Below are 57,671 nucleotides of genomic sequence, written 5' to 3'. Positions count from 1 at the left end.
CCTATCCGCGTCTACGACACCTCGGGCCCATATACGGATCCCAATTTCGAGCTCAATGTACGCAAGGGTCTACCTAAGTTTCGTCAGACTTGGATAGAAGGGCGTGACGACACAGAGTTGCTAGAGAGCAAAAGTTCGCAGTTTGCCCAGCAGCGTATGGCCGATGAAGGCCTGGATCATATTCGCTTTGAGCACTTGCCTCAGATCCGCCGTGCCAAAGCGGGCAAGAACGTGACGCAAATGCATTATGCGCGTCAGGGCATTATTACCCCAGAGATGGAATACATAGCCATTCGTGAAAACATGGGCCGTGCAGAGGTACGTGAGCAGTTACTAAAAGAGCAGCACCCAGGCCAGTCTTTTGGTGCCAGCATCCCTGATTTTATTACCCCCGAGTTTGTTCGCGACGAGGTTGCCCGTGGCCGCGCGGTGATCCCTAACAATATTAACCACCCAGAATCCGAGCCGATGATCATTGGCCGTAATTTCCTGGTCAAGGTTAATGCCAATATAGGTAACTCCTCGGTGACTTCGTCCATCGAGGAAGAGGTAGAAAAAACCGTATGGTCGACGCGCTGGGGTGCCGACACCATAATGGATCTATCCACCGGTCGTTATATTCACGAAACCCGCGAATGGGTGATTCGTAACTCACCGGTACCTGTGGGCACAGTGCCCATTTATCAGGCGCTGGAAAAGGTCAATGGTGTGGCCGAGGACCTGACCTGGGAAATCTTCCGCGATACCCTAATTGAGCAGGCGGAGCAGGGGGTGGATTACTTCACTATTCACGCCGGTGTGCTGCTGCGTTATGTGCCCATGACCGCTAAGCGGGTAACCGGCATCGTCTCGCGCGGTGGCTCTATTATGGCTAAATGGTGTCTGGCGCATCATAAGGAAAACTTCCTCTACACCCACTTTGAAGAGATCTGTGAAATACTCAAGCAGTACGATATCTGCTTCTCCCTGGGCGATGGTCTGCGTCCGGGCTCAATTGCCGATGCCAATGACGAAGCCCAGTTTAGCGAACTGCGTACCCTAGGCGAGCTGACAAAAATTGCCTGGCAGCACGATGTGCAGGTGTTTATTGAGGGCCCGGGCCATGTACCCATGCATATGATCAAGGCCAATATGGACGAGCAGCTGGAACATTGTGGCGAGGCGCCGTTCTACACCTTGGGGCCGCTGACCACGGATATCGCCCCGGGTTATGATCATTTCACCTCGGGTATTGGTGCGGCGCAAATCGCCTGGTACGGCTGTGCCATGCTTTGTTATGTGACGCCCAAAGAGCACTTGGGTCTGCCCAATAAGGAAGATGTAAAAGAAGGTTTGATCACCTACAAGATAGCCGCCCACGCGGCGGACTTGGCCAAGGGTCATCCTGGCGCCCAAGAGCGCGATAATGCTTTATCTAAAGCGCGCTTTGAGTTCCGCTGGTTGGATCAATTCAACCTGGGCCTCGACCCAGACCGTGCCCGTGAGTATCACGATGAAACCCTGCCGCAGGAATCCGGTAAGGTGGCACATTTTTGCTCCATGTGCGGACCTAAATTTTGCTCCATGAAGATCACCCAGGAAGTGCGTGATTATGCCAAGGACTTAGAAGCCAGGGGCATAGACCCGAATAATTTGGGCGAGGAGATCAGCATCCGCATGGTCGATGTGGAGTCTGAAATGAAGGCCAAGTCGGCAGAATTTAAGGCCGCCGGCAGTGAGCTTTACCACAAGGCCTACTAATGGGTAAAAAAATTGCCATAGTGGGCTTTGGGTTGTGCGGTCGGGTGGCCGCACTCTTGCTGGCCAAGCATTACCGGCTCGAAGTCTTTGACAGCGGCGATGCCGAGGGCAGCGGCAGTGCCGGTCCAGTGGCCGCCGCCATGCTGGCGCCCTTGGCCGAGTCGGTACTGTGCGAGCAGGATTTGGCGGAGCTGGGGCTGGAGTCTTTGGCGCTGTGGCCACAATTGCTGGCGCTGATCGACACTCAGGTGCATTTTCAGCGCCAGGGCACAGTGGTGGTTGCCCACCCACAGGATCAGGGGGCGATGGCGCATTTTCAAAAGCAGCTGAAGCCCTTGGCTGGCTATGTGCCGGAGCAGTTAAGCGCAGCGCGCCTGCGCCAATTAGAGCCGGAGCTGGCCGGGCGCTTTGGCGGAGGGCTTTACCTGCCCAGTGAGGGGCAGTTAGATAACCTCGGCTTTTTCCACCATAGCTATGCGCGTTTAAAAAATGCCGGGGTGCGATTTCACTTTCACACCCAGGTGCAGCCGCAGGATCTGGCCGAGCAGGATTATCTGGCGGTGCTTGATTGTCGCGGCATAGGCGCCAAGGGCGAGCTGTCCTTGCGTGGTGTGCGTGGCGAGGTGGCTCGGGTTGTGGCTCCCGAGGTTTTCCTGCAGCGCCCGGTGCGATTGATGCATCCGCGTTACCCCATTTATATCGCCCCTAAACCGGGCAATCGTTTTGTCATAGGTGCCACGGAAATCGAATCTCAGGATCAGCGTCCAGTCACGGTGCGCAGTGGTTTAGAGCTATTGAGTGCGGCCTTTAGCGTACACAGTGGTTTTGCCGAGGCTCATATTGAGGCCTTGCAGGTGGGACTGCGCCCGGCGCTGATGGATAACCGTCCCAGCGTCACTCGTCAGGGTAAGGTGATCAGCATCAATGGTTTGTACCGCCATGGTTATATGCTGGCTCCCGCCGTGGTGCGCTCGGCTCTGAGCGAGTTTAATACCGCATTTTAAGGTAATGAATTATGCAGATTTTTATTAATGACAGCGCCTTTGAGGTGCCGGAAAAGGCCAGTGCAGAGCAGGCCCTGGTTAGCTTTGGCGCCACGCCGCCCTTTGCCTTGGCCGTCAACGGTCAATTTGTGGCTCAGGGGCAATATCCGCAGCTGATGCTGCAAGACGGCGACCGGCTCGACATCCTAGCGCCAATACAAGGGGGTTAGATGAGGGATACACTTAGAATTTATGGTCAGGAATTTAATAGTCGCCTGCTGATCGGCTCGGCGCTTTATCCATCGCCCAAGTGTATGCAGGAGGCGATCCTCGCCAGTGAGAGCGAAATCGTCACCGTATCCCTTAGACGACAAAACTCTCAGGCCGCAGGCGATGATTTTTGGCAGCTTATCAAGGACACCGGCTTGACCGTGCTGCCCAACACCGCCGGTTGTCACAGTGTGCAGGAGGTCATGACCCTGGCGCAGATGTGTCGTGAGGTCTTCGCCACCGATTGGATCAAGCTCGAGCTTATCGGCGATGACTATAACCTGCAGCCGGATCCTGTGGCCTTGCTTGAGGCCGCGGAGCAATTGCTGGCCGAGGGCTTTAAGGTCTTACCCTATTGCACCGATGACCTGGTGATTTGCCAGCGCTTGGCGGCTTTGGGTTGTGAGGTGATCATGCCCTGGGCGGCGCCCATAGGCACAGGCAAGGGCATTCTTAACCCTTATGCTTTGCAAAGTATTCGCGAGCGTTTGCCCCATGTCACCTTGATTGTCGATGCCGGACTGGGTGTGCCGTCCCATGCCTGTCAGGCCATGGAGTTGGGCGCCGATGCGGTGTTGTTAAACTCAGCCATCGCCGGCGCCAATGACCCAGTATTGATGGCGCGCGCCTTTGCCAATGCCACCTTGGCCGGCAGACAAAGCTATATGGCCGGACCCATGGCGGTAAAATCCACCGCAGTGCCTTCAACACCGACCCTGGGTATGCCAGTATGGCACCAGTTTAACGAGTGAGAGCAGTATGAGCGAAATAGTTTGGACAATTGCTGGCTCGGATAGTGGCGGCGGCGCCGGTATTCAAGCGGATTTACAGGCCATGCGCAGCTTTGGCGTACACGGCTGCAGCGTTATCACGGCGCTGACGGCACAAAACAGCCTTGGTGTTGAGGCATTGAATCCGGTGGATTTAGCTGTGATTGAATCCCAATTGCAGGCCCTGACCCATGATCTACGCCCCCAAGCGATAAAAATAGGCATGCTTGCCAATGTCCAGCAAATTCAGCTGGTTGCCGAGCACCTACAGTATTACCGCGACAACTGGGAAACACCGCCTCAGGTTGTTTACGACCCGGTGGCCATTGCCAGCAGCGGCGATAGCCTGATAGAGGAAGACGCGCAAAGCGAGATCGCCGACGCCATCAAAACGCATTTATTGCCGCTGGTGGATGTGATCACCCCCAATGTGCACGAAACGCAAATGCTTACAGGTGTGTATCTAATAGGTCCGGATGCCTTGCGTGATGCTGCCCAGCGCTTGCAGCAGTGGGGTGCCAAGAGCGTTATTATCAAGGGCGGCCACTGGGATTATCCGCAAGGGTACTGCGTTGATTTTTGTCGCCATGGCGAGCAGGAATACTGGCTGGGAAATGAGAGCGTGGCGACGCCTCATACCCATGGCACCGGCTGTACTCTTTCCTCAGTGCTGGCCTCCTGCTTAGCCAAGGGCTACCCCCTAAAAGATGCCTTTATTCTTGGCAAGGCCTATATCAATGCCGGGTTAAAGGCCGCAAAACGTTATGGCGAGGGTGTGGGCCCGGTTGCGCACACCCAGTTCCCGGTTAACTTGGCCGACTTCCCCCAGGTAATTGAGCCCGGTAGCTGGCTGGGTGATGCCCTGGATTTTGATTGTGACAGCGATTTTAATTATGCCGCCGGCTTTGCCCCTTGCCCCGAGCGCCTTGGTCTGTATGCCGTGGTCGACTCCCTGGATTGGTTAGCGCTGTGTTTGCAAAACGGCATTAAAACAGTGCAGTTACGCATTAAAGACGCCGATGCCGACAATTTGGAGCAGGATATTCTCCGTGCCATTGAGTTAGGCAAAACCCATCAGGCCCAGGTGTTTATTAACGACCACTGGCAGCTGGCGCTGAAGCACGGTGCCTATGGGGTACACCTGGGCCAGGAAGATTTACACAGCGCCAACCTCAAGGAGATTCAAGATGCCGGTATGCGCTTGGGCCTATCTACCCATGGTTTTTATGAAATGTTGCTGGCACACAATTATCGTCCCAGCTATATGGCCTTTGGCGCCATCTATCCGACTACCACTAAGGACATGAGCGGACAAATTCAGGGGCTGGAAAAGCTGCGCCATTTTGTGCCTTTGATGCAGCCGCATTATCCCTGTGTGGCCATTGGCGGCATTGATCTGATGCGCATGGCCGAGGTAGTGGAAACCGGCGTGGGCAGTGTTGCCGTGGTGCGCGCCATTACCGAAGCGGCGGACCCGCAAGCGGCCATTGCCGAGTTACAGCAGGCGATCGCCGGAGAGAGTGAGTGAGTGCTGAGGAGCTAAGTGCTAAAGAGCAGATCCGTTACTCCCGGCAGTTAATGCTAGAGGACTTTGGCATTGACGCCCAACTGCGGCTAAAAAACGCCACCGTGCTTGTGGTCGGCTGTGGCGGTTTGGGCAGCCCGGCGCTTATGTATCTGGCCAGTAGTGGTGTTGGGCACCTGCGCTTGATGGATGATGATCTGGTAGAGCTCAGCAACCTGCAGCGTCAGGTGTTGTTTAAGGTTAACCACCTGGGTCAACCCAAGGCTAAGGCTGCGGCCAAGGTACTGGCGAGTCTAAACAATGAGATTGCCATCGAAGTGCTGGTTAAGCGCGCCGATGCCGACAATCTCGCCGAGCATATTCGCGACTGCGATCTGGTGCTGGACTGCAGTGATAATTTTGCCACCCGTTATGCGCTTAATCGCAGCTGCTATGCTCTGAAAAAGCCCTTGGTGAGTGCCGCGGCGACGGGCTTTAGCGCCCATCTGGCCTATTTTGATTTTCGCTCATCGGCATCGCCCTGCTATGAATGCCTGTTTCCCGAGCGTGTTGATAACCCCAGCGCTAATTGTACCACTCAGGGAGTGATAGCGCCTTTACTTGGCATTATTGGGGCGCAGCAGGCCTTGTTGGCGATTCAGTGTCTTCTTCGGACTGGTGAGGCAGGAATGGTGCACAGTTATAATGCCCAGACCTTGGGGCAGAAAACCTTTAAATTGTCTAAAAACCCGGAATGCGCTTGTTGTGGGAAATAAAAAAGCCAAGCGATGCTTGTTGTAGATACAAAGGTCGGCCTTTGCCGCCATGGATGGCGGTAGTAGAAGCAGTACAGGAGTACATTGCCGAAAGGCCGACAAAAAGATCACCTCTTTCTCGGCGCAAAGTACCTAACTTAGGAATCTAAACTATAATCAAATTTTAGCCTTCCAAGGATCGGAGCATGAGCTTAAATGATTTACGAAAAGGATGTTTTAATCAGGCCAATGGTGAATACTTTATCACTTTTACTTGTTATCAACATATCCCATTTTTTCAACGCTTTGAACTGGCAGCATTATTTTGTTGGCATTTGCATCAACATGAGCTTGCTTGTCGCTGCACTTGGCTGACCTGGGTGCTGATGCCAGATCACTTTCATGGCTTATTACGCTTAAGGAAGGATAACCTGCATGAGGCGGTGGGGCGCTTAAAGGGAGCCACCGCGGCCGATATCAATAAGCTCTTAGCGCGTAAAGGAAAGGTGTGGCAGTCAGGCTATTTTGAACGCCAGTTAAGAGCCGAAGATGACCGTTTGCAAATTGCTCGTTATATTGCCGCAAATCCGCTGCGTAAACATTTGGCCTCCAATCTGGGGCAATACCCATTTTGGAATTCCCGTTATTTGTAAGATGATGGGATGGATGTGGCCGGCCTTTACCCTAGGGTAATGAAGGAGCGGTTACTTTGTAGGTCAGACTCTGTAGGTCAGACTTTGCCGCCATCCATGGCGGCAAAGCCTCGCCTACAGATAACCGTAGATATTACCTGTAGGTTAGACTCTGTAGGTTAGGACAATTGAACCACAAACCATAAACCACAAACCACAAACCACAAATACAAAAAAAGCCGACATAATGTCGGCTTTGGCTTTGCTTAACAATTTAGTTTACAGACCTAGTTTCTTCTCTAGATAGTGGATGTTAGTGCCACCATTTTGGAAGTTCTCGTCCGCTAAAATAATCTTGTGCAGTTCGGTGTTGGTCTTGATGCCGTCGATTACCAGCTCATTCAGTGCGTTGCGCGAGCGAGCAATGGCTACGTCACGGTTTTCACCGTAACAGATCAGCTTACCAATCATCGAATCGTAATGCGGCGGTACAGTGTAATCCGCATAAATGTGGCTGTCCCAGCGAATTCCTAAACCACCGGCTGGGTGGAAGCGGGTGATTTTACCCGGCGACGGAATAAAGGTTTTTGGGTCTTCCGCATTAATACGGCACTCGATGGCGTGACCACGGATCACAACATCGTCCTGCGTGATAGACAGCGGCTGACCGGCAGCAATTTTTAGCTGCTCTTTGATCAGGTCAACACCGGTTACCATCTCAGTTACTGGGTGCTCTACCTGAATACGGGTGTTCATCTCGATGAAATAGAACTCGCCGTTTTCATATAGAAATTCGAATGTACCGGCACCACGGTAGCCGATTTCGATACAGGCACGGGTACAGCGGTCACCAATATACTTACGCATTTCTGCTGTGATACCCGGAGCTGGTGCTTCTTCCACAACTTTCTGGTGACGACGCTGCATTGAACAGTCACGCTCACCCAGGTGGATAGCATTGCCTTGACCATCGGCCAGTACCTGAACTTCGATATGACGTGGATTTTCAAGGAATTTTTCCATGTAAACCATGCCATTACCAAAGAACTGCTTGGCTTCTTGCTGAGTCAGGGCGATGGAGTTTACAAGCTCTTTTTCGCTGCGAACCACACGCATACCACGGCCACCACCACCACCGGCGGCCTTGATGATCACCGGATAACCGATACGCTTAGCGATTTGCATATTGCGCTCGTTGTCTTCCGTTAGCGGGCCGTCTGAACCCGGTACGCAAGGTACACCAGCTTTACGCATGGCTTCGATAGCCGATACCTTATCACCCATAAGGCGAATGGTGTCGCCCTTAGGACCGATAAAGATAAAGCCACTTTGCTCGACTTGGTCGGCAAAATCCGCGTTTTCAGAAAGGAAACCGTAGCCAGGGTGAATGGCTACCGCGTCGGTTACTTCGGCGGCGGCGATAATACGAGGAATGTCCAAGTAGCTCTCGCTGGCGGCCGGCTTACCGATACAAATAGTCTCATCTGCAAGGAGCACGTGTTTTAAGTCGCGGTCTGCGGTTGAGTGAACCGCTACCGTTTTAATACCTAGCTCTTTACAGGCGCGCAATACGCGAAGTGCAATTTCACCTCGGTTTGCGATAACAACTTTATCTAACATAGTTGATGCCTTGTTTGGGGTGCGCGATTATTCGATGATGAAAAGTGGTTGATCGAACTCAACTGGCTCGCCATTTTCAACCAGGATAGCTTTAACCGTACCGGCTTTGTCCGCTTCGATCTGGTTCATCATCTTCATCGCTTCAACGATACACAGGGTGTCGCCTACGCTTACTTTTGTGCCTACTTCTACGTATGCGGCCGCTTCAGGTGAAGAAGCAGAGTAGAAAGTACCTACCATAGGTGATTTAACCTGATGGCCAGCAGGTTGTGCTGGTGCTGCAGCTGGTGCTTCAGCAGCAGGAGCTGCTACCGGAGCAGGAGCGGCCATAGGGGCTGCAGCTGTGTAATGTTGTGGCATAGCTACTGGAGCTGGGCTGTGACGGTTAATACGTACCGACTCTTCACCTTCGGTGATTTCTAGCTCAGCAATACCTGTTTCTTCAACAAGCTCGATTAATTTTTTAATTTTGCGAATGTCCATGAAAAACCCGCCTATTAGTTAGTTTTTTAATTCGAATCTTGCAACCGGCTAACCGCTGCTTGCAGCGCGAAGTGATAGCCCATTGCACCAAAACCACAGATAACACCTTGCGCCACATCGGAAAAATAAGAGTGATGGCGAAAGGCTTCCCGTTGATGAATGTTGCTCAGGTGTACCTCAAAGAAAGGAATGGCAACGCTTAGTAAGGCGTCACGCAGGGCGACACTGGTGTGCGTAAATGCGGCAGGGTTAATAATAATGCTATCAACTTGCTGCCAGGCATCATGTATACGCTCAATCAGGGCCGCTTCGCTATTACTTTGAAAGTGCTCTAGTTCAACATTGAGTGCCGCGGCTGCATCATTTAGTTCATCGGTAATTTGTACCAATGTCTTGGAACCGTACTTATCCGGCTCACGACGACCCAGCATATTTAAATTAGGACCGTTGATAACTAAAATCTTAAACTTTGCAGTCATAATGCGACTAAAATCCTTTAACTTGTGAGTTATAAGCGTTTGTACAAATATCAGTAGTAAACTTAAGGGTAAAAGTTGCAAATAGCAAATTTTTCTCACTTTAGCGAACTATTATAGTGAGTTCGAGGAAAATAGCAGCAAAATACTGGTCTAATCACCTTAATGGCTAGTTTTTAGGGGGACTGTGAAAGGAAGGGGGGGAAGTGCCGGAATTAGCACTTCCCCGTATTTAGACTTGCTTAGCTTCCTGCCTGATCGCGTACTTTTTGTAGATGCGTGGCAAAGTCGTCGGCACCCATAAAGCCGGTGACTCGTAATTCCGGCAGCTCTTTACCATCTTGGTTAAAGAACAAGATGCTGGGTAAACCAAACACGGTAAATGCTTCCATCAGCTCAATGGAGCTGTCGTTGGTGTCGGTTAAATCGATTTGCACCAGGGTAAAGTGCTTAAACTGCTGTTGCACCTGCTCCTTGGGGAAGGTGTAGTGCTCAAACTCCTTACAGGCCACACACCAATCGGCATAGAGGTCGACCATAACCAGGCCATCAGTATTGGCCAGCAGCTCATTGAGCTCAGTTAGATCGGCAACATGAACGAACTCGCCACTGGCGGCTTGTTGCTGTACTTGAACTTGCTTAACCACAGTTGGAGGCCACACATAGTTTTTAACCAGCATTAAACCGCTAATAAACAAGGCCATGGCCATGGCCCAAAGAATGGTTTTGCCTCGGCCCTGAGTTTGGCCGCTTTGCCAGTAATGCAGATATATAGCGGTGGCTATGCTTAGCACCCCGGCCATTAGTAAGATCACTTCGAATGGCAAAATACGCTCAAGCAGAATTAAAGGCACAAATAACATTAAGAAGCCGAACAGGGTTTTTACCTGCTCCATCCAGCCACCGGCCTTAGGCAGAAGTTTGCCGCCTGAGGTGCCAAGTAATAGTAGCGGTAGACCCATGCCCAGACTTAAGGCATACAGGGTGAGGGCGCCAATCATATAGTCGCCGCTTTGCGCCACATATAGTAAGGCCGCGGAAAGCGGTGCGGTCGTACAAGGTGAGGCGATAAGACCAGACAGCACACCCATCAGGAAAACCCCGGCATAATTACCACCCTGTTGCTTGTTGCTGACCTTGGTTAAACGTTCCATCATGCCCTGTGGCAGGCGAATTTCGTAAAAACCGAACATGGACAGCGCCAGCAATACAAACAGCAGGCTAAAGCTGATCAGCACATAAGGGTGTTGCAGGTAACCCTGAATATGGCCGCCAAAGTAGGCAACCACTAATCCCAGCAGCGCATAGGTGATGGCCATACCCTGTACATAGACAAAGGACAGGCTAAAGGCCTTACGGGTCGAAAGGTGCTTTTGTCCGGCGATCAGGCTGGAAAGAATAGGGAACATGGGGAAAACGCAGGGGGTAAAGGCCAGGCCAATACCGACCACAAAAAAGAACACCAGGTTAGTGATCAGGCTTTGACTGGCCAAACGTTCAGTAAGTGATTGCTCACCTTCATTGTTACTTTTACTACTGTTATCTTTTTTATCTTCTGGTTTGTCCGATGACAGAAGCGCATCGCTCACAGCTCCCCTTGTTGCTGTAGCTGCACCACCGACCACGGAAAGGGGAATTTCAACAACCTCGGGCGGGTAGCAAAGCCCGGCTTCCGCACAGCCTTGATAGCGCATTTTTACCAAGGCACCGTCGCTCATATCGCTGAGCTTTAAGCTAAAGCTCACGGCATTAAAATAGACCTCAGTGCGACCGAAAAATTCATCTTCAATCATTTCACCGCCGGGCAATTGGGCGGGGGGCGTCACGGTCGCGCCTTTGCCGACAAACTCTAACTTATGCTTATATAGGTAGTAGCCGGGTTCGATATCCCAACCGATAAACAGGGTTTCGCCTTGTTGATCAAAGTTCGGTTTAAAGGCCTGTTCAACGGGTGAAAAGGTGGTTGCCTGGGTTTTTAGTAAACTATCAAGCACCGAGTTATTGGCCCAGGAGCCAGTACTAAAGGCAAGAGTAAGTAGAAGTAGCCAGATACGCATAAGCAGCTGCATTAATTAAGTACCTCATCCATCCAATTGAAGTAGGCCATATTTCCTGTCGCTACATCAATCACCTGAATTTCTGGTACCTCGTAGCTGTGTAATTTTTTAATGGTTTGAATCACTTGGTTCATCTTCTCGGATTTTGTTTTAATCAGCAGCTTGGTTTCGGTGGCGCTGGTAACTTTATCTTGCCACATGTAGATAGACTCTACTTCGGGAAGTATGTTCACACAGGCCGCCAATTTTAACTGCACCAGTTGTTCTGCCATGGCCCGCGCCTCTTGTTTGTTAGCGCAGGTAGTAAATATCAGCCGATAATGGGTAGTCATAATGAACCTTTTTATACGTTCTTTTTCTAACCCCATACTAGCCGATAGCCAGGTTAAAACCTATAGAAGCTCGGCAGAAGACTTGAAAAGTGACCTTGTCAGCCGCACATTTATTTCATTGAATTAAACGAGACTCAGTATGTTTAGAGCATTATTCCTACTTTTTATCATTATCCCCATCATAGAAATTGCTCTGTTAATCCAGGTAAGTGACGTTATCGGTGGCTTTGCGACCATAGCCCTGATAGTGGTGACCGCCATCCTAGGTGCAAAACTAGTGAAGCAACAAGGCGTGGGTGCTATGCGTGAGGCTCAGCTGCAAATGGCGCAGGGACAAATGCCGGCAGAGCAAATGTTTACCGGTATCTGCGTGATTATCGCCGGAGTTTTATTATTAACACCGGGTATTGTGACCGATGTGTTCGGTTTTCTACTGTTAACTCCGGCGGTGCGTAAACGCATGTCGGCTGCCTTTGCCTCACAAGCCCATGTGCATATGACTCAAGGTGGTGGCTTCAGCGCACATTATCATAGTTCGCGTACAAGCCATCACAGCTCAGAGCAACATTCAGTACACTCAGAGCGCGGCTATTCAAACACCACAATTGAAGGTGAATTTGAACGTAAAGATTAAAATTTTTAACTTTTACTCTTGGGTTTTAATTTGCTCACCCCCATAAGAGAAGAAACAAATTTTAAGACTTTTCTGTAGTTGTTCAGAAACTGTTAGGAGAACTAAACAAATGAACATTCGTCCTTTACATGATCGCGTGATCGTTAAGCGTCTAGAAGAAGAAACCAAGTCTGCTGGCGGCATCGTGCTTACCGGTTCTGCCGCAGAGAAATCTTCGCGTGGTGAAGTAGTTGCAGTGGGCAATGGCCGTGTATTGGATAACGGCGAAGTACGCGCGTTAGAAGTTAAAGCAGGTGACACCGTACTTTTCGGTTCTTACGTTGAGAAGACTGAAAAGATCGAAGGTCAAGAATACTTAATCATGCGTGAAGACAACATCCTAGGTATCGTAGGCTAATACGCCTCCCTGATGTTGTATTAATACCAATTCACTTAAATAGCTAATCATTCTAGCGAGCTAAATATCATGCTAACGGCGTTGGAATTTTACTATGTAGAATAACTACATAAGAAAAATTCCGCCTTGTTATCATATCATTTATCCAGCGCTATAACTGATCACATACTTAACAGAATTGGTATAAGACCCGAATTAAACAGAATTTAGAGGAAAGAATAATGGCAGCAAAAGAAGTTCGTTTTGCAAATGATGCTCGCGCTAAAATGCTTAAAGGCGTGAATGTATTAGCTGATGCAGTAAAAGTTACTTTAGGTCCTAAAGGCCGTAACGTTGTTTTAGACAAATCTTTCGGCGCACCTACAATCACTAAAGATGGTGTTTCTGTAGCGAAAGAAATCGAGCTTGAAGACAAGTTTGAAAACATGGGCGCGCAGATGGTCAAGGAAGTTGCTTCTAAAGCCAACGACGCAGCCGGTGACGGTACGACTACTGCAACAGTGCTAGCTCAAGCTATCGTAAACGAAGGCCTAAAAGCAGTAGCTGCGGGCATGAACCCAATGGATCTTAAGCGTGGTATCGACAAAGCAGTGATCGCTGCTGTTGAAGAGCTAAAAGCACTTTCTGTACCATGTTCAGACACTAAAGCAATCGCTCAGGTTGGTACTATTTCAGCAAACTCTGATTCAGAAATCGGTGACATCATTGCAGAAGCAATGGAAAAAGTAGGCCGTGAATCAGGTGTTATCACTGTTGAAGAAGGTCAATCACTACAAAACGAACTAGACGTTGTAGAAGGTATGCAGTTTGACCGTGGTTACCTGTCTCCTTACTTCATCAACAACCCAGAGAAAGGCCAGGTTGAGCTAGATAACCCACATATTCTTCTTGTTGATAAGAAAATCTCTAACATCCGTGAGCTACTTCCAACTCTTGAAGCGGTTGCCAAGACCAGCAAGCCTCTTCTTATCGTTGCCGAAGACCTTGAAGGTGAAGCGCTGGCAACACTAGTAGTGAACAACATGCGTGGCATCGTTAAAGTTGCTGCGGTTAAGGCGCCAGGCTTTGGTGATCGTCGTAAAGCCATGCTGCAAGATATCGCTATCCTGACTAACGGTACTGTGATTTCTGAAGAAATCGGTCTTGAGCTTGAAAAAGCGACCCTGGAAGACCTAGGTACTGCTAAGCGCGTTGTGATCACTAAAGACGACACCACCATTATCGATGGTGCTGGCGAGCAAGCCGCTATCGACGGCCGCGTAGGTCAGATCAAGGCGCAAATCGAAGAAGCAACGTCAGACTACGACAAAGAGAAGCTACAAGAGCGCATGGCTAAACTAGCCGGTGGTGTTGCGGTTATCAAGGTTGGCGCTGCGACCGAAGTGGAAATGAAAGAGAAGAAAGACCGCGTTGAAGATGCACTACATGCAACTCGCGCCGCGGTTGAAGAAGGTGTAGTACCGGGTGGTGGTGTTGCGCTAGTACGTGTTGCTTCAAAGATTGCTTCACTGACAGCGGACAACGAAGACCAGAACCACGGTATCAATGTTGCACTTCGTGCCATGGAAGCACCACTTCGTCAAATCGTTTCTAACGCTGGTGACGAAGCATCAGTAGTTGTTAACGCAGTGAAAGCGGGCGACGGTAACTATGGTTACAACGCAGCAAACGGCGAATACAACGACATGATCGAAATGGGTATCCTAGATCCAACTAAGGTAACGCGCTCTGCACTACAGTTCGCCGCGTCAGTTGCTGGTCTAATGATCACCACAGAAGCCATGGTTGCTGAAATTCCTAAAGATGAGTCAGCTGCACCAGATATGGGCGGCATGGGCGGAATGGGTGGCATGGGTGGAATGATGTGATCATCCCCCAGAACATCTAGTTCCTTTTAAAACCCAGCTTCGGCTGGGTTTTTTCGTATTTGACTTAACTAATTGCCAAAGCTACAAATGACAATAAAGGATTACCTTTGGTAACGAACTTGTTGATTGATTTGTGTTCAAAATACATGTGAGCAGGTCTAATAGGCTAAACGGAGAAGACTATGAAAGTACGTACAGTATTAATGGCTTTAGTGGCCATGGTTGCATCGGCGGCTACCTATGCCGGTGAGGCCAAAATTAAGTGGCAGGATTTAAATGACTACGCCGATGCCCGTCCTGGCAACGATGTGAAAAAGCCTTTTCATGAGCGCTTGATGAAAAAATTCGACAAGCACTTTAATTTTGAAGCGCAAAACCTACCCGAGGGTAGCGTGTTTAATGCCGAAATAACCGATTTGGATCTGGCCGGTGAAGTGCGCTACGGCATGAATGAGTTTCGGGTGATGAAGCCCATTTATATTCCGCGCATAGAATTTAGCTACCAGCTGGTGGATAAAGACGGCAAGGTGCTTAGCAGCGGCGATGTAAACATTAAAGATATGGCCTTTATGGACCATATACGCTCGATACGTGGTGACGATGAGTTTTACTATGATTTTCGCCTAATCAGCTCCTGGTTTACCGATACCCTATACCCCGAGGTAGGCATTGAGCCGAAAAAGGTTTACCGCTAGTTTGGTTGTAGCTCAGACTCTGTAGGTCAGACTTTGCCGCCATGGATGGCGGTACTAGGGTAACGCAGGAGCAGTTACCTAGCAGTCTGACAATAGAGCAGTTACCTAGCAGTCTGACAGTTGACCCTTGCAAGGCTAAAGCCTCGCCTACAGGTGTCTGTAAGATCTGAGTTAGCTGTTTGACAATTAACTCCTAACCTTCCTGTAGGTCAGACTTTGCCGCCATGGATGGCGGTACTAGGGTAACGCAGGAGCAGTTACCTAGCAGTCTGACAGTCGACCCTTGCAAGGCTAAAGCCTCGCCTACAGGTGTCTGTGAGATCTGGGCTTACTGTCTGATAACAGAATAATACAGGAGCAATGGCGGATTAGGCCGACAAATAGACACCTTGTCGGGGCGTGACACCGACAAGGAATTAGCTTTACTGCACTTTAAAGGTCGATAGCAGAGCAAGCAGGTTTTGCAGTTTAAGCACGGCTTTTTTCAACAGGGCTTCGTCAAGTTCATTTGCCTCGCTTAGCGCTTCGATATCGGCTGCCACATCAAGAACATAGGGCTTAAAACGCTTGGCGGCGAAGGAAAAGCCAGCCTCTTCATTAAACAAAGCTTGGAATTTACCATGGCCGTCTTTTTGCAGTTGATCTAACTTTTGATCCGCGTCGAGCGCCTGACGATAGGCGAGTTTAAGGTTGTCGTTTAGTTTTTCAATAATCGAGTTCATAGGTAGTTAAAGCTTTAGGGCACTTGGCCGATATGGTACGTGGATCCGGTTAAAAAGTCAGGTAAGGGTTATGAATATATCGGCTAGCACACTCCCTGCTATGGCCTCTGGTGGCGAAGGCGCCGAGGTTTATAGTGCGGCGCTATCGAAAAAGCAGCAAGAATTGGAAGGTCAGGCGGCATTGGCTTTGATTGAGTCCGCCGCCAGTGTCACACAGGGGGCGCAAAGCGGCGCTGCTGCGGTGACTCCCACTTTGGGAAATCATATCAATATCACGGTCTAGTATTTAAGAACCCGCATAATGCGGGTTTTTTAGGGCTCTAGATGAAGATCTATCGGTGTTTTGCTGTGCTCGCCACCAATCTCTCTTACCAGCTTGGGCACTAAAAAGCCGGGCAGGGCACTGAGCATTTGCGCCATCAGCGCTTTGGCTTCGGCATCGGTGACTTCAAAATGGGCGGCGCCTTGCACCTTGTCGAGCTGATGCAGGTAATAAGGAAGAATACCGGCCTCGAATAAGCGTTCGCTGAGCGTAACCTGCGCCTCGATATTGTCATTCACTTCTTTTAGCAGCACCGCCTGATTTAACTGGGTCACGCCAGCGGCTTTAAGTTGGGCACAAGCCTTAGCAAAATGCTCGTCTATTTCATTGCCGTGATTAATATGGTGCACAAACACCACCTGCAAGCGGGTGTTGGCGAATATCTCACACAGCGCTTCTGTGATGCGGGCGGGAATGGTCACAGGCAAACGGGAGTGAATGCGCAGGCGCTTAATATTGGGCAAGGCCTCTAATTGCGCGACAAACCAGGCGATATGCTCGTCCTTGGCCATCAATGGGTCGCCGCCGCTGAGGATAACTTCATTCACTTCATCGTGGGCTGCAATATACGCCAGCTTTTCCTCTAAAGCAGCGCGGTTGAGCTGATTATCTGCGTAGGGAAAATAACGACGAAAACAATAGCGGCAATTTATGGCGCAGGCAGATTTAAATACTAAAAGTACTCGCGAGCGATATTTATGCAGTAAACCGGGTTGTGTATTGTCCTGCTCTTCAAGTGGATCTGTGCTGTAGCCAGAGGCTTGATTAAACTCTTGTCGGCGCGGTAAAACCTGTAATAACAAGGGGTCACGGGGATCGCCCTTTTGCATTTTGGCAATAAAAGGGCGTGGCACACGCAGGTTAAACAGGTTTCTTGCCTCATTGTCGGGAAGAAATTCCTCTAGGGGTAATTCGAGTAATGAAAGCAGCTCTTCTGGGCGAGTAACCACCTCGGCCAATTCTTTTTGCCAGTTTTTATGCAAATTTACTTCGATTCTTTGTATCATTGACAGGTTAATTACTCGAGAAATTGTATTAGAGGACAAGATGGCGAATTATAGCACCAACGAGTTCAAGGGTGGTCTTAAATTTATGATGGACGGCGAGCCTTGCAGCATCCTTGAAAATGAGGTTGTTAAGCCTGGTAAAGGTCAAGCGTTTAACCGTGTAAAGGTACGTAAGCTGATCTCTGGTAAGGTTTTAGAAAAAACCTTTAAATCAGGTGAGACGGTTGAAGGGGCCGATGTAATGGATACCGATCTGGCGTATCTGTACACCGATGGTGAATTCTGGCACTTCATGAACAACGACACCTTTGAGCAGATCGCCGCAGACGAAAAAGCGGTTGGCGACAACGTGAAATGGTTAGTTGAAAACGACTCATGCACCATCACCCTATGGAACGGTAACCCGATTGCAGTGACTCCGCCTAACTTTGTTGAGCTGGAAGTAACGGAAACGGATCCAGGCCTAAAAGGTGACACAGCCGGTACCGGTGGCAAGCCTGCAACTCTGAGCACAGGTGCAGTAGTTCGCGTTCCTTTGTTCATCCAAATCGGTGAAGTGATCAAGGTTGATACGCGCTCTGGCGAATACGTAAGCCGTGTAAAATAAGCGCTTTTAGCGTTAAAATCCCTTAGGGAAGTGAATATCCCAGCCCGAATTCCGCGCTGGGATTTTTTGTTGTTGCGATTCAGTTAGAGGAAAGAATAAATGAGTAAAATAGACGCTTTATGGCAGCCCAGTGCAAGTATTGAAACGCTGAGGCAGCGCGCCGCTATTTTACGTGCCATTCGCGAATTCTTTTTTGAGCGTCAGGTGATGGAAGTGGACACTCCCTCTTTATCCCAGGCGAGCGTAACTGATGAGCATCTACAAGGATTTGCCACCGAATTTGTCGGCCAAGGTTATGCCCAAGGTTTACCTCTATATCTGCAAACCTCGCCAGAATTTGCTATGAAGCGTTTATTGGCGGCGGGTAGCGGTGCCATCTATCAAATTTGTAAGGCGTTTCGTAACGAAGAAAATGGTCGCTATCATAACCCCGAATTTACCATGCTGGAGTGGTATCGCCCTGGGTTTGATGAACATGATTTGATGGATGAAATAGACGAGTTGATGCAGTTGGTGGTGGGCACCGAGCGTGCCGAGCGCATTAGTTATCAGCAGGCGTTTCTTCAAATGCTGGCCATTGATCCTTTGACCATTACCCTGGAAGAGCTAAAACAGGTCGCCACGGCACAAGGCTTTGGAAACATTGCCGCTACCGAGCGCGATGCAGATACTTTACTGCAGTTACTTTTCTGCATGGTGATTGAGCCGCAAATAGGGCAAGATCGCCCCTGTTTTGTGTATCACTTTCCTGCCTCGCAGGCGGCATTGGCACGCTTGAATGAGCAAGACCCGCGCGTTGCCGGTCGCTTCGAGCTGTATTATCAGAACCTAGAGCTAGCCAACGGCTTTAATGAATTAACCGATGCCAGCGAACAGCGACAGCGTTTTGAAAAAGATAATCAAAAACGCCTGGAGCGAGGTTTGCAGCAAGTGGATATGGATGAGCATCTGCTGGGTGCATTAGAAGCTGGCTTACCCGCGTGCGCTGGTGTGGCATTAGGAATAGATCGCCTGGTTATGCTGGCATGTAAAAAGCAGCATATCAAGGAAGTGTTAAGTTTTGATGTGGAAAGAGCTTAGTGCACGCACAGGCCAGTGCGCAGGGATCTAAAAAACATCTGTAAGGTATTAATTGTCAGGCTCTCGGCAATTGCTCCTGCCTTGCGCTTTTGTCAGGCTAAAGCCTGACCTACAGGAAGGTTAGGGATTAATTGTCGAACAGCTAGCTCAGATCTTACAGACATCTGTAGGCGAGGCTTTAGCCTTGCAAGGGCGGAAAGGCTAACAGCTTGTCAGACTGCTAGGTAACTGCGCTTTTGTCAGCTGACCTACAGGAAGGTTAGGGATTAATTGTCGAACAGCTAGCTCAGATGTCACAGACACCTGCAGGCGAGGCTTTAGCCTTGCAAGAGGTTGAGTGTTCGATTGTCAGACTGCTAGGTAACTGCGCTTTTGTCAGCTGACCTACAGGAAGGTTAGGGATTAATTGTCGAACAGCTAGCTCAGATCTCACAGACATCTGTAGGCGAGGCTTTAGCCTTGCAAGGGCGGAAAGGCTAACAGCTTGTCAGACTGCTAGGTAACTGCGCTTTTGTCAGCTGACCTACAGGAAGGTTAGGGATTAATTGTCGAACAGCTAGCTCAGATCTTACAGACATCTGTAGGCGAGGCTTTAGCCTTGCAAAGAAACTATCTGCTTATAAATAGACCGAATCCCAATATGGATAATCTTGGATACGACTGACAATCCCCTTACGAATTGGGTTAGCAACAATATATCGGGCAATACCCAACCGATGCTCTTCGCTTCTTAGGGCGTGATCGTAAAACCCTCTTTGCCATATCCTTCCACCTTTGCCCAAATTTTGGTTTATTTGCTTGGCGGTAAATCCCTTCAAATGTTGTACGCAGGAGCTTAAATCATGCTTTTGAAGCATGAGAAGTCCATGGAAGTGGTCAGGCATTAATACCCAAGTTAGCCATCGACAACACGCAGTCTGCTCATGGTAAGCGATGCTGGAACAAAACAATTGTGCAAGTTGCGGACATAGAAAAAGAGGAGTACGCCGAGCGCAACAAAATGTAATGAAGTATTCTTGCTGAGGTTGCGAGAAGCGACCTTTTTGTAATGCATGATAAGACATATTCATTTCCTTTGAACATGATTGCTCTAATCATTGTAGTTGCTTTGTCAGATTCCCGGCAATTGCTTCAGCCTTGCGCTTTTGTCAGGCTAAAGCCTGACCTACAGGAAGGTTAGGGATTAATTGTCGAACAGCTAGCTCAGATCTTACAGACACCTGTAGGCGAGGCTTTAGCCTTGCAAGAGGTTGATTGTTCGATTGTCAGACTGCTAGGTAACTGCGCTTTTGTCAGCTGACCTACAGGAAGGTTAGGGATTAATTGTCGAACAGCTAGCTCAGATCTCACAGACACCTGTAGGCGAGGCTTTAGCCTTGCAAGATTGTTCGATTGTCAGACTGCTAGGTAACTGCTCTATTGTCAGACTGCTAGGTAACTGCTCCTGCGTTACCCTAGTACCGCCATCCATGGCGGCAAAGTCTGACCTACAGGAAGGTTAGGGATTAATTGTCGAACAGCTAGCTCAGATCTTACAGACATCTGTAGGCGAGGCTTTAGCCTTGCAAAGATATAGAAATTTTTAAAAATGAAATTCTGGGAAGAAAATATGGGGCGACTGACGAGACTTGAACTCGCGACAACCGGAATCACAATCCAGGGCTCTACCAACTGAGCTACAGCCGCCATAAAGAAGTTACACACCTCTCGATGTGTGGCGCGCATAATACCTAGTTTAATTGACGTTGTGAAGAGTAAATTAGCGAGTTTTTTCCGTTTGCTGTAATTTTAATCGTTAAAGGCGCTTAACTTAGTAAAAAATAGGCAAAAAGCGTCACTTGCTTTTATTATTAGATGGGCCGCGACAATGTTAGGTTGCGGTTTGTACAAAAGTTGGGATAATTACGGATTAGGTACAGCGAAAATCTTTAATTTCATCGCTGTATCAAACAAAAAGCGGATAATAGGAGCGCTAATGGAAACTGTAACTAACTGGATCTCTGAAAACTCAGATCTACTAATACACTATGCGGTACAATTTGTACTTGCACTCGTTGTTTTCTTTGTTGGTTTACGCATTGCTAAATGGTGTAACAACTTAACTCAAAAGGCATTTGCAAAGCGTAATGTTGATAAAGCCGTCGGTTCATTCTGTGGCAGCATTATTTACGCCTTAGTGTTAGTTGGTACTATCCTGATGGCCTTGTCTCAGGTTGGTATTGAAACAACATCCTTTATTGCTATTTTAGGTGCTGCAGGTTTAGCGGTTGGTTTAGCGCTGCAAGGCTCGCTATCAAACTTCGCTTCCGGCGTGCTAATTATCATCCTTCGTCCTTTCAAATCAGGTGACTACATTGAAGCTGGCGGTAAAGCGGGTTCGGTACGCAAGATTGAAATCTTCTCAACCGAGCTGAACACGCCAGATAACAAAATCATCATTATGCCTAACTCGGCCATTATGTCTGGCCCTATCGTGAATTATTCTCGCGAACAGACTCGTCGAATCGATTTGGTAATTGGTGTAAGCTACGACGCGGATCTGAAAAAAGCGAAAAGCGTATTAAAGTCGGTACTTGATGCTGAAAGCCGCATTTTGAAAGACCCAGCCTACACAGTGGCAGTGAGTGAGTTAGCCGACTCAAGTGTTAACTTTGTGGTTCGTCCTTGGGTTAACAAAGCAGACTATTGGCCAACCTATTTCGATCTAATGGAAAACATTAAGATCCAACTAGACGCAAACGACGTTGGTATTCCATACCCGCAAATGGATGTGCACTTACATAAAACTGGCGAATAATCAGGGGAATATCGCTAACATGAAATTGAAGTACTTATCTCTATTAGTTGCAGCCTGTGCTGCAACTAATGTTGTTGCAGAAGAGAAAAAAACCTGGGAAGCAAACGCAGAACTAGGTGCCATTATTACCAGTGGTAACACCGAAACAACTACATTCAAAGGCGCACTTACCGTTAAACACAACTTAGAAAAGTGGAATAACGAGTACAAACTAAGCGGCATCTACAAAGAAGATGAAGTTGAGCAGGACGATGGCAGCAAAATTACCGAGCGTACCAATGAAAAATACTTTGGTTCTGCTCAAGGTAACTACAAGTTAAACGAAGATAATGCGCACTTATTTATCTATGCCTCGTACCTGAGTGATTACTTTGGTGCTTATCGTGAAGAAGCTGTGATTTCTGGCGGTTATGGTCTGCGCCTGATTGATAACGAAACCATGGTATTAAATGCCGAGTTTGGTCCGGGTTATAAGTATTTTAGATACCCGGATGACAGCACCGAAGTTGATGAAAATGGTCAATCTCTTGCCGACGAATGGGAAGGTGAAGTGATCGCGCTAGCTAAAGCAGATTACACTTGGCAGATCTCCGAAGGCGCTAAGTTTACTCAGCTGCTGGCGGTAGAATATGGTGATACCAACACCAAAACCCGCTCTGAGACGGCCTTATTAACTAAAATCAACGGCTCGTTACAAATGAAGGTTGGTTTCAATGTTACTCACAACTCAGATGTTGCTGATGACAAAGACAATACCGACACAGAAACGGCATTGACCTTAGTTTATAACTTCTAAGTTTACATAAAACCCACATTAAAATTGCCTCTTATGCATTTTTTTTGTGGGTTTTGTCATGTATGATATGGCAAATTTTTAAGAGTCAAACATGCAGGGAAAAATGTTTAAGACCTACCTCGGCGCCTTTTCTGCCATTTTTATACTGTTTTATACAACAATAACTCAAGCACTTACGCCTTCTCCAGCGCAAATCGAGCAGTTTAAAAAACTACCTCGCGCGCAACAAGAAGCCTTAGCTCGGCAATATGGCGTTGACTTAAATGCGATTACAGGTAGCTCTGCTAATAACAATGCGGCTAGCCAACAAACAGCTAAAACTATTGGTGAGCGTGACCCTTATGCCGAAGGTAGTGATACGGACGGTGCCAATAAGTTTAAACCCAAATTATCGCCTTTGATGCCATTTGGCTATGACATCTTCGCCGGTGAACCGACCAGCTTTATGCCGAGCGAAAGCGCCCCAGTCCCTGATGACTACATAGTACGCCCCGGCGACCAAGTACAAATTTCCCTGTATGGTAAAGAGTCGGCAACTATAGACGCTAGCATCGACCGCTCAGGCCGTTTAAGCATTCCTAAACTGGCTCCGGTTCATGTAGCTGGCATGACCTTCAAAGAATTAAAAGCCCTGGTGAGCGAAAAAGTTAGCAACGAAATGATCGGTGTAAAAGCTTTCGTCTCACTTGGTCAACTGCGCAGTATTCGTGTATTGGTGGTAGGTGAAGCCTATAAACCTGGTAGTTATACCTTGTCTTCACTTAGCACAGTTACACATGCCTTATTTGCCAGCGGTGGTGTGAGCAATATTGCATCTTTGCGTAATATTGAAATTAAGCGCGGCGGCAAGGTTGTTAGTCGTTTTGATTTGTATGATCTGCTTATTAAAGGCGATAGCAGCAAGGATATCATCCTTAAACCTGGTGATGTGGTGTTTATCCCCCCTGTAGGTGCTCAGGTTAGTGTTACAGGTGCGGTAAAGCGCCCTGCTATTTTCGAGCTGAAAAAAGGTGAAAGTACGGCTGATTTACTAGCTATGGCGGGCGGTTTAAAAGCCAATGCCTACAGTGAAAAAGTGACGGTAGAGCGCGCAGGTAAGGGCGACTATAAACAAGTTTTATCTTTCGATTTCTCCAAAGGTAACTCGGGTTACATCCCTCAAGATGGGGATGTGATACAGATTGATGAAAGTAGCTCAGCTTATAATAACGCTGTAACCTTGATAGGGGCTGTTACCCGTCCGGGTGATTACTCCTGGCATAAGGGTAAGCGAGTTGCTGATATGGTTGAGTCGGTGCGTGGCGCCCTGCTGCCGCAGGCCGATTTAACTTACGCGTTGCTACTGCGCGAAGTGGATGTATACGGCAATATCGAGGTGCATCAGTTTAATTTAGCTGAGGCAATTGCCGGCAACAGTGCACATAACTTGTCGCTACAACCGCGCGATAAGGTAATTGTATTTAGCCGCTTTGAGTCTAAAACCGCAGAGCAAAACGCCCTAAAACAGCTGGCGCTTACCGAAGCTGAGCAAAAACTACAACAAAAAGTAAAACTATGGCACCTGTTTGAGCAACGCCAGTTTGAAAAGCACGTTGGTGCGCCTCGCCAGAGCGCTAATCTTGAGGAAGAAGTTGCTAGCGATAGTCTTAGTCGAGTAATTGTCGAGAAACAAGACGGTTACAAGGGAGATTACGCCACCTTTAGCCGTAAGCAACTGTTAGCTCAGGTTGTCAATCAGTTGCAAATACAAGCCGGCGCTGGAGAGCGCATTAAGCTGGTTGAAGCAAACGGCAATGTGCGCTTCCCTGGTGTTTATCCTCTCGCGAAGAATATGACTATTGCCGAATTGGTTATCGCCAGTGGTGGCTTAACCGAGTCTGCTTATTTAGAGCAAGCAGAAATTACTCGTTCTGAGAGCGGTACAAACACTGATGTGCAGCATATTACTTTTAATTTGCAGGATGCCCTTAAAGGCAATGGCGAGCAAACGCCATTACTGCAAAGTAAAGATAGCCTTAACGTGCTTACCGTTCCTAACTGGCAGGAAAATATCAAGGTCACCCTGCGTGGTGAGGTAACCTTCCCAGGCCAATATACTATTCGCCGTGGTGAAACCATCAATGATGTGATTCAGCGTGCCGGTGGATTTTCAAGCTATGCGGCAATTAATGCGGCTGTGTTTACACGCCAGTCGATAAAAGCTCAGGAGCAGAAACACTTACAGCGCCTAACTAATGAATTGCGTAAAGATCTGGCTTCAAAAAGCTTCGAACAATCAATTAGTAGCAATAACCTTTCCTATGATGAAATGAGCCGGTTGATTGCTGATTTGTCGGCAATGCCAACAATCGGTCGTTTGGTTATTGATCTAGAGGAAATTTTGGCCGATGAGCAAGAGTTAGTACTACAAAACGGCGATGCCCTATATATACCTTCTAAGCGTGACTCGGTAAGTGTTATTGGTGAGGTTAACTATGCAACTTCTCACCTTTACAGTAATAAGACTGACTTAGAGGCATATATTCGCCTCAGCGGTGGCACTAAGGCGCGCGCCGATGAAGAACGTATCTATGTTATTAAAGCCGATGGCTCGGTATATGTGCCACAAAACAAAGGCTGGTTTGCCGTAAACACAGGGCATCAAATTGAGCCAGGTGATACCATAGTGGTGCCTTTAGATACTGCGCATATGGATAACCTAACGCTATGGAGCACCGCTACGCAGATCTTCTATCAGATCGGTGTGGGTGTTGCGGCTATTAGCGGTATTTAAGGAATAGCACTTAATGAATAACCAAAATATCCAGATGCAACAAACCACTTTTGCAGATGATGAGATCGACTTAAAAGAGCTGTTCTTGGCACTATGGCAAGGCAAGTGGATCATCATAGGCACAACTATAATCGCGGCTGTTATCTCAGTAGTGTATGCATTGAGCCTACCTAACATTTACAAAAGCGAGGCGCTGCTAGCGCCTGCTGAAGATGGTCAAAGTGGTGGATTATCGGCTTTAGCAGGTCAGTTTGGTGGTTTGGCCTCTCTTGCTGGTGTAAATCTAGGTGGCGGTAGTGCAGACAAAACTACTATTGCCCTAGAGCTTCTAAAAAGTCGCTCTTTTATTGGTGAGTTTGTGCAAAAGCATGACTTGAAACCTCTCATTATGGCTGCGAATGGGTGGGACCAAGCTAACAATAAGGTTTTATATGATCCTGAAATTTACGATAAAGAGAAGTCTATTTGGGTGCGTGAAACCAAGACGTCAAAACAATCGGAGCCTAGCTTATTAGAGGTGCATGATAGGATCATTAAAGAGTTTTTGACCGTTACTAAAAAGAAAGAAACTGGTTTAATAACCATTGGAATGAAGCACTACTCCCCTGTTGTTGCTAAGGAATTGACAGACAAGCTTATAGAGCAAATTAACAGTACTATGCGCACAAATGCCATAAATGATGCGGAAAAAAGTATCGGCTATCTTACTAGAGCTCTAAATGAAACAACCTTGGCTGATATGCAGAAAGTGTTTTATCAGTTAATTGAGCAACAAGAGCAAGCGAAAATGTTGGCAAGTGTACGAGAAGAGTTCGCTTTGAAAGTTATCGATCCAGCAGTTATAGCTGAAGAAAAAAGTGAACCTAAAAGAGGTGTGATATGTGTATTATCAGTACTTTTAGGACTTATTATCTCAGCGATGTTTATTTTGATTAGAAGCCAATTCATAAAGAGTAAAAAATAATGGATTTACAAAATAGTAAAATTGCAGTTTTAGGTTTAGGTTATGTAGGACTACCATTAGCTGTAGAGTTTAGTAAAAAATACGCTGTCTTGGGCTTTGACATCAATAAAAAAAGAGTATTGGAGCTTAAATCTGGTACTGACTCAACTCTAGAGGTAGATGATAATGAATTAGCTTCAGCAGAAAGTTTGGTATTCTCTTCAAATATAGATGATCTAAAAGAGTGTAACGTATTTATCGTTACAGTGCCTACACCTATTGATGATTACAAACAACCAGATTTAACACCGCTTGTTAAAGCAAGTGAAATGCTTGGTAAAATTATTAAACAAGGTGATATTATCATTTATGAGTCAACTGTTTATCCTGGTGCTACTGAAGAAGACTGTATACCAGTAGTTGAACGTGTATCTGGTCTTACTTTCAATAGAGACTTTTTTGCGGGCTATTCGCCTGAGCGTATCAATCCTGGTGATAAAGAACACCGTGTAACTAATATATTAAAAGTAACTTCAGGCTCAACGCCTGAGGTAGCCGATTTTATTGATAGCTTATACTCATCAATCATTACTGCTGGTACCCATAAGGCATCAAGTATAAAAGTGGCTGAAGCTGCTAAAGTGATTGAAAATACACAACGAGATGTAAACATTGCGCTTATCAACGAGCTATCAATCATTTTCAACAAGCTTGGTATTGATACTTTAGAAGTGCTAGAAGCAGCTGGTACTAAATGGAATTTTCTACCATTCCGTCCCGGCCTAGTAGGCGGACACTGTATCGGCGTTGATCCATATTACTTGACGCACAAGGCGCAAGCAGTGGGTTACCACCCAGAGATGATTCTTGCAGGCAGACGCTTGAATGATGGTATGGGTCAGCATGTTGTATCGCAATTAGTTAAGCGTATGGTTAAAGAGCGTATTCATGTAGAAGGCGCAAACGTCCTAGTTATGGGACTTACGTTTAAAGAAAACTGCCCAGATCTTAGAAATACCAAGGTAGTGGACATTGTTGAAGAGTTAAATGAATACAATATCAATGTTGATATCGTTGATCCTTGGTGCTCGAACGAAGAGTCCATGCATGAATATGGCTTGGAAGTCAAAAAGCAAGCTGAGAAAGCAAAGTATGACGCTGTCATTTTGGCCGTTGGTCACAATGAGTTTAAAGAGCTTGGTACTGATGCTATTCGTTCTTTTGGAAAAGAAAAGCACGTGCTTTACGATCTTAAGTATGTGTTAGATAAAGCAAGCGTTGACATGCGCCTTTAATCTGTATTTACACTAACTTTAGGTTTTAAAATATGAATCGTTTTGCACAGATTTGTGACCAATTGAAAAATGAACCCAAATCATGGCTTGTTACAGGTGTAGCTGGTTTTATCGGTTCGAACTTATTAGAGACTTTATTAAAGCTCGATCAAAAAGTTGTTGGCTTGGATAATTTTGCGACAGGCCATCAACATAATCTTGATGAAGTTCAGTCTCTGGTATCACAAGAGCAATGGAGCCGCTTTCAGTTTGTTGAAGGTGATATACGTGATTTCGATACGTGCCAAAAGGCTGTACAAGGGGTGGACTATGTGCTGCATCAAGCTGCTCTTGGCTCAGTTCCCCGTTCAATCGAAGACCCAATCACTTCAAATGCTGCAAATGTGGCTGGTTTTTTAAATATGTTACATGCGGCAAAGGAAGAGAATGTTGTCAGCTTTACTTATGCGGCTAGTAGCTCTACATATGGTGACCACCCTGCATTACCCAAGGTAGAGGAAAATATAGGTAACCCGCTTTCGCCTTATGCCGTGACGAAGTATGTAAATGAGTTATATGCAAACGTATATGCAAAAACTTATGGATTTAAAGCAATAGGGCTACGTTATTTTAATGTTTTTGGTAAGCGCCAAGATCCAAATGGCGCTTACGCAGCGGTAATACCTAAATGGACTGCCGCAATGATTCAGGGCGAAGATGTATTTATTAATGGTGATGGGGAAACAAGCCGCGACTTCTGTTATATAGAAAATACAGTTCAGATGAATATTTTAGCTGCAATTGCTCCTGAAGAAGCTAAGAATGAAGTTTATAACGTTGCAGTTGGCGACAGAACAACTTTGAATGATTTATATCAAGCAATAAAAAATGCGTTAGCTGAAAGTGGTATAAAAGTAGAAAATGAAGTTGTATATAAAGACTTTCGGGCGGGGGATGTGAGGCATTCTCAAGCTGATATAAGTAAAGCTAAAAAAAGACTTGGGTATGAGCCAATGTTTAGGGTTGGGAAGGGAGTTGAAGTAGCTATGCCGTGGTATAAGTTTTTTCTGAGTAAATGATGCCGGTTTTAATAAGCTTTTTTCAGAGGGGGGTACTCTTTATTGGAGTGGCTCTTTTCAGCTTTACTATAGCATCGATACTCCCGCCGGAGGACTCGAGCCTTTTATTTTCTTTAAATGGTTTAATGGTTACGGCATGTCTATTTGCTCGATTCGGAATGGAGAAGTCTTTACTGAAAGCTGTTGCTACTAAACCTGATTTAAAATACAAAATGCTTTGTTGGTGCATTATAAAAAGTAGTGGGAGGCTAATATTTATTTCTACTATAGTAGCTGTGTGGTATTTTACTTCTACAGATTTCACATTGACATGGAACCTGTTGCTTTTTTTTCCAATAGCTCTGATTTTCAATGCGAATTTATTATACTCATCGGTTTTAAAGGGGGAAGGGAAACACGTTCTATCTTCTTTTTTCGAAAATACTAGCTATTTTTCTTTATCTCTAATCTTTGTTTTTCTGTTTTTTTATTTTAAAGGTGTTATTGAGATTGCAGATATTATTTTTTCTCATTTTATTTCCAGTCTTTTTATTTCCAGCTTATATATTTTTAAGTTTTTTAGGCTTTATAGAAACGATATGCAAAGTTTTGGAGAATTACACAACCCTGTTTTTGGTAGGATATCAGTAATAGGGAACTTGAATAAGTTCATACCAATCTTGATTTTGAGTATGTATGTGGATCTGAGTTCGGTTTCAACATTTAAGGTTTCTGAACAGCTTGCCTTTAGTTCTGGTTTTATACTCTTGGTAGTTAATGCGGTGTATTCGTCAGCTTTCGTAAAACTTAGCAATAGTGGAGATACTGTTGGTCTATTTTCATCCTTTAAAAAGGCGATGCTTTTTTCTGTGTTGACTGGTGCCGCTAGCGTAATATTAATATTTTCATTTTCTGATTTTTTATTTAGCTATACTAATATAAAGCAGGGCTCTTATGAGATTTGTTTTTTAATATTATTATTGGCTGCTTTTATTAATTTGGCGGCAGGGCCTGTTTTTACATTTCTTACAATGACTGGTCTGGAAAAAAGTGTCGAGAAAATTATGCTCTTAAGTGTAATTGTTTCTTTTGTTTTACTGCCAGTCTCATATTTTTATCAGAGCGTAGAGATTGTTTCATTTATAGTGCTTGTAGCCTCGGTAATACAAAATGCAGGCGCGTTGATAGTTGTTAAAAAAAGGTGGGAAGATGCTCAAAGGCTTAATAATTAAGAGTGCACCAAGAAGTTTCCATGAATGGAACCATTTTAGAAATCATAAAGAAGGGTATGAAAAGTGGAAAAATCAAAATTTTTTGTTTATTCATGTTCCTAAGGGGGCCGGTACGAGTATTAATCACGCCTTAGGTATGCCAGATTTAGGTCATTACACATATATGGAATTATGTGCAAAAAGTTGCGATTTCCAAGAAAAAGACCTTATATTCGCAGTGCATAGAGATCCCCTTCAAAGAATAATATCAACCTACAATTACGCATGTAAAAAAGAGAAAGAAAAGGGCTATAGCTCGCTGAGCTCTATCATTAGTACTGATGGAATTAATGGTTTTGTTCAAAAAAAACTACCTTCCCTAGTGGCTAATAACGATTATTTTTTTAAATCAACCTGTAAAATGCTTGAAGGCAGTCCTTCTTCGAGAACATACCTAATTAACTTCGAGCTACTGAGTGATGGTTTTGCTTTGATTAAGAAGAATCTATTGTGGAAAGCTGGTGAATTGAGAAAAGTGAATACTTCAAAGGGGGCTTTTAGCTCTATCAGTGAGGAAAGTGTCCAGGTGATTAGAGAGTTGTATGCGGATGATTTTGAATTGTCTAAAAATCTAGCCGGTTATAGCTTAAGAGTATTTGATGAAGTCAAATCAGGCGCTATATCTTGAATAAAAGATTTTTTTGCTACGCGGGATTTCTAACGTTCTCGCTACTTTTTTTTGTATTGATAATCATTTCTGCTTCTATGCTTAATGATTTGATTTTGTTCACCTGTTACTCTGTTTTGCTGGTTTATATTAATCCGGCTAAAGATGCGCTTTCGCCTATAAACTGGTTTGTTCCTTTTAACTGGGTTTATAGTGTGACCTACCCTGTTTATCTTTGGTTTTTTGGGCTTGAAGATGAATATAGCTACAATTTAGTGCTGTGCAGTTTTTTGGCTGCATTTTCATTTGGCCTGGCTACGCTTGACTTTAAAGCGGAGGGGTACTTAAAAATACCTTGTAAGCATGGGCAGTTTTTCCCCGCGTCCAGAATTGCGGTGTTTTTTTTCTCCGTTCCTGTTTTGGTTTCTCTTTTATACGCAATTCAATTAGGTATTGGTAGTAAAAGAGAGTTCATAGATATGAGTAGAGTGAACCCAGTCTTAGGGCTTGTGGCTTTTGTTTACCCTCTAACTTTCTGTTACACATACTTTTTTCTAGGTGCGTCAAGTAAGTTTTCCCGTTTAAATCTAGGCTTTTTATTTTTCTTTGTGCTTACTCTATTTTGTTTTGTTTTTGCTGTGACAGGTGAAAGAGATAATATATTTAGAATTTTACTAATAGTTTTTTTGGTTTTGTTTTCATTTTTCCGTCAATATAAAAAATACTACCTTTTCCTCGGATTGTTTTTGGTTTTGTTTCTGCTCCCAGTTACACAACTTTTTAAAGGTTTTTTAGTAACGGGTATTGATCTTTCGTCAGTTAACCAGCTTGCTATGAGGGAGGTTCTTTTTGGGGAGTTTTCCTCAAGCTCCAGAAATATACATACGCTGTATACATATGGCTGGGAGTATCAATATGGCTATGGAATTATAAGTGATATACTTCGCTCAATTCCTGTCATTGGTAGGTCTTTTGAATCTTCAACTTATTGGTACAACAGTACTTACAGGGTTGAGAATGGGATTGGAGGAACTTCTGGCTGGGGTTTCTCTTTAATTGGGCAGGGCCTTGTAAACTTTGGTTTAATCGGTGTATTTTTTATTTTCTTTCTTGTTGGAATTATCACGCGTTATTTTAGACAAAAATCTTTAATTAGTAGAGCTTATTTGGCTTTATACTTATACTTTCTTACTATGGTCATATATTCCATTCGAGCTGATTTGTCAAATGTTATTTCTCAGGGGGTAAAGAATGGCTTCATCTCTCTGGGGTTGTTGATGGTTATCAGTTGGTTTCTTTCTAAGAAAAATAGAGGAGTGTCATGATGAGTGGTAAGTATTTATTTAAGATTTTCTCTTTTGTTTTGTTATTATTCTCTTTCTTTTTTCGCTTTACCCCTGTTTTTTTTAGGAATTTTCTATGGCAGCTGAGCTCTCCATTTGAAGGTTACTTAGCCCTTTCTTTAAGATATTTGATTCTTAGGTCTTTCTTATGGAGTAAGTGTGGTGATAATATATTTATCGGGAAGAATGTAGTTATAAAGAATTTTGATGGTTTAAGTTTAGGTAGTAATATAAGTATACATGCGAATAGCTATATCGATGCGGCTGGCGGGGTGTATATTGGAGATGAAGTTTCGATGGCACATAATAGCTCAATTGTATCTTTTGAGCACACTTGGGGTGATATATACACGCCTATAAAGTATAACCCTACTAAGCTAAAGGGGGTTTATATTGGAAGTGATGTGTGGATTGGTTGTGGCGTTAGAGTACTAGCTGGAAGTCAAATTAAAGAGCGAACAGTCATTGCGGCAGGGGCTGTGGTCAGGGGGCCGCTGGTTGCCAATGGTGTCTATGCGGGAGTGCCGGCCAAAAAGGTAAAAGATATACTATGAAAACAATTTTTATTCATGATCATGTTTTTGCGGAGTTTAATGGCAGGTTTTTTAGTGAAGGTAAGCTTACAGATTACACCTGGTCTAGATATTTAAAGTTCACCGAAGAGCTTCTTGTTGTTGGCCGGAGAAGGTTATTAAAGAACGCAGAACAGTCGTTAAAACTGAACGAAACTTTGTCTCCGAATGTTAGTTTTTCGCTAATAAACTCTATATCTCTTATCGATAGAGCTAATGCCAAAAAAATTGATAGATTTTTAGAGCCGCTAATTGAAGAATGTGATGTTGTTATTTGTCGTCTTCCTAGCTTTTTGGGTACTCGGGCATTTAAAATTGCACAAAAAAATAACAAAAAAACATTATGCGAAGTTGTAGGCTGTCCCTACGATGCTCTGAAGACTCATGGAAGTTTTCTTGGGAAGTTAGCTGCGCCAATAGTTGCAAAACAACTTAAAGCTATTATGAGACAAACTCAAGCGGCAATCTATGTCACTGCGGAATATTTGCAATCAAAATATCCAACCGATGGTAGTTGGATAAACGCTTCAAACGTCGAGCTTAAAGAACATTTTATTCGGGCTTCCGTATCAGATGTACCGACGGTTGTGAAGTTTATAGGCTCTTTAGATGCTTCGTACAAAGGTTTGAATGATTTAATAGATGCGCTTTCTATTCTGAATGATAAAGGTTTCGACTTGAAGCTACATGTACTTGGTTCAGGGTCAAGGCAAGAGTATCAAAAGCGGGTTACTGAATATGGGCTCCAAGATAAAGTTCATTTTTTTGACCCAATTCCCGGTGGTGAAGCAGTACTTAAATGGTTGGCTGGCGGGGATCTTTATGTACAATCAAGCCATACAGAGGGGCTACCACGAGCTTTAATTGAGGCTATGTCTGTGGGGTTGCCATGTGTTGGCACAAAAGTGGGAGGCATCCCAGAGCTCTTATCTCCAGAGGCTCTTTGTGAAGCTAAGGCTCCCTCTCAACTAGCAAAATCTATAGAAAGGGTTTTGATTGATAGTGATTTTAGAGAATTGCAAATTGAAGCTAACCAGCGAAAAGCAAGTGATTATCTTTATGATATTTTGCAGTCTAAGCGTTTGAAATTTATTGAGACTATTTATCGGCAATGAAAATTATAGTTATTGGAACTTACCCTCCCTCGTTAATCAACTTTAGGGGGGCTTTACTTGCACGATTAGCACAGAAGCACGACGTGATAGCATTAGCAAACGGTGCTAGTCAAGTGATACAGGACGAGCTGAATGCGCTAGGCGTCAAGTACATTGACTACCCGGTTAGTCGGAGTGGTTTTAATCCTTTTAAAGATATTATAACGCTGCATACATACCGAAAGTTGTTTGCTGTAGAAAACCCTGATCTTGTTTTAAGTTATACAATTAAGCCGATTGTTTGGGGGGGGATTGCGGCGCGACTCTGTGGTGTTAAAGGCTTTATAGCGATGGTAACGGGACTAGGGTATGCCTTTCAAAAAGGTGGATTACTAAAGAAAGGTTTAGTTTCATTGGTGACTAATTTGTACAAAGTTGCCCTAAAAAGCGCAAATGCAGTTATTTTTCAAAATCCAGATAATTTGAAAGTGTTTGTCGATGAAAGTATCGTACCGAAAAAAAAGTGCTTCTTGGTCAATGGGTCAGGTGTGAATTTAGAGAAGTTTACTCCTGCACCATTACCGGTCTCGAACAGCTTTTTATTAATAGCCAGACTCTTGGGTGACAAAGGTATTCGAGAGTATTACCATGCCGCTAAACTAGTCAGGCAGTTATATCCCCAAGCGATCTTCAACCTTGTGGGGCCTACAGACCCCTCACCTGATGGAATTCAATTCGCTGAAGTCGAAAAATGGGTGTCGGAAGGAGTTATTCAATATCACGGTTCAACAGATGATGTAAGACCATTTATTGAAAGCTCTCGATTCTTTGTCTTGCCTTCATATCATGAGGGGTTACCACGCACTGTACTTGAAGCCATGGCTATGAGTAGACCGATTTTAACTACCAATGTACCGGGCTGTCGTGAAACGGTCATCAATGGTGAAAATGGTTGGATGGTAGATAAAGAAGATGCGGAGCAATTAGCTGAAAAAATGATTTGGATGATTGAGCATCCGAAAAAAGTTGATGAAATGGCAAAAGCAAGTTTAGCTCTGGTTCGCGAAAAGTTTGATGTCCACAAAGTAAATGAAGAAATTTTGAAGATTATGGAAATAAGCTAATGAAACGAGTGTTTGATATTGTAGTCAGTGTATTTCTATTATTTCTATTATTTCCGGTTGTTTTACTTACTTCATTAGTTATTAGAATAAAGCTAGGATCACCAGTCTTATTTAGTCAAGATAGACCTGGTTTAAATGGCCAACCTTTTAAAATGCTTAAGTTTAGAACTATGTTAGATGCCAAGGATAGCAATGGTAACTTACTACCCGATGAGCAGCGTATGACAAAGTTTGGTTCATTTCTTCGTTCTACCAGCTTGGATGAGTTGCCCGGCTTACTGAATGTGTTAAAAGGTGATATGAGCTTGGTTGGACCTCGTCCGTTATTAGTCGAATATTTGCCACTTTACAGTGAAGAGCAGTCTCGGCGGCATAATGTACGGCCAGGAATAACAGGCTGGGCTCAGGTCAATGGCCGCAACGCAATCAGTTGGGAAGATAAGTTCAAGTTAGACGTTTGGTATGTTGAAAATCAGAGCTTTCTTTTAGACCTTAAAATACTGTTGCTTACGGTTAAGAAAGTATTTGTTAAAGAGGGTATCTCAGCTGACGATCATGTAACAATGCCTGCATTCAAAGGAAGTAAAAATGAAAAGAAATAACATAGTTATCTTGTCAGCTGGTAGGCGAGTTGAGTTGGTTAAGGCTTTTCAGCATGCCGCAAATGAACTCAATTTAGATACACTGGTGATCGGAGCAGACATGTGCCCAGAGCTTTCTTCTGCGTGCTATGTTGCAGATGAAAGTGTTGCAGTGCCTCGTGTTTCAAGTGAACACTATGTGGCTTCACTTCTGAAACTTTGCCAGGAAAAAGGCGTTGGTTTAGTTGTACCAACGATAGACACGGAGCTGAAAATACTAAGTGAGGTTAGAGAAGCGTTTTTAGAAATCGGAACTCACATAATTATTTCAGATCCTGAGTTAATAGCTTCTTGTCGAGATAAGCGCTTAACTGGTGAGTTCTTTGAAACATTAGGTATCACTTACCCCACGGTATATTCACGAGAAAATGTGCCAGTGCCCAGCTTTTGTAAACCTTACGACGGTAGTTGCAGTAAAGGTGCCGTAGCGATATATAAGAAAACAGACCTCACAGATGATTTGCTTAATGATGACAAAAATATGTTTATGGAGTTGGTTCCTAAATCATACTGTGAAGTTACCGTCGATGGATATTATACAAATGATGGGCTCCTGAAGTGCCTGGTCCCAAGAGAGCGATTAGAAGTTAGAGGTGGGGAAGTAAGTAAAGGGAAAACAATTAAAAGTCATTTATATGATTATTTGATCGAGCGGCTTTCCCATATCAAAGGTGCCCGGGGCTGCATTACTTTCCAAGTGTTTTATAACAAGCAAACGTCTGATATCAAAGGGCTTGAAATTAACCCAAGGTTTGGGGGGGGCTTCCCATTAACAAATGCGGTAAGGGGAGAGTATCCAAAGTGGTTAATGCAAGAGTATTTACTGGATAAAGAAATTACATTTTTTGATGATTGGGATGTTGGTGCAATTATGCTTCGTTATGACGCCATGGTTATAACTCATGAGAATTGATAGCAATACTGTAGTTGTGTTTGATTTGGATGACACTCTATATAATGAAGTTGATTTTCAAGTGGATGCATTTTTCCATATAGCAGACACAGTTAATAGATTGTTTAATATCGAAATAGATAAAAAAGAAGTGATGGATGAGATAGCCAATAAGCGAGATGTTATAGGCTATTTTTGTCATTACCTTCCCAAATCAACATCAATCAGAGATACCCTGCTTTGGCTATACCGTAATCATCAACCTGACATTAAGTTGAGTCAAACAAATAAGTTATTACTAGGAAGACTAGAAGAAACTTCTGCGGGTATTGAAATTCTTACAGATGGACGTTCTTTTACCCAAAGAGCTAAATTGAAATCTTTGGGTTTGGAGCGTTTCGGGTGCTTGATATCTGAAGAATGGGGGGGCTCAAAACCTAATAAAGCAAGATATCAGGCTGTGGAAGATAAGTATCAAGCTAGTGCTTATTTTTACATTGGTGATAATCCCGAGAAGGACTTTATAGCTCCTAATGCAATGGGATGGCATACCGTGGGTTTAAAAGATAACGGACGTAATATTCACGTTCAAAAAGTCGGGAACGAACCTATTTCTCAACCCCACTTGTGGATTGATTCATTAAGTGAACTAACGGATTTTATTGAATGTTAAATACCAAATTTTCCCCTTGGCCTAGTTTTACTCAAGAAGAAGCTGGTGCTGTAAGTCGAGTTCTGTTGTCAAATAAGGTTAACTACTGGACAGGGAATGAATGTCGCGACTTTGAAAAGGAATACGCGGCATGGGCAGGCACAAAATATGCGATTGCACTAGCCAATGGTACCCTGGCCTTGGATGTTGCGTTAAAAGCCTTAGGTGTAGGCCAAGGTGATGAAGTGATCACTACTCCGCGCACTTTCTTGGCTTCTGCATCGAGTATTGTCACTGCAGGGGCAGCCCCAGTATTTGCTGATGTTGATTTAAACAGCCAAGCAATTACAGCCGAATCGATAGAAAAAGTCCTAACTCCTAGCACTAAAGCGGTCATTGTTGTTCATTTAGCGGGTATGCCAGCAGAAATGGACGCAATTATGGCATTGAGTGAGAAGCATGGATTCTATGTGATCGAAGACTGTGCTCAGGCCCATGGTGCTAAGTATAAAGGCAAATCGGTTGGTAGCATTGGTCATATCGGTGCCTGGAGTTTTTGTCAGGACAAGATTATGACCACGGGCGGTGAAGGCGGCATGGTTACTACCAATAGTGAAGAATTGTGGCAAAAGATGTGGAGCTACAAGGATCATGGTAAAAGCTTTGATGCTATTTACAAACGTGAGCACCCGCCAGGTTTTAGATGGTTGCATGAGAGCTTTGGTACCAACTGGCGCATGACAGAAATGCAGGCAGTCATAGGGCGAATTCAGCTGAAGCGTATGCCTGAATGGACAGCTAAGCGCCAGCAATACGGTGTGATGATCGATCAGGTAGCAAAGCAATTTAATTGTGTCCGTATTGTTGATGTTCCCGAATATAGTGAACATGCCGAGTACAAGCATTATTTGTTTGTTAAACCTGAAAACCTAAAAATTGATTGGTCACGCGATAGGATAGTCGAAGATATTATGGAGCAGGGGGTTCCTTGTATGCAGGGTAGTTGTTCAGAGGTTTACTTAGAGAAGGCCTTTGATAACACGCCTTGGCGCCCGGAAAAGCGCTTAACCAATGCTCAGTTGCTTGGTGATACTTCGTTAATGTTTTTAGTCCACCCAACCTTAACAGAGGACGAAATGGAATTAACGACTAAAGCAATAGCTGCAACTCTCGAAAAAGCACAGGCCTAAATTAATCGGGGTTACAATTTTAAGTAATTGTGACCCCGATTCCTGATACAATGTAGACGCTTTATAAAGGAATAAACAAAGGCCAATCAGTGAGCAAATTTTTAAATTACATTTTTTCCTTGCCTCGTCCGCAGAAGCGGCTTGTCACTCTAACCATTGATGCAGGTTTTATAGCCGTCGCCTTTTGGGCGTCAATTCTAATACGTTTAGATACTCTGAGCCCTATCTCCGAAGGGGGATTGTGGGGGGTATTAGCGCTTCTAGTACCAATCAGTATTTTTGCCTTTGTTAAGTTTGGCCTTTATAGAGCAGTATTGCGTTATATGTCGGTACAGGCGCTTGGCGCCATTATCGGCGGTGTGCTGTTATCTTGTGTTGCCTTGGTTGCTTTATCTTTCTTCACTGGTGTTAGCCTTCCTCGTACCGTGCCGATTATTTACAGCACCTTCGCACTACTTCTGGTAGGCGGAAGTCGTGTAGTTGTTAGGGCACTGATTGGTCGCTTTAATGGCTATCGTAAAATTCCAGTACTTATTTATGGCGCCGGCTCTGCTGGGCGTCAGTTAGCTACCGCGTTGACCCATGGCCCAGAGTATCGCGTCGTGGGCTTTCTTGACGATGATCCTCACAAGCAAGATACATTAATTCAGGGGTATCCTGTATTTTCTCCCGCTCAATTGCACAAACTGCTTGATAATGAACACATAGAAAAGGTTTTGCTGGCCTTACCCAGTGCTCCCATTTCGGTGCGTAAACGTATTTTAAACCAACTCGAGCCCTTGGCCGTTGAGGTTCAGTCGATTCCTGGCATGGCTGACTTGGTTTCCGGCAGTACCATTTTGGAACAGGTTCAGGATGTGGCGGTGGAGGATTTACTTGGTCGTGATCCAGTCGCTCCTAAAACTATGCTGATGCAGGCCGATATTACCGAAAAGGTGGTCATGGTAACCGGTGCTGGTGGCTCTATAGGTTCGGAGTTGTGTCGACAAATTGTTCGCAACAACCCGAGCAAGTTGGTGTTATTCGAGCTCTCTGAATATGGTTTATATGCCATCGAGCGAGAGCTTAGCCAGTATATTGAAGAACATCAGCTTCATGTTGAACTGTTGCCTATTATGGGCTCGGTGCAAAAGCAAAACCGTGTAGAGGCGGTGATGGAAAGCTTTGGTGTACAAACCGTCTACCATGCTGCAGCTTATAAACATGTGCCCTTAGTTGAGCACAATGTCGTTGAAGGTGTACGTAATAACGTCTTCGGTACGCTTTTTTGTGCTCAGGCTGCAATCAAGTGTGGTGTGGAAACCTTCGTGCTTATATCTACGGACAAGGCTGTGCGCCCAACTAATGTGATGGGTACCAGTAAACGCATGGCCGAGCTGGTACTGCAGGCACTAGCTAAAAAGCAGTCTGACACTCGTTTTTGCATGGTTCGTTTTGGTAACGTGCTAGGTTCTTCAGGTTCCGTTGTGCCACTGTTTCGCAAGCAGATTAAGCAAGGTGGTCCAGTCACCCTGACTCATCCCGATATCACTCGCTATTTTATGACTATTCCGGAAGCTGCGCAGTTGGTTATTCAAGCCGGTGCCATGGGCTGTGGTGGTGATGTGTTTGTGTTGGATATGGGAGAGCCCGTTAAGATTAAGGATCTTGCTACCAAGATGATACGTTTATCCGGCTTAACGGTGCGCTCAGACAGTAATCCGGAGGGCGATATTGAAGTTATCTGTACCGGCTTGCGCCCCGGTGAAAAGCTTTACGAGGAGCTGCTGATCGGTGATAACGTAGAAGGTACTACTCATGAGCGCATCATGACGGCACAAGAGGTTATGTTGAGTTGGGGTGAGTTGGAGCCAATAATTGCCAATTTGGATAAAGCTTGTCATAAATTTGATCATGAAGAGATCCGCACAATACTCTTGTGTACTCCAACTGGGTTCAATCCAACGGATGGTATCTGTGACCTTGTGTGGAATGCTAGGAAACTAGTGGTAGGCGAACAAGTAAAGCAAAACCTTGTTCACTTAACCAAGTAAAAAATCAGTAAAAATTTAAGTAGAAGTATGACGAACAAATTAACACACCTTAAGGCGCTAGAAGCCGAGGCGATTCACATTATTCGTGAAGTCGCCGCCGAGTTTGATAACCCGGTTATGCTTTACTCTATTGGTAAAGATTCATCAGTGTTACTGCACTTAGCGAAAAAAGCGTTTGCCCCGGGGAAAATCCCATTCCCGCTTTTGCATGTAGACTCACATTGGAAATTCAAAGAAATGATTGAGTTTCGTGACCGCATGGCGCAGAAGTATGATTTCGATCTGATTGTGCATAAAAATCATGAAGGCGTTGAAGCTGGCGTAGGCCCTTTCACTCATGGTAGCTCAAAGCACACAGATATAATGAAAACGCAGGCGCTTAAGCAGGCTTTAAACGCGGGTAAATACGATGCTGCGTTTGGCGGTGCTCGCCGTGATGAAGAAAAATCCCGCGCTAAAGAGCGTGTGTATTCTTTTCGTGATAAAAACCACCGCTGGGATCCTAAAAACCAACGCCCGGAGCTGTGGAATATTTACAACGGCAAAGTTGAGCAGGGTGAAAGCATTCGCGTATTCCCATTGAGCAACTGGACCGAGTTGGATATCTGGCAGTATATCTATCTGGAAAACATTGAAATCGTGCCCCTGTATTTATCTGCTGTACGCCCTGTGGTAGAGCGTGACGGTATGCTGATTATGGTCGACGATGAGCGTATGCCGATAGAAGATCCTTCTGAAATACAGCATAAAATGGTGCGCTTTAGAACCTTGGGCTGTTACCCCTTGACCGGTGCCGTTGAGTCGGAAGCGGCAAGCTTGCCAGAGATTATCCAAGAGATGTTGCTTACCAGAACATCTGAGCGTCAGGGGCGGGCGATAGATCATGATTCGTCCGGTAGTATGGAAAAGAAAAAGATGGAGGGGTACTTCTAATGAGCCACGCATCGACGCTTATCGAACAAGATATTCTTAAATATTTAGAACAACATGAAAACAAAGAGCTGCTGCGCTTTATTACTTGCGGCTCGGTCGACGACGGTAAGAGCACGCTAATTGGGCGCTTATTGCACGATTCGAAAATGATTTTCGAAGATCACTTTGCCGCTATCGAAAAAGACAGCAAAAAAGTGGGTACTACGGGCGAGAAGGTTGACCTGGCTCTGCTGGTGGACGGCTTGCAGTCCGAGCGCGAACAAGGCATTACCATTGATGTTGCCTATCGTTATTTCTCCACGGACAAGCGTAAATTTATTATTGCCGATACACCTGGGCACGAACAATACACAAGAAACATGGCAACAGGCGCATCGACCGCTGATTTGGCCATTATTTTGATTGATGCCCGTTATGGTGTGCAGACGCAAACCAGACGACATAGTTTTATCGTGTCTCTACTAGGCATTAAAAACGTAATTATCGCCGTCAACAAGATGGATCTGGTCGAATTTAGCGAAGACACCTTCAATAGCATTTGCGATGAATACCAGCAGCTTGCTAAGTCTTTGAATATAAAGAATGCTTATTACACGCCAATCTCCGCTCTTGAAGGGGATAACGTGGTTAATCGCAGTGAAAAAATGCCTTGGTATCAGGGTATGCCGCTAATGGAAACCCTGGAAACGGTTGAGATAGAAGCGGCCGGCGCACAAATGGACGAATTCCGTTTCCCTGTGCAATACGTTAACAGGCCTCACCTGAATTACCGTGGCTTTGCCGGCACCATAGCCTCGGGCACTGTACGTCCGGGTGATGAAATTGTGGTATTGCCGTCGGGTAAGAAAACCCGCGTGAAATCAATTGATACTTACGATGGTGAATTAAATTCTGCGTCCGCTCCTTTGGCGGTGACCCTGACGACGACCGAAGAAATTGATATTAGTCGCGGCGATATGATAGTGCATAGCGGTGATGCGCCGTGCAGCTCGAATCGTTTGGTAGCGAACCTTGTTTGGATGTCGGAGCAGGAATTGGTTCCGCAAAAAGAGTACCTGATTAAGTTTGCCACTAAGCAAACATCGGGTAAGGTTGCTCAGATTAAACATAAGATTGACGTCAATACCTTGCAACATCAGGAAGCGCAAGTACTGTTGCTAAATGAAATTGCCGAGTGCGAACTGGCGTTGAACGAGGCCGTGGTTTTTGACCACTATGATCAAAATAGGCAGACAGGAGCCTTTATTCTGATCGATCGTATCACCAATGTGACGGTCGGTGCAGGTATGATCAAAGAGGCGCTGGCCAAAGAAGCTAAAGCATCGACAAGAAGCTACAGCAAGGCCGAAATCGAATTAAATAAATATATCCGAGCCCACTACCCTGAGTGGGGCGCCAAGGAAATCAGCTGATTTTTAAGGGGGCGTTTCGCCCCCGTTTCAACTTTAGTGGATGCCAATGCAAATTGATCAGTGGACGATTGTCGCTATTTTCATTTGTACGATCGCAGCATTAATTCGTTTTCAGAAGGTGCCTGAACGCGTTTTTGCCGCTAGTACGCTTGCCTGTCTTGGATATGTCTTGGTGGATATGCAACAGGTGCTTGCCAATGCCGTGAACCCTGGGCTTGTAACCCTTTTGCTACTGGTAGTTTGTGCTCAGGCGCTGGAACGCACTCGCTTTCTGCGCCATGTATCCGGCTCTATTTTTAATGGCAGCCAAAGTAAGTCTATGCTCAAGGCGCTTATTAGTACCTTGTTCGCGTCCGCATTTTTCAATAACACGGCCGTGGTTGCCGCCCTTTTAGATCCGGTTAAGAAAAACCAGCTTATCAATCCCAACAAGCTGCTTCTGCCTCTTTCATACGCCGCTATTCTAGGTGGTACCCTGACCTTGATTGGCACCTCGACTAATTTAATTGTTAACTCCATGCTCCTTGAGCGAGGACAGCCCAGTATAGGATTTTGGGATTTTATGCCGGTCGGTTTATTGACCGCCATATTGTGTCTGGTAGTTATTTTTGTCAGTGCCAGAAAACTTTCTGCCGGTCCTTCGACCAGTGAGACAGACCCCGAGTATTTTGTTGAAGCAGAGGTGTTGCCCGATTCGCCTTTAATTGGCAAGTCGGTGGAAAAAAACAATTTAAGAAGCCTAGAATCCCTGTTTTTGGTTGAGGTGATCCGTGGCGAGCGCCTTTTATCACCCGTATCGCCAGCGGAAATTTTACAGCAGGGCGATAAGCTTATTTTTTCGGGCGATATAAAAAAGGTGATGGTGTTAAATCAATTTAAAGGCTTGTCGCTGTTTGCACATGCCGATGGCTTGCTGAAAGACAATCTGACCGAAGTCGTTGTTAGGCCGGGAGCCTCGATTGTAGGCAAGAGCTTAAAGCAGGCAGGTTTCAGGGCCAGATTTGATGCCGCCGTTGTTGCTATTCGCAGGGAAGGTGCGCAGCTGTCGGGCAAGCTGGGGGAAATGAAAATTCAGGCTGGCGATTTCCTGGTTTTAGCTGTGGGGCCGGACTTTGCCTCTCGCAGTAATATTGCTAAGAACTTTTTTGTGCTCAGTGGCGTCAAAGCGGAAAACATGCTGAGCGGCTGGCGCGAACAGTTGACCTTGTACGGATTTGTTGGAGCCTTGGCCAGCTCTTTGTTATTCAATATTGATTTACTGACGTCCTTTGTTTTTTATCTGGCTCTTTTAGTTGCCTGCAATGTGCTGTCACTCAACGATTTGAAGCGGCGTTTCCCGTTGGAATTATGGCTGATAGTAACCAGTGCATTGACACTGGCAACCGCGCTTGATAATTCCGGTGTGTCGACCTTGGTTGGTGAGCTTGTGCAGCATCATTTAAGCGACGCAAGCGTGTATTTTGCACTTGTAGGTGTGTTTTTGATTACTCTACTGCTGACCGAGCTTATTACCAATAATGCGGCGGCGGCCTTAGTATTTCCCATAGCTTACACACTGGCTCAGGGGCTGGGTGTTAGTTATCTGCCATTTGTTTTTGCCGTGGCCTTTGCCGCTAGCGGTAGTTTTGTTAGTCCTTATGGCTATCAAACGAATCTTATGGTCTTTAATGCGGGTAATTACACTTTGAAAGACTTCGTTAAGTTTGGCTTGCCCGTTTCTTTAACTTACTCAATCAGTGTCTTGCTGTTGATCCCCGTGTTTTTCCCTTTTTAGAGGTTGTATGAACGAAAATATAGTCTGGCATAGCGCCATTATTGATAAACAGACGCGAGCGCAGCAAAAGGGACATAAACCCTTGGTATTGTGGTACACGGGCTTAAGTGGATCGGGTAAGTCGACCATTGCCAATGCGGTTGAAGCCAGATTGGTGGAGCTTGGCGCTCACACCTATTTACTGGATGGGGACAATATTCGCCACGGTTTGAATCGGGGGCTGTCATTTTCCGACGAGGACAGGGTGGAAAATATTCGTCGTATCGGCGAAGTCAGTAAGCTGTTTGTGGACGCGGGCCTTATTGTCTCAACGGCCTTTATTTCTCCATTCAGAGCGGATCGTGCATTGGCTAAATCTTTACTTCAGCCTGGTGAGTTTGTTGAAGTGTATGTGGATACGCCCCTTGAAGTATGTGAAAAAAGAGACCCCAAGGGTTTGTATGAAAAGGCGCGCCGTGGAGAAATCGCAAACTTTACAGGTATCTCTTCGGCGTACGAAGCGCCAGAGATGCCTGAAATTCATTTGCAAACTGCCAGCCAGTCTATTGAGCAGAGCGTTGATCAGGTGATCGATTATTTAGTAACACAGGGTGTATTAAAGGCATGATTTACGATGTATTTAACGGAGATGCGGACGGCATCATTGCCTTATTACAGCTGCACCTGAGCACTCCTTGTGAGTCGGTTAAGATTACCGGCGTTAAACGCGATATTGAGTTGCTAGAGCAAGTGTCGGCAGCGGCAGGCGACAAAGTACGAGTGTTCGATATTTCAATGGAGAAGAATAAGCCGGCCCTAGAGCGATTGCTTGCAGCGGGTGCTGAGGTTTTTTATGTGGATCACCATAAGGCGGGAGAAATTCCTGCTAATTCAACACTTGATGCCCATATAAACCTGGATGCAGACACCTGTACAAGTTTGATCCTCAGTGATTTGTTAGATCGCAGGTTCCATTTATGGGCCATCACAGCGGCGTACGGTGATAACTTGATAGCCAGGGCAGATCGGGAAGCCGAGCAACTAGGTTTAAGTGAAGGGCAAAAGCAGGTGTTAAAAGAGTTGGGCACCTATATCAATTATAATGGCTATGGCAGCTGTATAGATGATCTTCATTATCCGCCTCTCGAGCTTTTCGAAATACTGCTTGCCTACTCGTCGCCTTTCGATGTGATTGCCGCTCCTGGCTCAGTGTTTCATAAGTTAAAGTCAGCGTACGAGTCGGACATTGCCCTAGCAGCCCAAGCCGAAGTTATTCATGAGGACGGGGCATCTAAGGTTGTCATGCTGGATGATCAGGCGTGGGCGCGACGGGTTAGTGGCGTTTATGGGAACCTCTTGGCTAATCAAAGCCCCGAACTAGCTCATGCCATTGTTACGAACAATAATAGTGGCACATACACTGTGAGTGTTCGAGCTCCATTGACGAATAAACAGGGCGCTGTTGATGTGTGTGGCCAGTTTGCTACCGGAGGAGGTAGGGCGGGAGCCGCAGGCATTAATGAATTACCTCTAGAATCACTCTCGAAGTTTATACAGGTATTTTCTAGTTTTTATAATTCGTAGAATATGTAGTGGTAGTTAGGTCAGATGTTTATTATTAACTATCAAACCGTTTTAAAAGTTTAGAGGATCATTCTCAATGAAAGCAGTTATCCCTGTAGCGGGTCTTGGTACACGCATGTTGCCAGCGACCAAAGCCATACCAAAAGAAATGCTTCCTCTCGTCGATAAGCCGCTGATTCAATATATAGTGAGTGAGTGTGTACGTGCGGGTATCAAAGAGATAGTGCTGGTAACGCATTCTTCTAAAAATGCCATCGAAAACCATTTTGATACCAGCTTCGAGTTAGAAGCAACGCTTGAGAAGCGGGTTAAGCGTCAGTTGCTTGATGAGGTGCGCTCTATTTGCCCAGAAGATGTGACCGTTATGCATGTTCGTCAGGGTGAAGCTAAAGGTTTGGGTCATGCCATTATGTGCGCTAGACCAATTGTCGGCGATAATCCTTTTGCGGTTATTTTGCCGGATGTGATCCTTGATGAATTTAGCGCCGATCAAAGTAGTGAAAACCTGGCCGCCATGATCAAGCGCTTTAAAGACACTCAGACCAGCCAAATCATGCTTGAGGCGGTAGCTACGCAGGACGTAAGCAAATACGGTATTGCCGATATTAATGGCGCGCAAATAGAACCAGGTGAAAGTGCCGTTATCAAGCACATGGTGGAAAAGCCCAAGGTGGAAGAAGCGCCTTCAAACCTGGCCGTGGTAGGTCGCTATGTGCTTTCTCATAATATTTGGCCGTTACTGAAGAAAACGCCCATAGGCGCAGGTGGAGAAATTCAACTGACCGATGCCATTGATATGCTTATTGAACAAGAGCCGGTTGAGGCGTTTCGCATGAGCGGTATCTCCCACGATTGTGGCGATAAGCTGGGTTATCTTAAGGCGTTTGTACGCTACGCACAGCAACACCCGCAGTTGGGTGATGCGTTTACCGCGCATCTAAAAAGTCTCTAAGGCATAGGCTGTAGGCTAAGCCTGCAGCCGGCTTAAATAGCCTTTGCCGCGCTATTTCCCCCTTGAAGAACTTAATCTAACATTCATATCTATACGATAGTGTTTACGAATTATTTTTGAACCCAGTTTTCACAGAAGATTGTTATGAAAATTACTATAGTTGGTACCGGCTACGTCGGTCTGTCTAATGCGGTACTCTTGGCGCAACACAATGAAGTGATTGCCTTGGATATCGACAGTAAAAAAGTTGACCTGCTGAATAAGCAAGAGTCCCCCATAGTCGATAACGAAATAAGCCACTTTTTGCAAAATAAACCGCTTAACCTGGTTGCCACCACGGATAAAGAAGCGGCATTGCAAGGGGCTGAGTTCGTAGTGATAGCCACGCCCACAGACTATGACCCAGAGACCAATTACTTTAACACCCAATCCGTGGAAAAGGTGATTGAGGATGTGCTGCACATCAACCCGGCGGCTTTAATCGTGATCAAATCAACCGTGCCTGTGGGTTACACCCAAGGTATCAAAGAAAGGTTTGGCGTTGATAATATCCTGTTTTCGCCAGAGTTTTTACGTGAGGGTAAGGCGCTGTACGATAACCTATATCCATCGCGTATTATTGTTGGTGAGCAAAGCGAGCGCGCAGCTAAGTTTGCGGCCCTTTTACAGCAAGGTGCAGAAAAAACAGATGTGGATGTGTTGTTGACTAATTCCACCGAAGCCGAAGCCATTAAGCTGTTCTCTAATACTTACCTTGCCATGCGTGTGGCCTATTTTAATGAGCTGGATAGCTATGCCGAGTCGCACGGTTTGGATGCCCGTCAGGTGATTGAGGGGGTGGGCTTAGACCCACGTATTGGCAGCCATTACAATAACCCTTCATTTGGCTACGGCGGTTACTGCTTACCAAAAGATACCAAGCAGTTGCTGGCCAACTATAAAGATGTGCCTAACAATATGATCCGCGCCATAGTAGATGCTAACACTACCCGTAAGGATTTTATCGCCGACTCAATTATTAAACGCGCCCCTAAGGTTGTGGGTGTATATCGCTTGGTGATGAAGTCTGGCTCGGACAATTTCAGAGCATCGGCGATTCAGGGCGTGATGAAGCGTATTAAAGCCAAGGGTATCGAAGTGCTGATATATGAGCCTACACTCGAGTCGGATACCTTTTTCCATTCTAAGGTCACTACCTCGCTAGAGGAACTCAAACAGTGCTCTGATGTCATAATCTCCAATCGGATGACAGATGAATTGAGCGATGTCGCGGATAAGGTGTATACTCGCGACCTGTTTGGCAGTGACTAATTGGGATTATCTATGAAGTATTTAGTAACGGGCGCCGCCGGTTTTATCGGCGCTGCGGTAAGCGACAAGCTACTGGCACAAGGCCACGAGGTTGTTGGTATAGATAATCTTAATGATTACTATGATGTGGCTTTAAAAACTGCGCGCCTTGAGCACATAAAGCACGAGCGCTTTAGTTTTGTTGAGTTGGATCTGGTACAGCAGCAAGCGCTGGCGCAACTGTTCGAGCAGGAAAAGTTTGACCGCGTTATTCACTTGGCGGCGCAGGCCGGTGTGCGTTATTCCATAGATAACCCGCATGCCTATGCCGAAAGCAATCTGGTTGGCCACCTAAATATATTAGAAGCCTGTCGCCACAATCAGATTGGGCACTTGGTATATGCCTCATCCAGCTCTGTTTATGGCTTAAATGAAACCACGCCTTTTTCTACCAGTGATTCGGTGGATCACCCAGTTTCCCTCTATGCGGCGACCAAAAAGTCTAACGAAGTAATGGCTCATAGCTATTCTCATTTATATGGGTTGCCGACTACCGGGCTACGCTTCTTTACCGTGTATGGCCCCTGGGGTCGCCCGGATATGGCTCCCTATATTTTCACCAAGAAAATCCTTAACGGCGAAACCATAGACGTGAATAACCATGGCGATATGTGGCGCGACTTTACCTATATCGACGATATCGTCGAAGGCGTGGTGCGTATTGCCGATGTGGTGCCCGAGCTTAACCCGGATTGGAAGGTTGAGTCTGGCTCACCGGCCACTAGCTCGGCTCCTTATAAGGTTTACAACATCGGCCACGGCAGCCCCATTAACTTAATGGACTTTATTAAGGCCATTGAAGATGAGCTGGGTATTGAAGCGGTGAAAAACTTCCGCGAAATGCAGCCGGGCGATGTGTATAAAACCTATGCCGATACCGAAGATCTTTTTGCCGCAACCGGCTATCGCCCTCAGGTCGATGTTACCTCCGGGGTGAAGCAATTGGTTAAATGGTATAAAGGCTTTTACGCCTAATTTAAAGCAGGGATAGATTATGACAATCTTAGTGACCGGCGGAGCCGGTTATATTGGTTCGCACACTGTGCTTGAGCTGCTCGAACAGGGCAGTGAAGTGCTGGTGTTCGACAATCTTTGTAATAGCTCGCAGGAATCGCTGCGCCGCGTTGAGGCACTAACGGGTAAAACCGTGACCTTTGTTCAAGGTGATATTCGCGATAAAGCAGCCTTGGATAAGGTATTTAGCGAGCATCAAATCACTAGCGTGGTGCATTTTGCCGGCCTTAAGGCTGTGGGTGAGTCGGTGAGCAAGCCGGTGATGTATTACCAAAATAATGTTCAGGGCTCGCTTACTCTGATTGAGGCGATGCGCGATGCCGAGGTGTTCTCTTTGGTATTTAGCTCATCCGCCACGGTTTATGGTGATCCGCAAACCCTGCCCATAGATGAAAATGCTCCGGTAGGTGGTACCACCAACCCTTATGGCACCTCCAAATTAATGGTGGAGCAGATTTTAGAAGATGTGGCCAAGTCCGACCCTCGTTGGCGCTTTGCTATCTTGCGCTACTTTAACCCGGTTGGCGCCCATCACAGTGGGCAAATAGGTGAAGACCCTAACGGCATTCCCAACAACCTCTTGCCTTATATCTCACAGGTAGCCGTAGGTAAGCTGGAGAAGCTGGCGGTATTTGGGGATGATTACCCCACCAAAGACGGCACCGGAGTGCGCGATTACATTCATGTTGTTGACCTGGCCTTAGGTCACCTTAAAGCCCTGGACTGGCTTGCTGATCACAGCGGTGTGCATATTTATAACCTGGGAACCGGTAACGGCTACTCGGTATTGGAAATGGTGCAGGCCTTTGAGCAGGCGGCCGACAAGCCCGTGCCTTATCAAATCGCCCCGCGTCGTGATGGCGATATCGCCACCTGTTATGCCAGTGCGCAAAAAGCCCTGAATGAGCTGGGTTGGCAGGCAGAGCGCGGCTTAATGCAAATGATGCAAGACACCTGGCGCTGGCAAAGCCAAAACCCCAATGGTTATGAGTCATAACCTGTAGGTCGCCCTACAGGAAGGTTAGGGATTTATTGTCAGACTGCTAGCCCGGATCTCACAGACATCTGTGGGCGAGGCTTTAGCCTTGCGAGATTAAATGTCAAACTGCTAGGTCATCGCTACTGTATTGTTCAATTGTCAGACTGCTAACCCGGATCTCACAGACACCTGTAGGCGAGGCTTTAGCCTTGCGAGGTTAATTGTCAGACTCTCGGCCATTATCTATTACCCTATTGTCAGACTGCTAGGTAACTGCTCCTGCGTTACCCTAGTACCGCCATCCATGGCGGCAAAGTCTGACCTACAAAAATACCTACAATTATCTGTGGGCGAGGCTTTAGCCTTGCTGCTAATTAGGTCGCTATTTCTATCTTCACTTCGCCCTTGAGGTTTTCTTTAAGCTTATCCGCCAGCGCTTGTTTTGCCTCTGGATCGCCATGCACGATTTTGATATGCCCTGGCTTCTTCGCCATGCCGGTAACAAAGCGCACTAAATTGGCCTGATCCGCATGGGCGCTATAACCGCTAATGGTGTGTATTTGCGCCTTAATATCAATGCGCCGATTATTTAACATCACATAACCGCCGCGCGGGCCGTATTTTTGAATATCACGCCCCGGCGTTCCTTGGCCTTGATAGCCGACAAAGATCACATCGGTACGGGGGTCTCCTAAAAAGGCTTCCAGGTAATTGACTATACGCCCACCGCTGCACATGCCGCTGGCGGCTATCACTATCGCCGGCTTTTGCCTCTGTTTCAGGTAATTCAGAGTTTGCACATGTTCCTGATGGCTATCCAGGGTATACAAATGTTCAAAGTTAAGAGGATGGCGGCCCTTGGCCACACGTGCCTTGGCTTCTTGATCCCAAAATGATTTAAAGCGCCTGTATTCGTGGGTGAAATTGGCGGCCATGGGCGAGTCGATGATCACCTCAATATCCTGCCAAAATGAGTGCTTGGGCGCCTTGTGGATGATCTGCTCCAGCTCATACAGCAACTCTTGAGTGCGGCCTATGCTAAAGGCGGGAATAAGCACCACGCCGTTATCGCGTACCGCCTTTTCAATCACTTCTTTTAGTTGTTTACTGCGGTTTTTACGCCCCTGATGTAGGGTATCGCCATAGGTGGACTCAATTACCAGGGTGTCGGCCTTGTAGGGTGATTTAGGCGCCGGTAGCAAGGGCGTGTGAGGCGCGCCTAAGTCTCCGGAAAACACCACTCGTTGGGCCTGCTTTCCTTGGCCTACATCGATTTCGATATAGGCGGAGCCAAGAATATGCCCGGCCCGTTGCAGGCGAAATCGCACCTGTGTATTAAATTGCTCCAACGTTTGCCACTGTTTAAAGGGGATGGCTATCAATTGCTGGCGAATAAGGCGCAGACAGGTATCCACCAGTTGCTCATCCTGGGTAACGCCAAGTTTTAGAGCATCTTCAATGACCAGTGGAAGCAGGGCAGCGGTGGCTTCGGAGGCGTAAATCGGGCCGCTAAACCCGGCGGCAAGCAGGTAGGGAAGGCGGCCCACATGGTCGATATGGCAGTGGGTTACTAGGAGTGCCCGCACTGTGCTGATATCAAATTCAATGCCAAGCTCCTGACGCGCTTCAAGGCCTTGAAACAGGCCGCAGTCGACCAATAAGGATTCGCTCTCGCTCACCTTAAGCTGGTGGCAAGAGCCGGTCACGCCATTTACCGCTCCGTGGTGAATGATTTCCATTGTGGCTCATAGTCTTAATAGGTACATACCTATTACTATAGGTGAACCGCTCAGCAGTGCAATGGGGTTTTCTAAAAGCTGCTCCTGCATTGCTTTATTGTCCTATTGCCAGACTGCTAGGTAACTGCTCCTGCGTTACTCTAGTACCGCCATCCATGGCGGCAAAGTCTGACCTACAGGGTCTGGCCTACACGACAAGACCTGCGGTTATCTGTGGGCGAGGCTTTAGCCTTGCTGCTAATTAGAGCGCGATTTCCTCTTCGCTCAGGAGACGATACTCACCCGGGGCGAGTTCTGGGTCAAGCTCTATGCCGGCAATGGCTTCGCGGTGCAAGGTCACCACCTTGTTACCAACCGCGGCCAGCATGCGCTTAACCTGATGGTATTTGCCTTCAACTATATGCAGGCGAATTTGATACGGCGCTAGCACTTCGACCTTAGCGGGTAGGGTGAGGTCGCGCTCACCATGAAGCTGTACGCCTTGCTCAAGCTCACTAACCGCTTGCTCTGAAAGCGGCTCGGCCAGCTCAACAAGATAGGTTTTGAATTTTTGCTTTTTCGGGCTGGTGATCTGGTGGCTCCACTGGCCATCATTACTGATCAACACTAGACCCGTGGTGTCTATGTCTAAGCGCCCGGCAATGTGTAACTCGCTCAGGTTGGGCTCATCGAGCAGTTCAAACACAGTGGCATGGAGCTCATCGCTATTGGCGCACACATAACCTTCCGGCTTATTGAGCATAAAGTAGCGTATCCCTTGATAGGTGAGAATCTCACCATCGAGCATGATTTCATCTTGTTCAGTCACTGATAGATCAAGCTGCCTAGTAACTTCTCCGTTGACGGTGACTCGCTTTTTTTTGATAGCGGCTTTGGCGTGGGTGCGCGGGATTTCCGCCAGGTTGCTAATAAACTTGTCTAATCGGCAGGGGAACTTCATTGGGGACGGACTTAATCTTGGTTACAATGGCGCGAGTATAGCCCATGCCGCATAGTGAAAACAGCCACCTTGAGTAAAATCCTCGACCAATACAGCCAGCTTATTGGTAATAAAAAGATCCTCGCCGATCCTGTGCAGTTTCGTGCGATCAAGGCGCTGGTAAAGCTGGCGGCGGAACTGGAAGCCGAGCAAGCATCCCCTCGCTTTTTCTGGCAGCGCAAGCGCATTATTCACGGGCTTTATTTGCATGGTCCGGTAGGGCGGGGTAAGTCCATGTTGATGGACTTATTTTATGAGCAGATAGCGATAGCCAATAAGCAGCGCCTGCACTTTCATCATTTTATGGCCTGGGTGCATAAGCGCTTGCAGGCATTGCAAGGGACTAAAAATCCCATGGGACAACTTGCCAAGGACTACGCCTCGCAGACACGCTTGCTCTGCTTTGATGAGTTTTTTGTCAGCGATATAGGTGATGCCATGATCATGGCACGTTTGTTCGAGGCCTTGTTTGCCGAAGGCGTGGTACTGGTGGCAACCAGTAACTGCCAGCCTTGTGAGTTATACCGCAATGGCCTGCAGCGTGCTCGCTTTGAGCCAACAATCGCCTTAATTGAAGCGCATTGTCAGATTTGTGATGTCAGCGGCGAGCAGGATTATCGTCTGCATGGGTTTAACGGCTTTCGGCATTTTATCGAGTATCAGCCTGAGCGCCTGTTACAGCGCTTTAGCAAGGAGCAAGACCAAGCGGCTCAGGGTCGAGCTTTATTAATTCACCATAGGGCCGTGCGTTTTCAAGCCATTGGTGAGCGCGCCGCCTGCATTGATTTCTTCGAGCTATGTGGCTTGGGGCGCTCCAGTGCCGATTATATGTTTCTCGCCCAGCGTTTTGATGTGCTCTATGTGGATAAGGTGCCCTTGATGGGCGTGGATAAAGTACAGCAGTATACCGCCCAAGGCATTGAAGAGGGCTACATACGTGAGCGAGAGCGGGTTAATCATGCCCAGTTTGATGATGAGGCAAGGCGTTTTATTGCGCTGGTGGATGAGTTTTACGATACGGGGAAATTGATTGTCATCGCCGCCCAAGGGGAGCTGACGCATTTATACCAGGGTGAGAGATTGGCGTTTGAATTTGCCCGCACCCAGTCGCGTTTGATAGAGATGCAGCGCTGGCCCTTACCTTTGTAGGCCTTTGCCGTCATCCCTCGCAAGGCTAAAGCCTCGCCTACAGATAACCTCAGGTATTTTTTGTAGGCCAGACTTTGCCGCCATGGATGGCGGTACTAGGGTAACGCAGGAGCAGTTACCTAGCAGTCTGACAATAGAACAATTAACCTCGCAAGGCTAAAGCCTCGCCTACAGGTGTCTGTGAGATCCGGGTTGGCAGCCTGACAATTAACCTCCAACCTTCCTGTAGGCCAGACTCTGTAGGTCAGACTTTAGTCTGATAACCGAGTTGGCAATAGAGCAATGTAGGGTGATGGCCGAGAGTCTGACAATTAACCTCGCAAGGCTAAAGCCTCGCCTACAGGTGTCTGTGAGATCCGGGTTGGCAGCCTGACAATTAACCTCCAACCTTCCTGTAGGTCAGACTTTGCCGCCATGGATGGCGGTATTAGGGTAACGCAGGAGCAGTTACCTAGCAGTCTGACAATAGGGTAATAGATAATGGCCGAGAGTCTGACAATTAACCTCGCAAGGCTAAAGCCTCGCCTACAGGTGTCTGTGAGAGCTGGGTTAGCAGCCTGACAATTAACCTCCAACCTTCCTGTAGGTCAGACTTTGCCGCCATGGATGTAGGTCAGACTTCAGTCTGACAATTAACCTCGCAAGGCTAAAGCCTCGCCTACAGGTGTCTGTGAGATCCGGGTTAGCAGTCTGACAATTAACCTCCAACCTTCCTGTAGGTCAGACTTCAGTCTGACAATTGAGCTTTGTCGGCGCGAAGCACCGAGCTACAAGATATAAGGCTTTGAATTAAAGCCAGATTTTTTGCAGCTCTTGCCACTGCTTCTCAAACTGAGCGCTGGGCTTGGCGGTAAAGTTAGAGCGCACAAACTGGTTCATCTTGCCTTCCACATAGGCCAGAAACAGGTTGGCCAATGTGGCTTCGTCGCTGGCAAAAGCTTTCCCTTCGCGCAGCTTACGTTCACGTAGAACTTGCTTAAACTGGGTTTCCAGCTTTTCAAACAGACTTTGAATGCGCTCGCGCAGACGCTCATTTTCCCCTTGCAGGGCATCGCCGGTAAGGATGCGGGTAATCCCCGGATTCTTCTCGGCAAAAGCCAACACCAGCATCAGCATGTTATACACGCGGCTTTGGGTTTCTTTTTCGTTTTCTAAAATGATGTTGATGCGTGAGAGCAGGGTGTCTTCGATAAACTCGATCAAACCCTCGAACATACGTGCCTTGCTTGGAAAGTGACGATACAGCGCCGCTTCCGACACTCCCACCTCGGCTGCCAGTTTGGCGGTGGTAATACGTTGACCCGGGCTGGTCTCTAACATTTGCGCAAGTGATTGGAGGATCTGCTCTTTGCGATTAGTGCGGCGTGTGGCAGCCATGGCGTTCCCTTTTAAAGCTCTTTAGTGGTCTTTGACCTTTATTATGAACGCCATCTTAATGCTTTCTGAAATCCCTTTCCAGTCTTTTACATGCTTTAAATCAACTTTGCAGCAATATTTTCCATGACAGTGAGCGCTAACTTATGCTTGCAGGTTAATGGCAGGCTGAGCTCGCCCTCGGCGCTAAACAAGGTCAGGGCATTGTTGTCGCTGTTAAAGCCTTGTCCCTGTTTTGCCACGTCGTTGGCACAGATCATATCCAGGTTTTTATTGCGCAATTTGCCCTTGGCATAAGTGGCAACATCCTGAGTTTCGGCGGCAAAACCTACGGTAAACGGACGCTGTTTTGTTAGCGCGGCTACGTCAGCAATAATGTCTGGGTTTTTAACCAAAGTCAGGGTGAGTTCATCCCCTTGCTTCTTCATTTTTTGCTCGGCGATATCGGCGGCACGGTAATCTGCCACCGCGGCACAGCCGATAAAAATATCCGATTGCGGCGCCAAGGCCAACGCTTGTTGGTGCATGTCCAACGCGCTTTGTACGCCATAGACCTGGCATTGAGTCGGTGGGGTCAGGCTTACCGGGCCGGAGATTAAATTCACCTTGGCGCCTAGAGCCAGTGCCGCTTCGGCTAAGGCATAGCCCATTTTCCCGGAGCTATGGTTGGTTATGTAGCGCACCGGGTCGAGCGCCTCGCGGGTTGGTCCGGCGGTGATGGTGACGGTTTTTCCCGCCAACACCTGCTTGTGGGCGGGTGTGCAGATAAGCTCTACCAATTCCATCGGCTCAAGCATGCGCCCGGCACCCACATCGCCACAGGCTTGCTCGCCGCTGCCTGGGCCCCAAATAGATACACCGCGTTGAGCTAGGGTGGCTAAATTCGCTTTGGTGGCCGGGTGGGCATACATTTGCTGATTCATCGCCGGGGCGATGGCAACGTCGGCATCTGTGGCCAGCAATAAGGTGGTGAGAAGATCATCGGCAATGCCGGCAGCCATTTTGGCAATGATGTTCGCCGTTGCTGGGGCAACTAAAATCAGATCCGCCCATTTGGCAAATTCGATATGGCCCATGGCCGCTTCGGCTTGAGGGTCGAGCAGGGAGTCCGACACCATTTCACCGGATACCGCCTGCATGGTCAGTGGCGTGATAAAGTGCTTGGCACTGTCGGTCATCACCACTTTAACCTCGCAACCGCGCTCTTTAAGGCGGCGTGTTAACTCGGCACATTTGTAGGCGGCAATGCCACCGCTGATCCCAAGGACCACTTTTTTGTTTTGCATAGCGAACAATAATTCAGTTGATATTTAAACGGGTATAACGGGTAAAAGATACCAGATGTCGGCTCCTTGCACTATAGTTTAGCAATTAGCAAAGCAAGGAGTGCTTATGCGTTTAAGTGATATTCCCCAAAGCGAACGGCCGCGCGAGAAGCTGCTTGCCAGCGGCGTTCATAGCCTATCCGATGCCGAATTATTGGCTATTTTCTTTCGTACCGGCGTACCCGGCGCCAATGCCGTGGAACTGGCGCAGCAGGTATTAAGCCATAGCCAGGGGTTGTCGGCTTTGTTGAATGCCGAACATGATGATTTTTGCCGTTGGCGCGGTATGGGAACCGCCAAATATGTGCAATTGCAGGCGGCCATCGAGTTGGCAAGGCGGCATTTGCTCAGTACCTTGGAGCGCGACACCCTGTTTGACTCGCCGCAGGCGGTACGTGATTTTTTGCTGCTTGAGCTAAAAACCCAGCAGCGGGAGCAGTTTTTGGTGCTTTTTTTAGATGCGCAGCACCGTTTAATCACAAGGGAAGTGTTATTTCAGGGCACTATAGATGCAGCGTCCGTCTATCCACGTGAGGTGGTGAAAGCGGCGCTTAAGCACAATGCCGCAGCGGTGATCTTGGCGCATAATCATCCCAGTGGCGTGGCCGAGCCCAGTCAGGCGGATAAGCTGATCACCCATAAATTGGTGCAGGGTTTGGCGTTGGTGGATATTCGCGTGTTAGATCATCTGGTTGTAGGCGGCAGTCAATGCGTTTCTTTTGCCGAGCAAGGGCTGCTATAAATGCCTCTTATTCTTTGTTGTTTACAACTTAGATTGTACTTCTGGGCGGGTAACTCAAGCCGGGAGCAGAACGCCTTTAGATAGCATATCTAGCAAAGCGCAAAAATAAACGCCTTTAGTGCAATTTAAATGCAGTTTTTGCTTTCCCTTTGCCGCCTAGATCTCTATAATTGGCCGCTATCAAAATTCATACATGAGCTGATTCTGAGATCAGATTCCTTGATCTTTGCCTGTCTATGCTGTATAAAGAGCGCCCTTCGATTTATCCCGGGGCAGTATACAAAAAGGCCATAAGGGAAAATTAAGCTCGAGCGAAGTTATTGGAGATAAATAGACATGTCTAAAGTCTGTCAAGTTACAGGTAAGCGCCCA

General features: G+C 46.4%; 55 protein-coding genes and 1 tRNA gene (2 of these 56 running past the window's edge). 43 read left to right on the top strand and 13 right to left on the bottom strand.

Features of this window, described 5'->3' with window-relative positions:
* The 7 genes from thiC to WCN91_RS02095 all read left to right on the top strand — a co-directional run.
* Window positions 1–1,740: the 3' portion of a phosphomethylpyrimidine synthase ThiC gene (thiC, locus tag WCN91_RS02125; RefSeq protein WP_425415994.1), read on the top strand. 210 nt of this gene lie to the left of the window's left edge; 1,740 of the gene's 1,950 nt are visible here — the last part of the coding sequence; the start codon falls outside the window, past its left edge; its stop codon occupies window positions 1,738–1,740.
* A complete protein-coding gene (locus tag WCN91_RS02120; RefSeq protein ID WP_342675803.1) occupies window positions 1,740–2,744 on the top strand; it encodes an FAD-dependent oxidoreductase in 1,005 nt (334 codons plus the stop codon). The genes thiC and WCN91_RS02120 overlap by 1 nt, the downstream gene beginning before the upstream one ends.
* 11 nt (window positions 2,745–2,755) lie before the next feature.
* A complete protein-coding gene (gene thiS, locus WCN91_RS02115; protein ID WP_342675802.1) occupies window positions 2,756–2,953 on the top strand; it encodes a sulfur carrier protein ThiS in 198 nt (65 codons plus the stop codon).
* Window positions 2,954–3,745 (top strand): thiazole synthase, encoded by a 792-nt coding sequence (locus tag WCN91_RS02110; protein WP_342675800.1) that lies wholly within the window; start codon window positions 2,954–2,956, stop codon window positions 3,743–3,745.
* Between the two features lie 7 nt (window positions 3,746–3,752).
* Window positions 3,753–5,291, top strand: a complete 1,539-nt coding sequence (thiE, locus tag WCN91_RS02105) for a thiamine phosphate synthase (protein ID WP_342675798.1) — start codon at window positions 3,753–3,755, stop codon at window positions 5,289–5,291.
* Entirely contained in the window at window positions 5,288–6,043 is a 756-nt protein-coding gene (locus tag WCN91_RS02100; protein WP_342675796.1) for a HesA/MoeB/ThiF family protein, read from the top strand. The genes thiE and WCN91_RS02100 overlap by 4 nt, the downstream gene beginning before the upstream one ends.
* A 185-nt stretch (window positions 6,044–6,228) precedes the next feature.
* Complete coding sequence (locus tag WCN91_RS02095; RefSeq protein ID WP_342675794.1) at window positions 6,229–6,675, top strand: REP-associated tyrosine transposase; 447 nt, start codon at window positions 6,229–6,231, stop codon at window positions 6,673–6,675.
* Window positions 6,676–6,933: 258 nt separating this feature from the next.
* Here the strand turns inward: WCN91_RS02095 and accC are convergent, their stop codons facing one another.
* The 5 genes from accC to cutA all read right to left on the bottom strand — a co-directional run bounded on the left by accC (window position 6,934) and on the right by cutA (window position 11,622).
* Window positions 6,934–8,274, bottom strand: coding sequence for an acetyl-CoA carboxylase biotin carboxylase subunit (gene accC / locus WCN91_RS02090; RefSeq protein ID WP_342675792.1), 1,341 nt, complete (start codon window positions 8,272–8,274; stop codon window positions 6,934–6,936).
* 27 nt (window positions 8,275–8,301) lie between these two features.
* Window positions 8,302–8,757 (bottom strand): acetyl-CoA carboxylase biotin carboxyl carrier protein, encoded by a 456-nt coding sequence (accB, locus tag WCN91_RS02085; protein WP_342675790.1) that lies wholly within the window; start codon window positions 8,755–8,757, stop codon window positions 8,302–8,304.
* A gap of 26 nt (window positions 8,758–8,783) precedes the next feature.
* Window positions 8,784–9,236: a type II 3-dehydroquinate dehydratase gene (gene aroQ, locus WCN91_RS02080; RefSeq protein ID WP_105213430.1), complete on the bottom strand. Its 453-nt coding sequence runs from the start codon at window positions 9,234–9,236 to the stop codon at window positions 8,784–8,786.
* Between the two features lie 239 nt (window positions 9,237–9,475).
* Window positions 9,476–11,290 carry a protein-disulfide reductase DsbD gene (locus tag WCN91_RS02075; protein WP_342675786.1) on the bottom strand — a complete coding sequence of 605 codons (1,815 nt, stop codon included), beginning with the start codon at window positions 11,288–11,290 and terminating at the stop codon, window positions 9,476–9,478.
* A gap of 11 nt (window positions 11,291–11,301) precedes the next feature.
* The gene (gene cutA / locus WCN91_RS02070) at window positions 11,302–11,622 is read right to left on the bottom strand and encodes a divalent-cation tolerance protein CutA (RefSeq protein ID WP_342675784.1); all 321 of its coding nucleotides are present in this window, start codon (window positions 11,620–11,622) and stop codon (window positions 11,302–11,304) included.
* 139 nt (window positions 11,623–11,761) lie between these two features.
* Between cutA and WCN91_RS02065 the strand changes: the two genes are divergently transcribed.
* The 4 genes from WCN91_RS02065 (at window position 11,762) to WCN91_RS02050 (ending at window position 15,216) form a co-directional block, all read left to right on the top strand.
* On the top strand, window positions 11,762–12,256 hold the full coding sequence (locus WCN91_RS02065) for an FxsA family protein (RefSeq protein ID WP_342675782.1): 495 nt from the start codon (window positions 11,762–11,764) through the stop codon (window positions 12,254–12,256).
* Window positions 12,257–12,365: 109 nt separating this feature from the next.
* Window positions 12,366–12,653 carry a co-chaperone GroES gene (locus WCN91_RS02060; protein ID WP_105188484.1) on the top strand — a complete coding sequence of 96 codons (288 nt, stop codon included), beginning with the start codon at window positions 12,366–12,368 and terminating at the stop codon, window positions 12,651–12,653.
* A gap of 221 nt (window positions 12,654–12,874) precedes the next feature.
* Window positions 12,875–14,521, top strand: coding sequence for a chaperonin GroEL (gene groL, locus WCN91_RS02055; protein WP_342675778.1), 1,647 nt, complete (start codon window positions 12,875–12,877; stop codon window positions 14,519–14,521).
* Between the two features lie 182 nt (window positions 14,522–14,703).
* A complete protein-coding gene (locus tag WCN91_RS02050; protein ID WP_342675776.1) occupies window positions 14,704–15,216 on the top strand; it encodes a DUF3016 domain-containing protein in 513 nt (170 codons plus the stop codon).
* A 422-nt stretch (window positions 15,217–15,638) separates the two neighbouring features.
* Here the strand turns inward: WCN91_RS02050 and WCN91_RS02045 are convergent, their stop codons facing one another.
* Window positions 15,639–15,938, bottom strand: coding sequence for a prephenate dehydrogenase (locus WCN91_RS02045; protein ID WP_342675774.1), 300 nt, complete (start codon window positions 15,936–15,938; stop codon window positions 15,639–15,641).
* A gap of 70 nt (window positions 15,939–16,008) precedes the next feature.
* On the opposite strand from WCN91_RS02045, the gene WCN91_RS02040 reads away from it, so the two are divergent.
* A complete protein-coding gene (locus WCN91_RS02040; protein WP_342675772.1) occupies window positions 16,009–16,221 on the top strand; it encodes a hypothetical protein in 213 nt (70 codons plus the stop codon).
* Between the two features lie 29 nt (window positions 16,222–16,250).
* Here the strand turns inward: WCN91_RS02040 and epmB are convergent, their stop codons facing one another.
* The gene (gene epmB / locus WCN91_RS02035) at window positions 16,251–17,267 is read right to left on the bottom strand and encodes an EF-P beta-lysylation protein EpmB (protein ID WP_342675770.1); all 1,017 of its coding nucleotides are present in this window, start codon (window positions 17,265–17,267) and stop codon (window positions 16,251–16,253) included.
* Window positions 17,268–17,307: 40 nt separating this feature from the next.
* Between epmB and efp the strand changes: the two genes are divergently transcribed.
* Together efp and epmA are read left to right on the top strand one after the other, a co-directional pair.
* Window positions 17,308–17,874 (top strand): elongation factor P, encoded by a 567-nt coding sequence (efp, locus tag WCN91_RS02030; protein WP_342675768.1) that lies wholly within the window; start codon window positions 17,308–17,310, stop codon window positions 17,872–17,874.
* Window positions 17,875–17,973: 99 nt separating this feature from the next.
* Window positions 17,974–18,954 carry an elongation factor P--(R)-beta-lysine ligase gene (gene epmA, locus WCN91_RS02025; RefSeq protein ID WP_342675766.1) on the top strand — a complete coding sequence of 327 codons (981 nt, stop codon included), beginning with the start codon at window positions 17,974–17,976 and terminating at the stop codon, window positions 18,952–18,954.
* Window positions 18,955–19,571: 617 nt separating this feature from the next.
* Here epmA and WCN91_RS02020 read toward each other — a convergent pair.
* Window positions 19,572–20,018 (bottom strand): REP-associated tyrosine transposase, encoded by a 447-nt coding sequence (locus WCN91_RS02020; protein ID WP_342675764.1) that lies wholly within the window; start codon window positions 20,016–20,018, stop codon window positions 19,572–19,574.
* A 546-nt stretch (window positions 20,019–20,564) separates the two neighbouring features.
* Window positions 20,565–20,640: transfer RNA gene (locus WCN91_RS02015), tRNA-His, on the bottom strand.
* A gap of 289 nt (window positions 20,641–20,929) precedes the next feature.
* Between WCN91_RS02015 and WCN91_RS02010 the strand changes: the two genes are divergently transcribed.
* The 26 genes from WCN91_RS02010 (at window position 20,930) to galE (ending at window position 50,009) form a co-directional block, all read left to right on the top strand.
* Complete coding sequence (locus WCN91_RS02010; protein WP_342675762.1) at window positions 20,930–21,751, top strand: mechanosensitive ion channel domain-containing protein; 822 nt, start codon at window positions 20,930–20,932, stop codon at window positions 21,749–21,751.
* A 19-nt stretch (window positions 21,752–21,770) separates the two neighbouring features.
* Window positions 21,771–22,547, top strand: a complete 777-nt coding sequence (locus tag WCN91_RS02005) for a DUF481 domain-containing protein (RefSeq protein WP_342675760.1) — start codon at window positions 21,771–21,773, stop codon at window positions 22,545–22,547.
* 103 nt (window positions 22,548–22,650) lie between these two features.
* Window positions 22,651–25,320 carry an SLBB domain-containing protein gene (locus tag WCN91_RS02000; protein WP_342675758.1) on the top strand — a complete coding sequence of 890 codons (2,670 nt, stop codon included), beginning with the start codon at window positions 22,651–22,653 and terminating at the stop codon, window positions 25,318–25,320.
* Between the two features lie 13 nt (window positions 25,321–25,333).
* Complete coding sequence (locus WCN91_RS01995) at window positions 25,334–26,284, top strand: Wzz/FepE/Etk N-terminal domain-containing protein (protein WP_342675756.1); 951 nt, start codon at window positions 25,334–25,336, stop codon at window positions 26,282–26,284.
* Entirely contained in the window at window positions 26,284–27,558 is a 1,275-nt protein-coding gene (gene tviB / locus WCN91_RS01990) for a Vi polysaccharide biosynthesis UDP-N-acetylglucosamine C-6 dehydrogenase TviB (protein WP_342675754.1), read from the top strand. Before WCN91_RS01995 ends, tviB begins: the two co-directional genes overlap by 1 nt.
* A 32-nt stretch (window positions 27,559–27,590) precedes the next feature.
* The gene (locus WCN91_RS01985; RefSeq protein ID WP_342675752.1) at window positions 27,591–28,616 is read left to right on the top strand and encodes an SDR family oxidoreductase; all 1,026 of its coding nucleotides are present in this window, start codon (window positions 27,591–27,593) and stop codon (window positions 28,614–28,616) included.
* Between the two features lie 158 nt (window positions 28,617–28,774).
* A complete protein-coding gene (locus tag WCN91_RS01980) occupies window positions 28,775–29,827 on the top strand; it encodes an MATE family efflux transporter (RefSeq protein WP_342675750.1) in 1,053 nt (350 codons plus the stop codon).
* Entirely contained in the window at window positions 29,805–30,494 is a 690-nt protein-coding gene (locus tag WCN91_RS01975; protein WP_342675748.1) for a hypothetical protein, read from the top strand. The genes WCN91_RS01980 and WCN91_RS01975 overlap by 23 nt, the downstream gene beginning before the upstream one ends.
* Window positions 30,491–31,798, top strand: a complete 1,308-nt coding sequence (locus WCN91_RS01970) for an O-antigen polymerase (RefSeq protein WP_342675746.1) — start codon at window positions 30,491–30,493, stop codon at window positions 31,796–31,798. The genes WCN91_RS01975 and WCN91_RS01970 overlap by 4 nt, the downstream gene beginning before the upstream one ends.
* Window positions 31,795–32,370 (top strand): acyltransferase, encoded by a 576-nt coding sequence (locus WCN91_RS01965; protein ID WP_342675744.1) that lies wholly within the window; start codon window positions 31,795–31,797, stop codon window positions 32,368–32,370. The genes WCN91_RS01970 and WCN91_RS01965 overlap by 4 nt, the downstream gene beginning before the upstream one ends.
* Entirely contained in the window at window positions 32,367–33,503 is a 1,137-nt protein-coding gene (locus WCN91_RS01960; RefSeq protein ID WP_342675742.1) for a glycosyltransferase, read from the top strand. The genes WCN91_RS01965 and WCN91_RS01960 overlap by 4 nt, the downstream gene beginning before the upstream one ends.
* A complete protein-coding gene (locus tag WCN91_RS01955) occupies window positions 33,500–34,606 on the top strand; it encodes a glycosyltransferase family 4 protein (protein WP_342675740.1) in 1,107 nt (368 codons plus the stop codon). The genes WCN91_RS01960 and WCN91_RS01955 overlap by 4 nt, the downstream gene beginning before the upstream one ends.
* On the top strand, window positions 34,606–35,208 hold the full coding sequence (locus WCN91_RS01950) for a sugar transferase (protein WP_342675739.1): 603 nt from the start codon (window positions 34,606–34,608) through the stop codon (window positions 35,206–35,208). Before WCN91_RS01955 ends, WCN91_RS01950 begins: the two co-directional genes overlap by 1 nt.
* Window positions 35,195–36,160: an ATP-grasp domain-containing protein gene (locus WCN91_RS01945; RefSeq protein ID WP_342675737.1), complete on the top strand. Its 966-nt coding sequence runs from the start codon at window positions 35,195–35,197 to the stop codon at window positions 36,158–36,160. The genes WCN91_RS01950 and WCN91_RS01945 overlap by 14 nt, the downstream gene beginning before the upstream one ends.
* A complete protein-coding gene (locus WCN91_RS01940; protein ID WP_342675735.1) occupies window positions 36,150–36,812 on the top strand; it encodes an HAD family hydrolase in 663 nt (220 codons plus the stop codon). Before WCN91_RS01945 ends, WCN91_RS01940 begins: the two co-directional genes overlap by 11 nt.
* Window positions 36,806–37,981, top strand: a complete 1,176-nt coding sequence (locus tag WCN91_RS01935; RefSeq protein ID WP_342675733.1) for a DegT/DnrJ/EryC1/StrS family aminotransferase — start codon at window positions 36,806–36,808, stop codon at window positions 37,979–37,981. The genes WCN91_RS01940 and WCN91_RS01935 overlap by 7 nt, the downstream gene beginning before the upstream one ends.
* An 89-nt stretch (window positions 37,982–38,070) precedes the next feature.
* Window positions 38,071–40,014, top strand: coding sequence for a polysaccharide biosynthesis protein (locus tag WCN91_RS01930; protein WP_342675731.1), 1,944 nt, complete (start codon window positions 38,071–38,073; stop codon window positions 40,012–40,014).
* 27 nt (window positions 40,015–40,041) lie between these two features.
* Window positions 40,042–40,947, top strand: a complete 906-nt coding sequence (gene cysD, locus WCN91_RS01925) for a sulfate adenylyltransferase subunit CysD (protein WP_342675729.1) — start codon at window positions 40,042–40,044, stop codon at window positions 40,945–40,947.
* The gene (cysN, locus tag WCN91_RS01920) at window positions 40,947–42,359 is read left to right on the top strand and encodes a sulfate adenylyltransferase subunit CysN (protein WP_342675727.1); all 1,413 of its coding nucleotides are present in this window, start codon (window positions 40,947–40,949) and stop codon (window positions 42,357–42,359) included. The genes cysD and cysN overlap by 1 nt, the downstream gene beginning before the upstream one ends.
* Window positions 42,360–42,405: 46 nt before the next feature.
* On the top strand, window positions 42,406–44,133 hold the full coding sequence (locus WCN91_RS01915; RefSeq protein ID WP_342675726.1) for an SLC13 family permease: 1,728 nt from the start codon (window positions 42,406–42,408) through the stop codon (window positions 44,131–44,133).
* Between the two features lie 7 nt (window positions 44,134–44,140).
* Complete coding sequence (gene cysC / locus WCN91_RS01910) at window positions 44,141–44,740, top strand: adenylyl-sulfate kinase (protein ID WP_342675725.1); 600 nt, start codon at window positions 44,141–44,143, stop codon at window positions 44,738–44,740.
* Window positions 44,737–45,696, top strand: coding sequence for a DHH family phosphoesterase (locus tag WCN91_RS01905; RefSeq protein ID WP_342675724.1), 960 nt, complete (start codon window positions 44,737–44,739; stop codon window positions 45,694–45,696). The genes cysC and WCN91_RS01905 overlap by 4 nt, the downstream gene beginning before the upstream one ends.
* 76 nt (window positions 45,697–45,772) lie before the next feature.
* The gene (gene galU, locus WCN91_RS01900) at window positions 45,773–46,648 is read left to right on the top strand and encodes a UTP--glucose-1-phosphate uridylyltransferase GalU (protein WP_342675723.1); all 876 of its coding nucleotides are present in this window, start codon (window positions 45,773–45,775) and stop codon (window positions 46,646–46,648) included.
* 144 nt (window positions 46,649–46,792) lie between these two features.
* Window positions 46,793–47,959 (top strand): nucleotide sugar dehydrogenase, encoded by a 1,167-nt coding sequence (locus WCN91_RS01895; RefSeq protein WP_342675722.1) that lies wholly within the window; start codon window positions 46,793–46,795, stop codon window positions 47,957–47,959.
* A gap of 12 nt (window positions 47,960–47,971) precedes the next feature.
* The gene (locus WCN91_RS01890) at window positions 47,972–48,973 is read left to right on the top strand and encodes an NAD-dependent epimerase (protein WP_342675721.1); all 1,002 of its coding nucleotides are present in this window, start codon (window positions 47,972–47,974) and stop codon (window positions 48,971–48,973) included.
* Between the two features lie 19 nt (window positions 48,974–48,992).
* Window positions 48,993–50,009 (top strand): UDP-glucose 4-epimerase GalE, encoded by a 1,017-nt coding sequence (gene galE, locus WCN91_RS01885; RefSeq protein ID WP_342675720.1) that lies wholly within the window; start codon window positions 48,993–48,995, stop codon window positions 50,007–50,009.
* Window positions 50,010–50,365: 356 nt separating this feature from the next.
* On the opposite strand, the gene WCN91_RS01880 is transcribed toward galE, so the two are convergent.
* Entirely contained in the window at window positions 50,366–51,730 is a 1,365-nt protein-coding gene (locus WCN91_RS01880) for an MBL fold metallo-hydrolase RNA specificity domain-containing protein (protein WP_342675719.1), read from the bottom strand.
* Between the two features lie 241 nt (window positions 51,731–51,971).
* Window positions 51,972–52,670: a 16S rRNA pseudouridine(516) synthase RsuA gene (gene rsuA, locus WCN91_RS01875; protein WP_342675718.1), complete on the bottom strand. Its 699-nt coding sequence runs from the start codon at window positions 52,668–52,670 to the stop codon at window positions 51,972–51,974.
* 54 nt (window positions 52,671–52,724) lie between these two features.
* Here rsuA and zapE point away from each other — a divergent pair, with 54 nt between their 5' ends.
* Window positions 52,725–53,858: a cell division protein ZapE gene (zapE, locus tag WCN91_RS01870; RefSeq protein ID WP_342675717.1), complete on the top strand. Its 1,134-nt coding sequence runs from the start codon at window positions 52,725–52,727 to the stop codon at window positions 53,856–53,858.
* A gap of 789 nt (window positions 53,859–54,647) precedes the next feature.
* On the opposite strand, the gene slmA is transcribed toward zapE, so the two are convergent.
* Window positions 54,648–55,235 carry a nucleoid occlusion factor SlmA gene (slmA, locus tag WCN91_RS01865; protein ID WP_105199418.1) on the bottom strand — a complete coding sequence of 196 codons (588 nt, stop codon included), beginning with the start codon at window positions 55,233–55,235 and terminating at the stop codon, window positions 54,648–54,650.
* 95 nt (window positions 55,236–55,330) lie between these two features.
* Window positions 55,331–56,518 (bottom strand): bifunctional phosphopantothenoylcysteine decarboxylase/phosphopantothenate--cysteine ligase CoaBC, encoded by a 1,188-nt coding sequence (gene coaBC / locus WCN91_RS01860; RefSeq protein ID WP_425415993.1) that lies wholly within the window; start codon window positions 56,516–56,518, stop codon window positions 55,331–55,333.
* 106 nt (window positions 56,519–56,624) lie between these two features.
* Here coaBC and radC point away from each other — a divergent pair, with 106 nt between their 5' ends.
* Together radC and rpmB are read left to right on the top strand one after the other, a co-directional pair.
* Entirely contained in the window at window positions 56,625–57,299 is a 675-nt protein-coding gene (radC, locus tag WCN91_RS01855; protein ID WP_342675715.1) for a RadC family protein, read from the top strand.
* Window positions 57,300–57,635: 336 nt separating this feature from the next.
* Window positions 57,636–57,671, top strand: partial view of a 50S ribosomal protein L28 gene (rpmB, locus tag WCN91_RS01850; RefSeq protein WP_010364213.1) — the 5' portion only. The gene runs 201 nt beyond the window's last position; the window shows 36 of its 237 coding nt (coding positions 1–36); it begins with the start codon at window positions 57,636–57,638; its stop codon lies beyond the right edge, outside the window.

Source organism: Pseudoalteromonas qingdaonensis, from assembly GCF_038739665.1.
Lineage (GTDB): Bacteria > Pseudomonadota > Gammaproteobacteria > Enterobacterales > Alteromonadaceae > Pseudoalteromonas > Pseudoalteromonas qingdaonensis.
The sequence above is the reverse complement of the archived record's forward strand: the minus strand, read 5'-3'. Positions and strand labels throughout refer to the sequence as shown.

Coding starts and splice junctions, on each gene's coding strand:
- WCN91_RS02045 (WP_342675774.1), bottom strand. CDS start 15,938: ATGAACTCGATTATTGAAAAACTAAACGACAACCTTAAACTCGCCTAT.
- aroQ (WP_105213430.1), bottom strand. CDS start 9,236: ATGACTGCAAAGTTTAAGATTTTAGTTATCAACGGTCCTAATTTAAAT.
- WCN91_RS01880 (WP_342675719.1), bottom strand. CDS start 51,730: ATGGAAATCATTCACCACGGAGCGGTAAATGGCGTGACCGGCTCTTGC.
- galU (WP_342675723.1), top strand. CDS start 45,773: ATGAAAGCAGTTATCCCTGTAGCGGGTCTTGGTACACGCATGTTGCCA.
- coaBC (WP_425415993.1), bottom strand. CDS start 56,518: ATGCAAAACAAAAAAGTGGTCCTTGGGATCAGCGGTGGCATTGCCGCC.
- WCN91_RS02010 (WP_342675762.1), top strand. CDS start 20,930: ATGGAAACTGTAACTAACTGGATCTCTGAAAACTCAGATCTACTAATA.
- tviB (WP_342675754.1), top strand. CDS start 26,284: ATGGATTTACAAAATAGTAAAATTGCAGTTTTAGGTTTAGGTTATGTA.
- cutA (WP_342675784.1), bottom strand. CDS start 11,622: ATGACTACCCATTATCGGCTGATATTTACTACCTGCGCTAACAAACAA.
- cysC (WP_342675725.1), top strand. CDS start 44,141: ATGAACGAAAATATAGTCTGGCATAGCGCCATTATTGATAAACAGACG.
- WCN91_RS01945 (WP_342675737.1), top strand. CDS start 35,195: ATGAAAAGAAATAACATAGTTATCTTGTCAGCTGGTAGGCGAGTTGAG.
- WCN91_RS02050 (WP_342675776.1), top strand. CDS start 14,704: ATGAAAGTACGTACAGTATTAATGGCTTTAGTGGCCATGGTTGCATCG.
- WCN91_RS02000 (WP_342675758.1), top strand. CDS start 22,651: ATGTTTAAGACCTACCTCGGCGCCTTTTCTGCCATTTTTATACTGTTT.
- WCN91_RS01950 (WP_342675739.1), top strand. CDS start 34,606: ATGAAACGAGTGTTTGATATTGTAGTCAGTGTATTTCTATTATTTCTA.
- galE (WP_342675720.1), top strand. CDS start 48,993: ATGACAATCTTAGTGACCGGCGGAGCCGGTTATATTGGTTCGCACACT.
- epmA (WP_342675766.1), top strand. CDS start 17,974: ATGAGTAAAATAGACGCTTTATGGCAGCCCAGTGCAAGTATTGAAACG.
- WCN91_RS02075 (WP_342675786.1), bottom strand. CDS start 11,290: ATGCGTATCTGGCTACTTCTACTTACTCTTGCCTTTAGTACTGGCTCC.
- thiE (WP_342675798.1), top strand. CDS start 3,753: ATGAGCGAAATAGTTTGGACAATTGCTGGCTCGGATAGTGGCGGCGGC.
- radC (WP_342675715.1), top strand. CDS start 56,625: ATGCGTTTAAGTGATATTCCCCAAAGCGAACGGCCGCGCGAGAAGCTG.
- WCN91_RS01935 (WP_342675733.1), top strand. CDS start 36,806: ATGTTAAATACCAAATTTTCCCCTTGGCCTAGTTTTACTCAAGAAGAA.
- slmA (WP_105199418.1), bottom strand. CDS start 55,235: ATGGCTGCCACACGCCGCACTAATCGCAAAGAGCAGATCCTCCAATCA.
- WCN91_RS02095 (WP_342675794.1), top strand. CDS start 6,229: ATGAGCTTAAATGATTTACGAAAAGGATGTTTTAATCAGGCCAATGGT.
- WCN91_RS01955 (WP_342675740.1), top strand. CDS start 33,500: ATGAAAATTATAGTTATTGGAACTTACCCTCCCTCGTTAATCAACTTT.
- WCN91_RS02065 (WP_342675782.1), top strand. CDS start 11,762: ATGTTTAGAGCATTATTCCTACTTTTTATCATTATCCCCATCATAGAA.
- groL (WP_342675778.1), top strand. CDS start 12,875: ATGGCAGCAAAAGAAGTTCGTTTTGCAAATGATGCTCGCGCTAAAATG.
- WCN91_RS01975 (WP_342675748.1), top strand. CDS start 29,805: ATGCTCAAAGGCTTAATAATTAAGAGTGCACCAAGAAGTTTCCATGAA.
- WCN91_RS01890 (WP_342675721.1), top strand. CDS start 47,972: ATGAAGTATTTAGTAACGGGCGCCGCCGGTTTTATCGGCGCTGCGGTA.
- WCN91_RS02060 (WP_105188484.1), top strand. CDS start 12,366: ATGAACATTCGTCCTTTACATGATCGCGTGATCGTTAAGCGTCTAGAA.
- WCN91_RS01985 (WP_342675752.1), top strand. CDS start 27,591: ATGAATCGTTTTGCACAGATTTGTGACCAATTGAAAAATGAACCCAAA.
- WCN91_RS01960 (WP_342675742.1), top strand. CDS start 32,367: ATGAAAACAATTTTTATTCATGATCATGTTTTTGCGGAGTTTAATGGC.
- thiS (WP_342675802.1), top strand. CDS start 2,756: ATGCAGATTTTTATTAATGACAGCGCCTTTGAGGTGCCGGAAAAGGCC.
- WCN91_RS02005 (WP_342675760.1), top strand. CDS start 21,771: ATGAAATTGAAGTACTTATCTCTATTAGTTGCAGCCTGTGCTGCAACT.
- WCN91_RS01995 (WP_342675756.1), top strand. CDS start 25,334: ATGAATAACCAAAATATCCAGATGCAACAAACCACTTTTGCAGATGAT.
- WCN91_RS02020 (WP_342675764.1), bottom strand. CDS start 20,018: ATGTCTTATCATGCATTACAAAAAGGTCGCTTCTCGCAACCTCAGCAA.
- WCN91_RS01905 (WP_342675724.1), top strand. CDS start 44,737: ATGATTTACGATGTATTTAACGGAGATGCGGACGGCATCATTGCCTTA.
- cysD (WP_342675729.1), top strand. CDS start 40,042: ATGACGAACAAATTAACACACCTTAAGGCGCTAGAAGCCGAGGCGATT.
- WCN91_RS01915 (WP_342675726.1), top strand. CDS start 42,406: ATGCAAATTGATCAGTGGACGATTGTCGCTATTTTCATTTGTACGATC.
- WCN91_RS01965 (WP_342675744.1), top strand. CDS start 31,795: ATGATGAGTGGTAAGTATTTATTTAAGATTTTCTCTTTTGTTTTGTTA.
- WCN91_RS02040 (WP_342675772.1), top strand. CDS start 16,009: ATGAATATATCGGCTAGCACACTCCCTGCTATGGCCTCTGGTGGCGAA.
- WCN91_RS01980 (WP_342675750.1), top strand. CDS start 28,775: ATGGAGAAGTCTTTACTGAAAGCTGTTGCTACTAAACCTGATTTAAAA.
- WCN91_RS01940 (WP_342675735.1), top strand. CDS start 36,150: ATGAGAATTGATAGCAATACTGTAGTTGTGTTTGATTTGGATGACACT.
- epmB (WP_342675770.1), bottom strand. CDS start 17,267: ATGATACAAAGAATCGAAGTAAATTTGCATAAAAACTGGCAAAAAGAA.
- accC (WP_342675792.1), bottom strand. CDS start 8,274: ATGTTAGATAAAGTTGTTATCGCAAACCGAGGTGAAATTGCACTTCGC.
- accB (WP_342675790.1), bottom strand. CDS start 8,757: ATGGACATTCGCAAAATTAAAAAATTAATCGAGCTTGTTGAAGAAACA.
- WCN91_RS02120 (WP_342675803.1), top strand. CDS start 1,740: ATGGGTAAAAAAATTGCCATAGTGGGCTTTGGGTTGTGCGGTCGGGTG.
- efp (WP_342675768.1), top strand. CDS start 17,308: ATGGCGAATTATAGCACCAACGAGTTCAAGGGTGGTCTTAAATTTATG.
- WCN91_RS02110 (WP_342675800.1), top strand. CDS start 2,954: ATGAGGGATACACTTAGAATTTATGGTCAGGAATTTAATAGTCGCCTG.
- rsuA (WP_342675718.1), bottom strand. CDS start 52,670: ATGAAGTTCCCCTGCCGATTAGACAAGTTTATTAGCAACCTGGCGGAA.
- WCN91_RS01895 (WP_342675722.1), top strand. CDS start 46,793: ATGAAAATTACTATAGTTGGTACCGGCTACGTCGGTCTGTCTAATGCG.
- cysN (WP_342675727.1), top strand. CDS start 40,947: ATGAGCCACGCATCGACGCTTATCGAACAAGATATTCTTAAATATTTA.